At 52.6% G+C, this 55196-nt stretch carries 66 protein-coding genes (2 of these 66 running past the window's edge); 46 read left to right on the forward strand and 20 right to left on the reverse strand.

The annotated features are described in order from the left end of the window. Positions 1-413: the 3' portion of an arginyltransferase gene (locus FH755_RS01985; protein ID WP_292438144.1), read on the forward strand. The gene continues 292 nt to the left of window position 1, outside the view; the window shows 413 of its 705 coding nt (coding positions 293-705); its start codon lies off the left edge, out of view; it ends in the stop codon at positions 411-413. A 52-nt stretch (positions 414-465) separates the two neighbouring features. Further along, positions 466-684 carry a translation initiation factor IF-1 gene (gene infA / locus FH755_RS01990; protein WP_009726411.1) on the forward strand — a complete coding sequence of 73 codons (219 nt, stop codon included), beginning with the start codon at positions 466-468 and terminating at the stop codon, positions 682-684. Between the two features lie 77 nt (positions 685-761). On the opposite strand, the gene FH755_RS01995 is transcribed toward infA, so the two are convergent. Further along, positions 762-1265, reverse strand: a complete 504-nt coding sequence (locus tag FH755_RS01995; protein ID WP_292438146.1) for a disulfide bond formation protein B — start codon at positions 1263-1265, stop codon at positions 762-764. 71 nt (positions 1266-1336) lie between these two features. Here FH755_RS01995 and FH755_RS02000 point away from each other — a divergent pair, with 71 nt between their 5' ends. Then, entirely contained in the window at positions 1337-1852 is a 516-nt protein-coding gene (locus tag FH755_RS02000) for a zinc ribbon-containing protein (protein WP_292438148.1), read from the forward strand. A gap of 7 nt (positions 1853-1859) precedes the next feature. Here the strand turns inward: FH755_RS02000 and FH755_RS02005 are convergent, their stop codons facing one another. The 4 genes from FH755_RS02005 to FH755_RS02020 form a co-directional block, all read right to left on the reverse strand. After that, positions 1860-3041 (reverse strand): cupin domain-containing protein, encoded by a 1182-nt coding sequence (locus FH755_RS02005; protein WP_292438150.1) that lies wholly within the window; start codon positions 3039-3041, stop codon positions 1860-1862. A gap of 118 nt (positions 3042-3159) precedes the next feature. Further along, positions 3160-3477 carry a histidine phosphatase family protein gene (locus tag FH755_RS02010; protein ID WP_292438152.1) on the reverse strand — a complete coding sequence of 106 codons (318 nt, stop codon included), beginning with the start codon at positions 3475-3477 and terminating at the stop codon, positions 3160-3162. A 276-nt stretch (positions 3478-3753) separates the two neighbouring features. Next, the gene (locus FH755_RS02015) at positions 3754-4194 is read right to left on the reverse strand and encodes an NfeD family protein (RefSeq protein ID WP_292438155.1); all 441 of its coding nucleotides are present in this window, start codon (positions 4192-4194) and stop codon (positions 3754-3756) included. A gap of 2 nt (positions 4195-4196) precedes the next feature. After that, complete coding sequence (locus tag FH755_RS02020) at positions 4197-5120, reverse strand: SPFH domain-containing protein (RefSeq protein ID WP_292438157.1); 924 nt, start codon at positions 5118-5120, stop codon at positions 4197-4199. Between the two features lie 130 nt (positions 5121-5250). On the opposite strand from FH755_RS02020, the gene FH755_RS02025 reads away from it, so the two are divergent. Continuing rightward, on the forward strand, positions 5251-5913 hold the full coding sequence (locus FH755_RS02025) for a CsiV family protein (protein WP_292438159.1): 663 nt from the start codon (positions 5251-5253) through the stop codon (positions 5911-5913). Here FH755_RS02025 and FH755_RS02030 read toward each other — a convergent pair. Both FH755_RS02030 and FH755_RS02035 read right to left on the reverse strand, forming a co-directional pair. Next, positions 5888-6637, reverse strand: coding sequence for an S-methyl-5'-thioinosine phosphorylase (locus FH755_RS02030; RefSeq protein WP_292438161.1), 750 nt, complete (start codon positions 6635-6637; stop codon positions 5888-5890). The two genes, FH755_RS02025 and FH755_RS02030, sit on opposite strands and share 26 nt — an antisense overlap. Beyond that, positions 6634-7179 (reverse strand): hypoxanthine-guanine phosphoribosyltransferase, encoded by a 546-nt coding sequence (locus FH755_RS02035; protein WP_292438163.1) that lies wholly within the window; start codon positions 7177-7179, stop codon positions 6634-6636. Before FH755_RS02035 ends, FH755_RS02030 begins: the two co-directional genes overlap by 4 nt. A 73-nt stretch (positions 7180-7252) precedes the next feature. On the opposite strand from FH755_RS02035, the gene FH755_RS02040 reads away from it, so the two are divergent. The 5 genes from FH755_RS02040 to FH755_RS02060 all read left to right on the forward strand — a co-directional run bounded on the left by FH755_RS02040 (position 7253) and on the right by FH755_RS02060 (position 12140). After that, entirely contained in the window at positions 7253-8170 is a 918-nt protein-coding gene (locus FH755_RS02040; protein WP_292438165.1) for an ABC transporter substrate-binding protein, read from the forward strand. Further along, a complete protein-coding gene (locus FH755_RS02045) occupies positions 8163-8936 on the forward strand; it encodes an ABC transporter ATP-binding protein (RefSeq protein ID WP_292438167.1) in 774 nt (257 codons plus the stop codon). Before FH755_RS02040 ends, FH755_RS02045 begins: the two co-directional genes overlap by 8 nt. Then, positions 8933-9895 (forward strand): iron ABC transporter permease, encoded by a 963-nt coding sequence (locus FH755_RS02050; protein ID WP_292438169.1) that lies wholly within the window; start codon positions 8933-8935, stop codon positions 9893-9895. The genes FH755_RS02045 and FH755_RS02050 overlap by 4 nt, the downstream gene beginning before the upstream one ends. A 63-nt stretch (positions 9896-9958) precedes the next feature. Next, positions 9959-11497, forward strand: coding sequence for a L,D-transpeptidase family protein (locus tag FH755_RS02055; protein ID WP_292438171.1), 1539 nt, complete (start codon positions 9959-9961; stop codon positions 11495-11497). A 55-nt stretch (positions 11498-11552) separates the two neighbouring features. After that, positions 11553-12140 carry a DUF882 domain-containing protein gene (locus FH755_RS02060; protein ID WP_292438173.1) on the forward strand — a complete coding sequence of 196 codons (588 nt, stop codon included), beginning with the start codon at positions 11553-11555 and terminating at the stop codon, positions 12138-12140. A gap of 3 nt (positions 12141-12143) precedes the next feature. On the opposite strand, the gene FH755_RS02065 is transcribed toward FH755_RS02060, so the two are convergent. Then, on the reverse strand, positions 12144-12560 hold the full coding sequence (locus FH755_RS02065; RefSeq protein WP_292438175.1) for a hypothetical protein: 417 nt from the start codon (positions 12558-12560) through the stop codon (positions 12144-12146). 194 nt (positions 12561-12754) lie between these two features. On the opposite strand from FH755_RS02065, the gene FH755_RS02070 reads away from it, so the two are divergent. Then, positions 12755-13753: a rhodanese-related sulfurtransferase gene (locus tag FH755_RS02070; protein ID WP_292438177.1), complete on the forward strand. Its 999-nt coding sequence runs from the start codon at positions 12755-12757 to the stop codon at positions 13751-13753. A gap of 1 nt (position 13754) precedes the next feature. Then, entirely contained in the window at positions 13755-15416 is a 1662-nt protein-coding gene (gene ggt, locus FH755_RS02075; protein ID WP_292438179.1) for a gamma-glutamyltransferase, read from the forward strand. On the opposite strand, the gene FH755_RS02080 is transcribed toward ggt, so the two are convergent. Continuing rightward, a complete protein-coding gene (locus tag FH755_RS02080; RefSeq protein ID WP_292438181.1) occupies positions 15406-15876 on the reverse strand; it encodes a hypothetical protein in 471 nt (156 codons plus the stop codon). The genes ggt and FH755_RS02080 overlap by 11 nt on opposite strands. A gap of 17 nt (positions 15877-15893) precedes the next feature. After that, entirely contained in the window at positions 15894-16334 is a 441-nt protein-coding gene (locus tag FH755_RS02085; protein ID WP_292438183.1) for a hypothetical protein, read from the reverse strand. Positions 16335-16364: 30 nt separating this feature from the next. Between FH755_RS02085 and FH755_RS02090 the strand changes: the two genes are divergently transcribed. The 8 genes from FH755_RS02090 (at position 16365) to FH755_RS02125 (ending at position 24170) form a co-directional block, all read left to right on the forward strand. Continuing rightward, on the forward strand, positions 16365-17135 hold the full coding sequence (locus tag FH755_RS02090; protein WP_292438185.1) for a TatD family hydrolase: 771 nt from the start codon (positions 16365-16367) through the stop codon (positions 17133-17135). 137 nt (positions 17136-17272) lie between these two features. Beyond that, positions 17273-18184 carry a MoxR family ATPase gene (locus FH755_RS02095; RefSeq protein ID WP_292438187.1) on the forward strand — a complete coding sequence of 304 codons (912 nt, stop codon included), beginning with the start codon at positions 17273-17275 and terminating at the stop codon, positions 18182-18184. Between the two features lie 3 nt (positions 18185-18187). After that, on the forward strand, positions 18188-19150 hold the full coding sequence (locus FH755_RS02100; protein WP_292438189.1) for a DUF58 domain-containing protein: 963 nt from the start codon (positions 18188-18190) through the stop codon (positions 19148-19150). Next, the gene (locus FH755_RS02105; protein WP_292438192.1) at positions 19143-21191 is read left to right on the forward strand and encodes a DUF3488 and transglutaminase-like domain-containing protein; all 2049 of its coding nucleotides are present in this window, start codon (positions 19143-19145) and stop codon (positions 21189-21191) included. Before FH755_RS02100 ends, FH755_RS02105 begins: the two co-directional genes overlap by 8 nt. Before the next feature lie 78 nt (positions 21192-21269). Next, positions 21270-22007 (forward strand): tRNA threonylcarbamoyladenosine dehydratase, encoded by a 738-nt coding sequence (locus FH755_RS02110; RefSeq protein WP_292438193.1) that lies wholly within the window; start codon positions 21270-21272, stop codon positions 22005-22007. Continuing rightward, the gene (locus FH755_RS02115; RefSeq protein WP_292438195.1) at positions 22000-22503 is read left to right on the forward strand and encodes a hypothetical protein; all 504 of its coding nucleotides are present in this window, start codon (positions 22000-22002) and stop codon (positions 22501-22503) included. The genes FH755_RS02110 and FH755_RS02115 overlap by 8 nt, the downstream gene beginning before the upstream one ends. 142 nt (positions 22504-22645) lie before the next feature. Then, the gene (locus tag FH755_RS02120; protein WP_292438197.1) at positions 22646-23140 is read left to right on the forward strand and encodes an aminoacyl-tRNA deacylase; all 495 of its coding nucleotides are present in this window, start codon (positions 22646-22648) and stop codon (positions 23138-23140) included. 67 nt (positions 23141-23207) lie between these two features. Next, on the forward strand, positions 23208-24170 hold the full coding sequence (locus FH755_RS02125; RefSeq protein WP_292438199.1) for a hypothetical protein: 963 nt from the start codon (positions 23208-23210) through the stop codon (positions 24168-24170). A 79-nt stretch (positions 24171-24249) separates the two neighbouring features. Here FH755_RS02125 and FH755_RS02130 read toward each other — a convergent pair whose 3' ends face one another. Then, on the reverse strand, positions 24250-24630 hold the full coding sequence (locus tag FH755_RS02130) for a DUF4168 domain-containing protein (protein WP_292438201.1): 381 nt from the start codon (positions 24628-24630) through the stop codon (positions 24250-24252). 197 nt (positions 24631-24827) lie between these two features. Between FH755_RS02130 and FH755_RS02135 the strand changes: the two genes are divergently transcribed. Continuing rightward, the gene (locus tag FH755_RS02135; protein ID WP_292438203.1) at positions 24828-26282 is read left to right on the forward strand and encodes a HAMP domain-containing sensor histidine kinase; all 1455 of its coding nucleotides are present in this window, start codon (positions 24828-24830) and stop codon (positions 26280-26282) included. Beyond that, the gene (locus FH755_RS02140; protein ID WP_292438205.1) at positions 26279-27682 is read left to right on the forward strand and encodes a sigma-54 dependent transcriptional regulator; all 1404 of its coding nucleotides are present in this window, start codon (positions 26279-26281) and stop codon (positions 27680-27682) included. The genes FH755_RS02135 and FH755_RS02140 overlap by 4 nt, the downstream gene beginning before the upstream one ends. Positions 27683-27764: 82 nt before the next feature. On the opposite strand, the gene FH755_RS02145 is transcribed toward FH755_RS02140, so the two are convergent. Continuing rightward, on the reverse strand, positions 27765-30149 hold the full coding sequence (locus tag FH755_RS02145; RefSeq protein ID WP_292438207.1) for a mechanosensitive ion channel domain-containing protein: 2385 nt from the start codon (positions 30147-30149) through the stop codon (positions 27765-27767). Between the two features lie 159 nt (positions 30150-30308). On the opposite strand from FH755_RS02145, the gene FH755_RS02150 reads away from it, so the two are divergent. From FH755_RS02150 to FH755_RS02165, 4 genes are all read left to right on the forward strand, one after another. Continuing rightward, positions 30309-30983 carry a hypothetical protein gene (locus tag FH755_RS02150; protein ID WP_292438209.1) on the forward strand — a complete coding sequence of 225 codons (675 nt, stop codon included), beginning with the start codon at positions 30309-30311 and terminating at the stop codon, positions 30981-30983. Positions 30984-30994: 11 nt separating this feature from the next. Continuing rightward, positions 30995-32212, forward strand: coding sequence for an MFS transporter (locus FH755_RS02155; protein WP_292438210.1), 1218 nt, complete (start codon positions 30995-30997; stop codon positions 32210-32212). Between the two features lie 37 nt (positions 32213-32249). Then, a complete protein-coding gene (locus tag FH755_RS02160; protein WP_292438212.1) occupies positions 32250-33194 on the forward strand; it encodes a hypothetical protein in 945 nt (314 codons plus the stop codon). A gap of 261 nt (positions 33195-33455) precedes the next feature. After that, the gene (locus FH755_RS02165; RefSeq protein WP_292438213.1) at positions 33456-33665 is read left to right on the forward strand and encodes a cold-shock protein; all 210 of its coding nucleotides are present in this window, start codon (positions 33456-33458) and stop codon (positions 33663-33665) included. A 128-nt stretch (positions 33666-33793) separates the two neighbouring features. Here the strand turns inward: FH755_RS02165 and FH755_RS02170 are convergent, their stop codons facing one another. Further along, positions 33794-34273, reverse strand: coding sequence for a group 1 truncated hemoglobin (locus FH755_RS02170; protein WP_292438215.1), 480 nt, complete (start codon positions 34271-34273; stop codon positions 33794-33796). 267 nt (positions 34274-34540) lie between these two features. Here FH755_RS02170 and FH755_RS02175 point away from each other — a divergent pair, with 267 nt between their 5' ends. The 3 genes from FH755_RS02175 to FH755_RS02185 are packed head-to-tail and all read left to right on the forward strand — an operon-like array spanning position 34541 to position 37385. After that, complete coding sequence (locus FH755_RS02175) at positions 34541-36082, forward strand: bifunctional GNAT family N-acetyltransferase/carbon-nitrogen hydrolase family protein (protein ID WP_292438217.1); 1542 nt, start codon at positions 34541-34543, stop codon at positions 36080-36082. Positions 36083-36092: 10 nt separating this feature from the next. After that, positions 36093-36521 carry an MAPEG family protein gene (locus FH755_RS02180; protein WP_292438219.1) on the forward strand — a complete coding sequence of 143 codons (429 nt, stop codon included), beginning with the start codon at positions 36093-36095 and terminating at the stop codon, positions 36519-36521. A gap of 15 nt (positions 36522-36536) precedes the next feature. Next, positions 36537-37385, forward strand: coding sequence for a hypothetical protein (locus FH755_RS02185; protein WP_292438221.1), 849 nt, complete (start codon positions 36537-36539; stop codon positions 37383-37385). 256 nt (positions 37386-37641) lie between these two features. On the opposite strand, the gene arsB is transcribed toward FH755_RS02185, so the two are convergent. Genes arsB through FH755_RS02205 form a run of 4 tightly spaced genes read right to left on the reverse strand, consistent with a single transcriptional unit; the run spans position 37642 to position 39954 of the window. Next, positions 37642-38667, reverse strand: coding sequence for an ACR3 family arsenite efflux transporter (gene arsB / locus FH755_RS02190; RefSeq protein WP_292438348.1), 1026 nt, complete (start codon positions 38665-38667; stop codon positions 37642-37644). Between the two features lie 17 nt (positions 38668-38684). Next, positions 38685-39095 carry an arsenate reductase ArsC gene (locus FH755_RS02195; RefSeq protein ID WP_292438222.1) on the reverse strand — a complete coding sequence of 137 codons (411 nt, stop codon included), beginning with the start codon at positions 39093-39095 and terminating at the stop codon, positions 38685-38687. Further along, positions 39095-39580, reverse strand: a complete 486-nt coding sequence (locus tag FH755_RS02200; protein ID WP_292438224.1) for an ArsI/CadI family heavy metal resistance metalloenzyme — start codon at positions 39578-39580, stop codon at positions 39095-39097. The genes FH755_RS02195 and FH755_RS02200 overlap by 1 nt, the downstream gene beginning before the upstream one ends. Then, positions 39577-39954, reverse strand: a complete 378-nt coding sequence (locus FH755_RS02205; RefSeq protein ID WP_292438225.1) for a helix-turn-helix transcriptional regulator — start codon at positions 39952-39954, stop codon at positions 39577-39579. The genes FH755_RS02200 and FH755_RS02205 overlap by 4 nt, the downstream gene beginning before the upstream one ends. A 120-nt stretch (positions 39955-40074) precedes the next feature. Between FH755_RS02205 and FH755_RS02210 the strand changes: the two genes are divergently transcribed. The 7 genes from FH755_RS02210 (at position 40075) to FH755_RS02240 (ending at position 45143) form a co-directional block, all read left to right on the forward strand. Next, the gene (locus FH755_RS02210; RefSeq protein ID WP_292438227.1) at positions 40075-40737 is read left to right on the forward strand and encodes an SDR family oxidoreductase; all 663 of its coding nucleotides are present in this window, start codon (positions 40075-40077) and stop codon (positions 40735-40737) included. Positions 40738-40766: 29 nt separating this feature from the next. Beyond that, complete coding sequence (locus FH755_RS02215; RefSeq protein ID WP_292438229.1) at positions 40767-41510, forward strand: NYN domain-containing protein; 744 nt, start codon at positions 40767-40769, stop codon at positions 41508-41510. Positions 41511-41594: 84 nt separating this feature from the next. Beyond that, positions 41595-42827 (forward strand): RNA polymerase sigma factor, encoded by a 1233-nt coding sequence (locus tag FH755_RS02220; RefSeq protein ID WP_292438231.1) that lies wholly within the window; start codon positions 41595-41597, stop codon positions 42825-42827. 195 nt (positions 42828-43022) lie between these two features. Further along, positions 43023-43451, forward strand: a complete 429-nt coding sequence (locus FH755_RS02225; protein ID WP_292438233.1) for a nuclear transport factor 2 family protein — start codon at positions 43023-43025, stop codon at positions 43449-43451. Positions 43452-43467: 16 nt separating this feature from the next. Further along, complete coding sequence (locus FH755_RS02230) at positions 43468-44289, forward strand: YciI family protein (RefSeq protein WP_292438235.1); 822 nt, start codon at positions 43468-43470, stop codon at positions 44287-44289. 4 nt (positions 44290-44293) lie between these two features. Next, the gene (locus FH755_RS02235) at positions 44294-44677 is read left to right on the forward strand and encodes a YciI family protein (protein ID WP_292438237.1); all 384 of its coding nucleotides are present in this window, start codon (positions 44294-44296) and stop codon (positions 44675-44677) included. A gap of 1 nt (position 44678) precedes the next feature. Then, positions 44679-45143 (forward strand): VOC family protein, encoded by a 465-nt coding sequence (locus FH755_RS02240; RefSeq protein ID WP_292438239.1) that lies wholly within the window; start codon positions 44679-44681, stop codon positions 45141-45143. A gap of 30 nt (positions 45144-45173) precedes the next feature. Here the strand turns inward: FH755_RS02240 and FH755_RS02245 are convergent, their stop codons facing one another. Further along, the gene (locus tag FH755_RS02245) at positions 45174-45920 is read right to left on the reverse strand and encodes a ferredoxin--NADP reductase (RefSeq protein WP_292438241.1); all 747 of its coding nucleotides are present in this window, start codon (positions 45918-45920) and stop codon (positions 45174-45176) included. A 98-nt stretch (positions 45921-46018) separates the two neighbouring features. On the opposite strand from FH755_RS02245, the gene FH755_RS02250 reads away from it, so the two are divergent. The 4 genes from FH755_RS02250 to FH755_RS02265 all read left to right on the forward strand — a co-directional run bounded on the left by FH755_RS02250 (position 46019) and on the right by FH755_RS02265 (position 47854). Continuing rightward, entirely contained in the window at positions 46019-46477 is a 459-nt protein-coding gene (locus tag FH755_RS02250) for a GNAT family N-acetyltransferase (RefSeq protein ID WP_292438243.1), read from the forward strand. Between the two features lies 1 nt (position 46478). Then, a complete protein-coding gene (locus tag FH755_RS02255; RefSeq protein WP_292438245.1) occupies positions 46479-46883 on the forward strand; it encodes a hypothetical protein in 405 nt (134 codons plus the stop codon). After that, positions 46880-47257, forward strand: a complete 378-nt coding sequence (locus tag FH755_RS02260; RefSeq protein ID WP_292438247.1) for a lysozyme inhibitor LprI family protein — start codon at positions 46880-46882, stop codon at positions 47255-47257. The genes FH755_RS02255 and FH755_RS02260 overlap by 4 nt, the downstream gene beginning before the upstream one ends. Before the next feature lie 123 nt (positions 47258-47380). Further along, positions 47381-47854 carry an aminoacyl-tRNA deacylase gene (locus FH755_RS02265; protein WP_292438249.1) on the forward strand — a complete coding sequence of 158 codons (474 nt, stop codon included), beginning with the start codon at positions 47381-47383 and terminating at the stop codon, positions 47852-47854. An 82-nt stretch (positions 47855-47936) separates the two neighbouring features. On the opposite strand, the gene ribF is transcribed toward FH755_RS02265, so the two are convergent. Beyond that, the gene (ribF, locus tag FH755_RS02270) at positions 47937-48872 is read right to left on the reverse strand and encodes a bifunctional riboflavin kinase/FAD synthetase (RefSeq protein ID WP_292438251.1); all 936 of its coding nucleotides are present in this window, start codon (positions 48870-48872) and stop codon (positions 47937-47939) included. A 133-nt stretch (positions 48873-49005) separates the two neighbouring features. Here ribF and FH755_RS02275 point away from each other — a divergent pair, with 133 nt between their 5' ends. The 5 genes from FH755_RS02275 to folE2 are packed head-to-tail and all read left to right on the forward strand — an operon-like array spanning position 49006 to position 53217. Continuing rightward, a complete protein-coding gene (locus FH755_RS02275; RefSeq protein WP_292438253.1) occupies positions 49006-49251 on the forward strand; it encodes an exodeoxyribonuclease VII small subunit in 246 nt (81 codons plus the stop codon). Between the two features lie 26 nt (positions 49252-49277). Then, a complete protein-coding gene (gene ispA / locus FH755_RS02280; protein WP_292438349.1) occupies positions 49278-50144 on the forward strand; it encodes a (2E,6E)-farnesyl diphosphate synthase in 867 nt (288 codons plus the stop codon). Positions 50145-50157: 13 nt separating this feature from the next. After that, entirely contained in the window at positions 50158-51981 is a 1824-nt protein-coding gene (gene dxs, locus FH755_RS02285; RefSeq protein ID WP_292438255.1) for a 1-deoxy-D-xylulose-5-phosphate synthase, read from the forward strand. 44 nt (positions 51982-52025) lie between these two features. Continuing rightward, on the forward strand, positions 52026-52406 hold the full coding sequence (gene queD / locus FH755_RS02290) for a 6-carboxytetrahydropterin synthase QueD (protein ID WP_292438257.1): 381 nt from the start codon (positions 52026-52028) through the stop codon (positions 52404-52406). Between the two features lie 4 nt (positions 52407-52410). Further along, on the forward strand, positions 52411-53217 hold the full coding sequence (folE2, locus tag FH755_RS02295; protein ID WP_292438259.1) for a GTP cyclohydrolase FolE2: 807 nt from the start codon (positions 52411-52413) through the stop codon (positions 53215-53217). A gap of 47 nt (positions 53218-53264) precedes the next feature. Here the strand turns inward: folE2 and FH755_RS02300 are convergent, their stop codons facing one another. After that, on the reverse strand, positions 53265-53909 hold the full coding sequence (locus FH755_RS02300; protein WP_292438261.1) for a TIGR02281 family clan AA aspartic protease: 645 nt from the start codon (positions 53907-53909) through the stop codon (positions 53265-53267). 28 nt (positions 53910-53937) lie between these two features. Between FH755_RS02300 and mobA the strand changes: the two genes are divergently transcribed. Both mobA and FH755_RS02310 read left to right on the forward strand, forming a co-directional pair. Continuing rightward, a complete protein-coding gene (gene mobA, locus FH755_RS02305) occupies positions 53938-55053 on the forward strand; it encodes a molybdenum cofactor guanylyltransferase MobA (protein ID WP_292438263.1) in 1116 nt (371 codons plus the stop codon). 2 nt (positions 55054-55055) lie between these two features. Beyond that, positions 55056-55196, forward strand: partial view of a bifunctional molybdopterin-guanine dinucleotide biosynthesis adaptor protein MobB/molybdopterin molybdotransferase MoeA gene (locus tag FH755_RS02310; protein ID WP_292438264.1) — the 5' portion only. The gene runs 1119 nt beyond the window's last position; 141 of the gene's 1260 nt are visible here — the first part of the coding sequence; its start codon is at positions 55056-55058; the stop codon falls past the right edge of the window.

The following is a 55196-nucleotide window of genomic DNA, read 5'->3' on the forward strand; positions in this document are numbered from 1 at the left end:
TCAATTATGAACATTTCGAGCTCTACCGACGCTATCTTGCGGGCCGGCATCCTGGCGGCGGTATGGATAATCCCAGCAGCGACAGCTACATTAATTTCCTCACCAGCAGCTGGTGTGACACGGCATTTATCGAGTTCCGGCTGCAGGACAAGCTGGTCGCTGTCGCTGTCACTGATTTCATCAATGACGGTGCCTCCGCTTTCTATACTTTTTTCGATCCCGACCTGCCCAAGCGGAGCCTTGGCACTTTCGCCATTCTCAAGCAGATAGAACTGGCAAGAAACTATGGTTTGTCATGGCTTTATCTGGGTTACTGGATCGAAGAGAGCCCCAAAATGCGTTATAAAACACGCTTTTCAGCACTCGAGGCCTATCAGTCAAATTGGCACAAATTAGATAAAAGCTTTGAATAATCAGTGATATTACGGCAAAATGATCTTTTTAACCCTAGGTCATTAAGAGTTTATGGCAAAAGAAGATCATATTGAATTTGAAGGCACAGTCATTGATACCATGCCTAACACGACGTTCCGTGTTGAACTGGAAAACGGGCATGTTGTCACAGCCCACATCTCCGGCAAAATGCGTAAAAACTACATCCGCATTCTGACCGGTGATAAAGTGACTGTTCAGCTTACCCCTTACGACCTGAGCAAAGGCCGCATCGTCTACCGCGCACGCTGATTGGCAACCTTGCCCGGCATGGGCATCATTGCCGCCCCCCGCCGCTACTGATAATTTCCGACAGGGATAAACCGACCTTAAATGAAGTCGGGTTGCTTGTGTTTGCCGAACAGCTGACTCAGGCCCATCAGAATCATCACTACAAACGCTACCAGCGTCCAACCGGGAATGCTCAGGCCAAGGAATGTCCACATCACGTCGGCGCATTCTCCTGAGCCTCTCAGCACCATATCAATCGCCTGATTCAGTGGAAAATTCTCGACAATAAAATTGAGCCCCGGCCCGCAGGTCGGCACCTGATCGGCGGGCAACTGTTGCAGCCAGACATGGCGTCCGGCAATCGCAGCGCCGACGCCGGCAAACAGAACAACCAGGAAGCCGTAGATCCGACGGCCGGTGTTCACAGGGTTATGTATCGCCCCCAGCAAGAAAATCAAACCGACCACCAGCACCATCACCCGCTGCAAAATACAGAGCGGACAGGGATCAAGGTGTTCAATAAACTGGAAATAACCGGCGATCAGCAACATGCTCAGACAGGCCAGAAAACCGACCAGAAAAACCCCGCGAAATGTGTTCAAAATGGCCCCCTTGTATACAGTAATTTGTGCTAAGTTATCTTAAAAAGCGTGACGTTTAAAGGAGTAATGCGATGGAACAAGACAATTTCGAGAAAAAACTGGTCGACGCCTACGACAAAATGATGGCTCGGGTCCATGATCTGCTCGACGATGCCGAAGAACAGGCCATACCTACCCTGCAACGTAATATCGACAAAGCGCGACACCGGGCGGTAGAACTGCGTGAACTGTCTGCCGAAGAAGCTGACAAAGTCGCAGCCTATGTCAAACGTGACCTGCAGGAAGCAGCGGATTACCTGGATAAAACCGGCAAAGAGCTGTCCAGCTGGTTCAGCTTTGATCTGCGCCTGGTCGAGGAACGCATGCTGGAATTATTCGCTCGTGCAGCCGATAAAACCAGGCTCGAATGGAGCAAGCTTGCCAGTCAGGCCAAATGGTCACAGGAATATCATACTGGCGAAATAGCTGCTGTCGGTACCCTGGTGTGTACTGATTGCGGCTGCGAAATGCATTTCAAAAAAACCAGCCGGATTCCGCCATGCCCGAAATGCCATAAAACCGTCTTCAAACGGGCACGCAAAGTTTGAACCAGGTCTAGTCTTCCACCTCTTCCCAATGCCAGGCCCCCAGGTCCAGCAAACCAGACAGGGCCTGCATGGCTGAAGGCTGTTCCCGCAGTATTTTCAAATCGCTCAGTCCCAGCGGCTTGTCCCCGGTTAAGCTAGCCAGTGCCTCAGTAGCCTCCTTGTCCAGGCTGACGCTTTCACCGGCCGCATAGATTCTGAAATCGGTCTCGGTCTCCAACCAGACAAGGCGAATATAGGCATTTCGCACCAACCTCTCTCCCGCCAGCATTTTCTCACTCACTGACGCCTCATCCAGCGGTTCGTTGGTGCTGAGATCAGCCAGCCACTCCAGGCTGGGTTTGGTTTCCGTCAGCAATCTGCCAACGGCATCGCTGATCACGTGATCCGAATGTTCAATCAGGTTCATCAGGCTCTGTTTGAAGCGGCGCAGCGCGGCCGTATCTACATGTTTTTCATCGTCAGCGACCTGCAGTCCGGGGTCACGATAACGTTGCTGACCGACGCCCTGTTCAGTCAGGGTCTGCATAAAGGCATCCAGTATTTCCAACTGGGTTGGCGCCCGGAAACCAATCGAGAAAGTCATACAATCATTCAAAGCCACACCATGATGTGCAAAATGCGGCGGCAGATAGAGCATATCCCCTGGTTGCAGATCCCAGCTTTCATCAGGGTCAAACTGTCGCAGAATTTTTAAATCCAGGCTGTCAATGTAAACGGCTTCCTGCACCGGTTCATGACTGATTTGCCAGCGACGTGTACCCATCGCCTGCAGCAAAAAGACATCATAACCGTCTGTATGAGGACCCACACTGCCGCCGACGGGTGCAAAGCTGACCATCAAATCATCCCGGCGCCATTCCGGAATAAAGTTGAACCGGCGCATAATCGGCGCCAATTCCGGCACATGTTTATCAACATCCTGAACCAGCAAGGTCCAGTGGGATTCGGGTAATCTGGCATAATCAGTTTCGCTGAAAGGCCCATGGCGACATTGCCAGGGACCGGTTTCACCGACTTCTTCAATAAGACGGGATTCTACCTCCTCTTCACAGGCAAGCCCCGCCAGTTCATCAATACTCAGAACCGGATCAAAACCGGGCAAGGCCTGGCGAATCAGTAAAGGTTTCTTCTGCCAGTACTGCGTCAGAAACTGCTGTTGGCTAAGCTCGCTGTTAAAAAAGGCTGTCATCGTTGTCCTGCATGAAACTTCAATTGCACTGTGGCCGTGTCGCCACTGCCATCGATCTCTACCCGACTCAGGCCGGCATAAGGTACCGCGAGGCGGTGGATTGACTGTAATGGCATATTCAACACCTGTGCCAGAATGACACGGATACACCCGCGTGGGTTACCACCAGCAAATGTCGCTGCGGTTGGTCCAGCAATAAATCCTGCCACGCTGCCAATACGCGCTGCTGAAACGTCACCAGCGGCTCGACACCGTCTGGCGTAAAACTGACCGGATCATGCTGATAAGCCGCTACAGCCTGTGTATTGTCTACTGCCAGTTGATCTGCATTTAGCACTTCCCACTCGCCCATGACCCTGTCGCCCAATCTGGGCTCATAAACGAGCAGCAGACCCATCTGCCGGGCTGAGTCCTCAGCAAAACTGGCACAGCGCAATAACGGTGAAGTGACGATCTGCTGCCAGGGTAAATCACCGGGAGCTGTCTGCGAAGCTGCACCCAGCCCGCCGGGCTCAAGGGCCTATCCTGCTGCCCCCGGTATTGCTCACCTCCCTCTGTCTCACCATGACGTAGGAGATCAATCAGCGTTGTCTGTGCCTGCCTTGCCTCCATCCTTAACTCCTGTGCAGATGAAAAGTGGCTCTATTTTCAGCAGAGGCACATCCTGTTTTCCGCTTAAGCTTGGCTTGTCGCTGACGGTCATGTCCTGAAGTCAGTCTTCCGGCTCGACGCTGAAAACGACATTATTCAATGCCACAATACGCACTTTTTTACCTGCGGGGCAATCCGGCCCCTGCACTTTCCAGCTTGAATCATCCAGCCGAATCTTGCCGATACCGTCAACGATAGGTGTCTGTAAAGTCACCAGCCTGCCAATGTACTGCTCACCGCGCCGGTTCAGATTAGGTTCATCACTGAGGATGGGATTTTTCAGATAGTAATGCCGCCACATGACGATACTGAAGACCGATAACAGAGCGAAGATCAGCAGCTGAATCTGCCAGGTCATGCCCGGCACCAACAGCAGCGCCAAGCCGGTCATAAATGCCGCAATGGCCATCCACAGGGCAAAAAAGCTGGGCACCAGAATTTCGATAATCACCAGCAATACTGCAAAGATCCACCAGTACCAGAAGTCGATTTGCCAGGACATGATCAGGCTCCTTTTTTAGCGAAGGCTTCTCTGGCCAGTTCCGTGATGCCCGCCACCGAACCAATGACATTGCTGGCTTCCAACGGCATCATAATCACTTTATGGTTATCAGCAGATGCCATCTCTTTCAGGGCTTCCACATATTTCTGTGCGACAAAGTAATTCACTGCCTGAATATCGCCCTTAGCAATCGCCTCAGACACCATCGTGGTCGCCTTCGCTTCCGCCTCGGCGAGACGCTCACGGGCTTCCGCATCCCGGAATGCCGCCTCCCGACGTCCCTCGGCTTCTAATACGGCCGCCTGCTTTTCGCCTTCGGCACGCAGAATCTCGGCCTGTCTGTGGCCTTCGGCATCGAGAATATTAGCGCGTTTTTCCCGCTCCGCTTTCATTTGCCGGCCCATCGCTTCCACCAGATCCACCGGCGGGTCGATATCCTTGATCTCTATCCGGGTCACTTTAACACCCCATGGCGTGGTGGCATCATCGACCACACCCAGCAGGCGGGTGTTGATTTCATCACGTTTTGAGAGCAGTTCGTCCAGATCCATCGATCCCATTACGGTACGAATATTGGTCATGGTCAGATTGAGAATGGCATTGTCCAGGCCGCTGATCTCATAGGCAGCCTTGGCCGCATCAATGACCTGAAAAAACACCACGCCATTGACCCTGACCATGGCATTATCTTTGGTGATGATTTCCTGCGAAGGCACATCCAGCACCTGCTCCATCATGTTAATTTTGTTACCGATACTGTCGATAACCGGCACAATCAGATTAAGACCGGGCCGCAGTGTCCGGGTGTAACGACCGAAACGTTCAACGGTGTATTCTCTGCCCTGACTGACCGATTTGACGCCCATCAGAACGATGACAACCGCCAGGACTAAAAAGAAGATGACGAAACTTGAAAATCCATCCATCTGCGTGCTCTCCAGGTTTAATCAGCATTGATCAGGTCGATAATAGCAGCAAACGGCTATCGGGCGTATTACTTGAATATTGCCTGTCGTTCGATGGACAATAAGCCGGAACTACAACAGTAAGGTTGCCATGAATCTCAATACGCTTTTCGCACGCCTCGCTCTGCTGGCCACCCTGTCCCTGCTGAGTACCACAGCATTGGCCCAGCAGTGGTATCACGTTGAACTGGTCGTCTTTGAACGATTCAGTGGTGCCAATGCCGAGCACTGGCCGGTGATGAATAACATCCGCAGCGGCAGCCTCAGTCCGCAGATGGCGAATAATCAGATTCAGCCGGCCCGGGTGGAAACGCTTGCCGGGGTTTCTCAACGCTTACAGAATGCGTCGAATTACCGGGTGCATTATCACAAAGCCTGGCAGCAACCCATGCTGAGTAAGGGCAGCGCCCGCTCTGTTCAGATCAATTCTGATAATGGTCTGGTAGAAGGGTCGCTTAAGCTCTATCGGGTCAATTACCTGCATGCTGATATTGATTTGTGGTTCAAGGAGAACGCGGGGGCGGCCCGTAACTGGGGAACAGCTTCGCCTGATGGGATTGAGCTGGGTGGTCCCCGCAATCCGCATCTGGCACAGATCCGCCGGATTAAATCCAAGCAACTGATTTATTTCGATCATCCGCGAATTGCGGCGATTTTACAGCTGACGCCGGTAGCCGCTCCGGCTTCGGCAGTATCTGAAACACCGGAAAGCTATTCCCTGCCTGAAACTAGCGAAGCGACGGAAGGCCAATAACGCCGGCTATCAAGGCCCGCACATTATCGATACCGCCGGCAAGTGTCTGCTCGATTTCCGCCATGCTGAGCTCAGACCCGGTGACGCCGGCGGCCCAGTTAGCTACCACCGCCAGCGTCGCATAGGGAATACCGGCCTCTTTCGCCAGGTAGGCCTCAGGCATGCCGGTCATACCCACCAGATCACAGCCATCTTTAGCCATGCGGCGAATTTCGGCAGCCGTTTCTAATCGTGGACCCTGCACCGCACCATAGGTACCGCCATCTACCGGGTTGAGCGTCAGCTTTCGTCCTGCCTCAAGAATCGCTTCACGTACCGCCGGGTGATAGGGATAAGTGAAATCGATATGTTTGTCGGCGCTGAAGGCATCACTGAAAAAACTCACCTCGCGACTGTGGGTGTAGTCAATCAACTGATCGGGAACCGCCAAAGTGCCCGGCCCGTATTCCTCACTGATCCCCCCTACTGCAGCAACAGCCAGAATATGACTGACGCCAAGCTGTCTCAAGGCATCAATATTGGCGCGGTAATTAATCCGGTGTGGTGCGATGTGGTGGTTGTCGCCATGGCGTGGCAGGAAGACGACCTGATGCTGATTCAGCCGGCCAATTCGCAGCGGTGCCGAGGGCATACCGAAAGCTGTTTCCATGTCACGACTTTCGTCGATTTGCAGACCCGGATACTGTGACAGACCACTGCCGCCGATTATACCGATCAAGCTCATACCGATGACTCCCTGACCGCATAAATCGCCGGCAGGTTACGCCAGTAACCGGCCATATCCATTCCGAAACCAAAGACATAACGGTCAGGCACTGTGAGGCCGAGATACTCCGGTAACGGCCCCATTTTATCTTTCCGTTTTTTATCCAGCAGACAGGCACATCTCACTGAGGCAGCTCCGGCTTCGTGACAATATTCACGTAATGCCGCCAAGGTCAGGCCTTCATCAAAGATATCCTCAACGAGCAGCACATGGCGATTATTTAAATCAATGCTTGGTTCGGACTGCCAGACCAGTTCGCCACCCACCGTCTTGTCGCCGTAACGACTGGCATGAATGTAATCCAGTTCCAGTGGAAACAGCAGTCTGGGCAGCAAATGGCCGGTGGTCATCACCGCCCCATTCATTACACAGAGCACCACCGGGGTCTTATTTTTGTAATCACCGGTTAAAGTCCGGGCGATTTTATCCAGTGCCTGGTTGATAGCATCCATATCATAGAGCAAGTCAGCCTGCGCCAACATGGCCTCGTATTCTGTCATCTTATTTTGTTCCTCTTGGCTGAAGGGCTCGCCGATCTCTCATATAATGTCAGATTTAGTTACAGGATAAATCATGCGCCGATTCTGGCCGCTCATCATATTCGTCGTAATACTGGTCCTTATCGGGCTGCTCAGTCTACGTCAAGCCCCGACGCCACAGCCACAGGCTGAAGCCGATTATGAACGCATTATTTCGCTGGCGCCCAGCATCACCGAAACCCTCTATGCCATTGGTCTCGGTGATAAACTGGTGGCCGTCACCGATTATTGTGACTATCCGCCAGCTGCCCGCGAACTGCCCAGGGTCGGCGGATATACCGACACCAGCCTGGAAGCGATTGTAGCCAGGCAACCAGATCTGGTCATCATGCTCGAGGGACAGCAACAACTGCGTCAGCAGCTTAACCAGCTGGATGTCAACACGCATAGCATCGATAACAGCAGCCTGCTCGGCATCCAGGCCGCCATTGCCAGCATCGGTCAGGTGACCGGCCATGAGCGACAGGCCGACGATCTACTGGCTGATATTGAACAGCAAATCACAGCCGTGCGGGCCAAAGTCGAATCACAACCACCAGTGCGTACCCTGGTTTCCATCGCCCACTATGTTAACAGCGACCAGCTCGAAACAGTTTATGTCGCCGGTCAGCATGATTTTTACAATGACCTGCTCAAGCTGGCCGGTGGCGTCAATGTCTATCAGGGCACGCGGGTCATGGTGCCTTCGGTCAGTGAAGAAGGCCTTATCCGCATGAATCCGGATGTTATCATCGACGTTTTTCCTGAAGCCGACGACCATCACAGCAATATGGATCAAGTCATGCAGCAGTGGCAGCAGTTAGAGACCGTCAACGCCGTACAATCGGGCCGGGTTCATATCATTCAACGCGACTACGGCAGTGTGCCCGGACCACGGATATTTATGTTGCTGCGGGACTTTGCCCGCCTGCTGCATCCGCAACTGAACTGGAACGAGGCTGACCATGATTGAAGTCAGCGAGCTTCAGGTCCGTCTGCAGGAGAAAACCCTGTTATCGGATATCAGCTTTTCGCTTGATGCGGGTCATTATCTGGTCGTAGTGGGGCCTAATGGTGCAGGCAAGAGCAGCCTGCTTAAAGCAATGATGGGCATTATCGATAAGGATGGCGGTGAGATTCTTTTCCATGATCAGCCACTTTCCGCTTATTCACAGCGTGAACTCGCCCGGCTGGTCAGCTATGTGCCGCAAAGCAGTGGCCGCGAGCTGCCGTTTGCGGTGGAAGACTTTCTTAAAATGTCACGTTACGCCCACCACAGTGCTTTATCAGAATGGCAGCCCGATGATCAGGCAGCGGTGGAAGACGCTTTGCGGATTACAAATACCAGTCAGTTTCGCCAGCGCCAGATGACAACCCTAAGCGGCGGTGAAAGCCAGCGGGTGATGATTGCGGCCGCACTGGCACAGCAAACCCCGATCATGCTGCTGGATGAACCCACCAGCTATCTCGATCCGCATCATCAGGTTGAAGTGCACCGGGTCATTGCCCGGCTGAATGAGCAACTGGGCATTACGGTGATTGAAGTCAGCCATGATATTAATCATGCAGGTCAGAAGGGTCGGCAGGTACTCGCGCTGGCTGACGGCCAGGCGGCATGGCAGGGACCGGGAGAAATATTTCTGGAAAAAGGACGTTTGCATCGGCTCTATCAGCAGGATTTTGTTTTTGTCACTCACCCTATCAGTGGCAGAACCATCGCACTGGCGGATCCACTATGACAGAAAGCGCCAAACTGACCCTGCTGTCACTAGCGACTCTGAGCATCCTGCTGCTGGCCCCGTTTGCCGGTCTCGGCGATATTGCTGATGCCGCGATCAGACAACATATTCTCTATGACATTCGCCTGCCCAGAACGCTGTTTGCTTTTGTTGCCGGTGCTGGCCTGGCCTTGTGTGGCATGGTATTTCAGGCCATGTTTCATAATCCTCTGGCCACCCCGTTTACGCTCGGCGTTGCCAGTGGTGCTTCATTCGGTGCCGCCTTAACAGTCTTTCTGGGGCTCAATGTTTCTCTGCTGGGCTTTGATGCAGTGACACTCGGCGCTTTTATCGGTGCACTTGCTGCCATCAGTTTTGTCTACGGGATTAGTCGGCTGCACTACAGCTTTTCAATCGAGACCCTGCTGCTGACCGGTGTGGCGACCAGCTTTTTCTTTTCCAGCCTGATCCTCTTCACCCAGTATCTCAGCAACATCAACGACTCCTTCAGAATTCTTCGCTGGTTGATGGGCGGACTCAGCATCAGCGGTTACCAGTCTCTGCTGCAACTGTTACCGATAGTCGCTTTCAGTGCCGGCATCATGATCTGGCTCGGCCGTGAACTCAATCTGCTTATGGCCGGTGACGAGATCGCGATCAGCCGCGGGGTCGCGGTTAAACGGGTTCGCTACCTGCTGTTTTTGACGACGTCACTCTGTGTCGGGGCCATTGTCGCCCTATGTGGTCCTATCGGCTTTGTCGGCATGATGGTGCCGCATATCTGCCGCCTGATTATTGGCACCGACCACCGCTGGCTGATCCCGGCCACCCTGATTTTCGGCGGCGGCTTTCTGATTCTCTGTGACACCCTGGCAAGGCTGGTGATTGCCCCGGCCGAATTACCGGTCGGCATCATCACTACCCTGCTGGGCGGACCGTTTTTCCTATGGCTGCTGGTGCGCAGCCGCCGTTCGGCTTGACCCTCCCCCACCCGCATGTGATCATCAAATCAACACGGGCAGTACAACATACACGAGGCAGCTGTGACGGCAAGGAGAGGTCTGGTTCTGATGGTTCTGGTGATGAGCCTGATCTCACCACCACAAGTCTATTCTCTATCTGATAACTTACCGATTCCGGATCACCCGCAACTGGCCCTATTTACCGATAATCATGAGGCTATATGGCTGAATGGCCTGCAGCTCACTGATAAGGGCCATGAAGCGCTAAGCTTCATATCCAATGCCGCCCAGCATGGGCTTGATCCCGAAGACTATCACCTGAGCCTGCTGCAGCAGTTGTCACAACCGGACAACATCGAGCGAGCGCGCTACTTTGATGTTCTGCTGACCGATGCGCTGCTGGATCTTATCCATGATCTCGCGATAGGCCGCCTGGATCCGGCTAAAGCCGATCCACAGTGGCATATTGACCGTGACAGCGTTGATCCCGCCTCAGTCCTGCAAAATGCGTTACTCAGCCCGCATCTTCCCAACACACTGAACCAGCTGTTGCCAAAATCCACTCAGTATTACCAAATGACCGAAGCGCTGTCACAGTACCGTCGCTATGTTGATCGCGGCGGCTGGGCTCGACTGCCTGATATGCCGTTGCTGAAACCGGGCTCAGAACATCCATCGGTACCTGCGCTGAGACAGCGGCTGTCGATAGAAGATGCCTACCTCACCCGGCCGGAATTTGACGGTTCAACGCAGTATGACGAACGACTGGTGCAGGCGGTGAAGGCTTTTCAGAAAAAACACGGTCTGAAACAAGACGGCATAGTAGGCCCGAACACGCTGGCAGCGCTGAATATGTCCGCTCAGGATATGGTCGATAAAATCCGCATCAATCTTGAGCGTTTCCGCTGGCTGCCGGATAATCTGGGTGACCGCTATCTACTGATCAACCTTGGCAGTTATCAGCTGACGGCAGTCGAGAACAATGACATCAAACTCAACATGAAAGTCATTGTGGGGAGAGAAACCCGCTCGACCCCCAGCTTCAGCAGCGCGATGACGCATATTGTTATCAACCCCTACTGGAACGTACCGCACAAACTGGCGAGACGGGATCTTCTGCCCAAACAGAAAGCCAATCCGGATTATTTCTTTCTCAATGACTTCAATATTTTCCTGCGCGAAACCGGCTTTGAAACCCAGGTTGACCCCTATCTCGTCAACTGGGATGAGATCAGCGCCAACGATTTTCCTTTCCGCCTGCAGCAACGGCCGGGTGAGAATAATGCACTGGGGCGGATCAAATTCATGTTTCCCAATCCATGGAATATTTACCTGCACGACACGCCCGACAGAGCGCTGTTTGACGAAGCCCAGCGTAATTTCAGCTCTGGTTGCATCCGGGTAGAAGAACCATTGGCACTGGCCGAATTCAGCCTTAACCGAAACGATGCGCGCGATTATGTGATCAGCAAAATAGAAAGCGGCCGCAACCTCGGTGAAAAACTGGAAACCCGCTTACCGGTCTATGCGGTCTACTTCACCGTCTGGCCCTATGATAGCGAAGTTTTCTTTTCGTCCGATCCCTACAAGCGTGATCAGCGAATGGTTAAACACTTGTAACAACAAAACTTTTGGTTATAATTGTTCAAATTTTGAACAAATCAGAGGTGGCCTTATGCTGGCAAAGAAGGGCAAAAAATCTCCCTATATCGACGGTGAGACCTGTGAATTCAGACGCCGTTTCCTGCAAATCGGATTAGGGGCCACAGCCACTCTGGCCATGCCCAATGCTTTTGCCAATGTATTAAAACAGCCGGAACGCACGATCGCCCTGATGAATCTGCACACCGGGGAACAGGTCAAGGCCACCTACTGGGCCGAAGGCGACTACCAGGCAGACGAATTACACGCCATCCATCGCGTGCTGCGCGATCACCGCACCGGCGATATTCATGAAATTGATCAAAACCTGATTGAAATGCTGAATCTGCTGCATCATAAGATGCACGGTAAACAGCCCTTCCATGTGATTTCCGGCTATCGCTCACCAAAAACCAACCAGATGCTGCGGAAAAACAGTGACGGTGTGGCCAAGAAAAGCCTGCACATGCAGGGTAAAGCGATTGATGTACGCCTGCCCGGCCGTCAGCTTGATGAGCTGCGCAAAACGGCGCTGGGCCTGAAAGTCGGCGGTGTCGGTTATTATCCGGGCTCGGAATTTATTCATATCGATACCGGCCGGGTACGTAGCTGGCAGGGTTAAGTCTTACTTAAAATCCTCGAGCTCATCCATCAGCCTTTCAGCAAGCTCCCGGAAACGCCGCATTTTTTTGTAATATTCCTTGCTGAAAGTCTCATGTTCGCGCTGCATATCCTTGTGGTTACGGGCCATCATTTTATGCAGGTGCTTATTCTTTTCAACTTCGATATGGGACGGGCAGTCCTTTAGACATTGTTTTTCCAGCCCACAGCGGTAGCGGTTTAGATCTTCATTGTGTTTGTCGATGCGCGCTTTGTGAATATCAAGTTTGGATGAATGTTCGGGCAAGGCTTTTTCAAGCATGTAAAGCAGCGCCACCAGACGCTGGGTTTCATGCTGCCAGTACTGGATTTCCTCCTGCCAGCGCTCGTCATCCTGCTGCCACTGGTCATTGGTGAGCCTGAGCTGTTCCTGTTCGTCCATGGTTGAGTCACCCCCGCCAGTTATTAACAATGCATGGTGGTTGTGCTTTATTATTATCCGGTAATATTACGCCTCCGCATGAAAAATTAAAATCTCAAATACCGATTTAAAAACCCGCCTGTGGATTGACAGGACAGCCCTGCTAAATCCAAGTAAAATAACAGGTTTAAGTTAGCTCCTCAGGAAACACCAATATGGCCGAGATCGTCGTTTGCGCCCTCTACAAATTTGTCACGCTGGATGATTTTCAGACAAAGAAACAGCCTTTGCTGGACTTCATGCTTGAGCATGACATTCGCGGCACTTTGCTGCTTGCCAAAGAAGGCATTAATGGCACGGTTGCCGGTTCGCGCAGCGCGATTGATGCCCTGCTCGACTACCTGAAAAAAGATCCGCGCCTTGCTGAAATCAGCTTTAAAGAGTCCTACACCGACAGCTCGCCGTTTATGCGCAGCCGCGTCAAGCTCAAAAAAGAAATTGTCACTATGGGTGTTGAAGGCATCGACCCCAAACGTGTGGTCGGTACCTACGTCAAACCCACCGAGTGGAACAAGCTGATATCTGAACCGGATGTGTTGTTAGTCGATACCCGTAACGATTATGAAGTGCAGGTGGGTACCTTCAAAAATGCTGTGAATCCGAAAACCGACAGCTTCCGCGAGTTTCCTGAATACGTGAAAAGTCATCTGGATCCGAACAAGCACAAGAAAGTTGCCATGTTCTGCACCGGTGGCATTCGCTGCGAAAAGTCGACCGCCTATCTGAAAGAACAGGGCTTTGAAGAGGTTTATCACCTGGAAGGGGGCATTCTCAAATACCTGGAAGATGTGCCACACGATGAATCCCTGTGGGAAGGTGAATGCTTTGTGTTTGATGATCGTGTGACGGTCAATCATAAGCTGGAAAAAGGCGATTATGATCAATGCCATGCCTGCCGCCTGCCGATAACCGATGAAGATAAACAGAGCCCGTTGTATCAGAAAGGCGTCAGTTGCCCGCATTGCTATCATCAGACCACTGATGATCAGAAAAGACGTTATGCCGAGCGGGAAAAACAGATTCAGCTTGCACGCCAGCGTGGCGAAGCCCATATCGGTCAGGAAACCGCAGAAGCCGCTGAACTGAACCGCCAGAAAAAACGGCAACGCCGCGAAGCTGACAAACTGGCAGCCGAGAAAAAGCAGCCGCACTGATATGCGTCATCTGTTTCTCAGTCTCTGCCTTTGCCTGATTACGTTCTCGTCAGCGGCGCAAACCAGGCCGGCAGCGATCGCCAGCGCTCATCCACTGGCCACGCAGGCAGGCTTTGAGATTCTGCAACAGGGCGGCAATGCCTTTGATGCAGCAGTGGCCATCACCGCGGCACTGGCCGTGGTGGAACCGGCCGGTTCCGGCCTTGGCGGTGGCGGCTTCTGGCTGCTGCACCGTGCCAAAGATAATCATCAGGTCATGATTGATGGTCGTGAGATGGCGCCGGGCAATGCGCATAAGAATATGTACCTGGATGCGAAAGGACAGTTTCAACCGACTCTGCCACTCAATGGTCCACTGGCAGCCGGTATTCCCGGCATTCCCGCCGGGCTGGTACATTTAAGTCAGAAATACGGCTCACTGCCACTGTCGACCAGCCTGCAGCCAGCTATTGATTATGCCGAGAAAGGCTTTACGGTGACGGAAGGCTACCAGCATCTGGTCGGTTTTCGTCGGGATACCTTGCGTCAGTATCCAGAAGCCGCAGCCATTTTTCTGGATCAGGGCAAAGTCCCGGCCATTGGCAGCCAGATCCACCAGCCTGATCTGGCAATCACACTTAAAACCCTGGCCAATGAAGGGCATGACGGATTTTACCAGGGTGACATTGCCGACAAGCTGGTTCAGTCGGTTCAGGCACATGGCGGCATCTGGACCCGGGCTGATCTGGGCAAATATCAAATTATTGAACGCCAACCGGTTACCGGCCAGTACCGTGGCTACGCTATTACTTCCGCGGCCTTGCCCTCATCCGGCGGTATTGTGCTGATGCTGGCGCTGAATCAACTGGCCGCGTTTGACCTGCATCAGGCTGACAGCACCCAGCGCCGGCACTGGGTCGTTGAAGCCATGCGCCGCGCTTATTATGATCGCAGCCGCTATCTGGGCGATGCAGATTTTATTGCTATCCCCGACTATCTCACCAAACCGGCTTATGGCCTCAGGCTGAGTCGCAGCATTGATGATAAAACAGCGACGCCCAGCCAGGCACTGCCAGTTAATGAAGCTGCAGGTGAAAACACCACCCATTTTTCTGTGATTGATCAGCATGGCAACCGGGTGGCTGCCACCCTGAGTATCAATTATCCCTTTGGCTCCGGCTTTGTTGCCGAAGGAACCGGTGTGCTGCTGAATGATGAAATGGATGATTTTTCAGCTAAAGAAGGTACGGCCAATGTCTATGGTCTGGTGGGTAATGAGGCCAATGCTATCGAACCATACAAACGGCCCTTATCCAGCATGTCGCCGACTTTTATTGAAAACGATGAGCGTTTGATGATTACCGGTACCCCCGGGGGCAGCCGGATTATCAGTATGGTGTTATTAAGCCTGCTGGATTTTGTCGATGGTGACTCTGCTGACGAGATCGTCGCTGCACCCCGTTACCATCACCAGTATCTGCCAGATCATATCCAACTGGAAAAAGACGCTTTCAGTGAAGCGGAAATCCATGCGCTGCAGCAGCGCGGCCATGAAATTAAACAGCTCAACCGCCGCTATGGCGATATGCAAATCCTGATTGTGAATAAACAAAATGGTCAACTGGATGCAGCCAGTGATCCACGTGGTGAGGGTCTGGCTGAAGTCAAACTGATTAAGCCTTAAACCACCAGGTAATTTGCCGCGGCATTTCTCCCTGTCGTGCCTGGGCCAGTGACGCCGTCTCCAGGATAATGAGAATCACGATGGTCAACGAGATTGGCAACAGACTGAACCAGCCCAGCACGGCCAGTTGAATTCCTCGCATCACTTCATCGGCCTGTAGCAGCAGGAAAAACCAACCCAGCCCGAATAGCGCCAGCGATACCAGGTAAGCCAGCAACAGATAACGGCCTCGGCGCCATGCCAGCAGCCAGTGGGCATAGATCAAATCCGGCTGAGTACGTTTACCAGCTCGGCGCATGATAGAAAGGATGATACCAGTCGAAATCAGCATCGGCAGACCCACAATCAGCCACAGGATTTCCGTGTTGAACAAAATGGCCGGTAGCAGAAAATGCACAACAGACAGATTAAACAGCAGCCTTTCATGTGCATCGCTGGCCTTTTTGGCATCTTCAGTCATCACTAAGACCTCCCAGTTCAGTTACCTTTTCGACTCTCCGCCAAAGCGCTGGTTTCCAGCACGAACAAAAGCAGTACCATCAACAAAGTCGGCACCACCGCCAATCGGCTGAATATCACCAGGATGATCGACGCCATATTGTTATCAGCCTGAAGCATCGACATTAAAGCGCCCAGCAACATAATGAAGGCTGACACGGCATAGGCATAAAGTAACCAGCGACAGTGCTTCCAGGCCAGTTGCCAGTGATGTTTAATCTTATCAGCGGCAAAATGATGGTGGCGTGCATACCAGCCAATCCAAGCGATGCTGGCGAGCGACCCAGCCAGCGCCAGACTGAGCAGAGGTAGCAATAACCCCGAGGCCAGCGCTACAATCGGTATCAAAAGATGAAACAAGGCCAGGTTCAGCATCATTCTTTCATGCGGAAGGCTGGCGGGCAGGACTCCGGCTTGCATCTGTTTCCCTTGCTTAACAGGATAAAGCTTATGATGCCTCTGATTGACAGTCACTGTCATCTCGACTTCAGCGCTTTTGATGATGACCGTCAAGAGGTGCTCGATCACTGTAGCGAACTGGGTCTGACCCATATCATCGTGCCAGGTGTCACGCGGGAAAGCTGGCCAAACCTGATTGAGACCTGCTCTCATTCTGAGATGCTGCGACCGGCTTTGGGGTTACACCCGATGTTTATGGCTTCCCATCAGGTTTCAGACCTTGATGAGTTGCGACAGGCCGTCGAGACCCAGCAACCGGTGGCTATCGGCGAAATCGGTCTGGATTTTTTCCTCAATGGCCATGATAAAAACGCACAAACGGCGCTGTTTGAAGCACAGATTAATCTCGCTATCCAGTTCGGGCTGCCGGTGATTCTGCATGTCCGTAAAGCGCATGATGAGGTATTGAAGGTACTGCGCCGGGTCAAGGGTCTTCAGGGCGGGATTGTTCATGCTTTTAATGGCAGCATGCAGCAGGCCGAGTTTTATATGCAGCAAGGTTTTTTATTTGGCGTCGGTGGCGCGCTGACCTATCCGCGAGCACAGAAATTACAGCGTCTGTTCACAGATCTGCCCCTATCCTCCATCGTCCTTGAAACCGACGCCCCGGATATGCCGCTGGCCGGCCACCAGGGAGAGCGCAATTCACCGGCGATGATCCCGCAAGTGCTGGAAAAACTGGCTGAACTTCGTGATGAGCCAGCACAGCTTATTGCTGAGACGACCAGCAGCAACTGTTTGAAACTGCTGAAGCTGGCTTAAACACGGCCAAGGAGGGCAGCATGAATTATTCCTTTTATCGCAAAAAAGCTGCCGAACCATGGTAAACCTATCCTGTCTAGTAGGAAGTCAGCAGTTAGAATCATCGGAACATCAGGAAATCAGGCATAGGACTCTTTATGGCCCAAACCCAACTCGACGCTATTCTGGCGAGTATCAATCATGTCATTCTCGGTAAGCATCATCCTATTAAACTGGCCCTGACCTGTCTGCTGGCCAGAGGCCATCTGCTGATAGAAGATTTGCCGGGTGTCGGTAAAACAACACTGGCACATACCATTGCCTCCACATTGGGACTGACTTTCCAACGTATCCAGTTCACCAGCGATATGCTGCCTGCCGATATTATCGGTGTCTCGGTTTATGAGCGTGACAGTGGCCGCTTCAGTTTTCATCCCGGGCCTATCTTTACGCAGCTGATTCTGGCCGACGAGGTCAACCGGGCTTCACCGCGTACCCAGAGTGCCCTGCTGGAAGCGATGGAAGAACAGCAGGTCACGGTCGAGGGAAAAACCCACACCCTGTCCTCCCCCTTCTTTGTCATTGCCACTCAGAATCCCGCTAACCAGATCGGCACCTTTCCCCTGCCCGAATCACAATTGGATCGTTTCCTGATGCGGATTGAGCTGGGTTATCCCGATGCCAAGGCCGAACGGGCCCTGTTGCTGGGTCAGGATCGTCGTGAACTACTGCGTGATCTGCAAGCCGTGATCAGCGTCGATGACTTACTATCACTGCAAAATGCGGTCAGCGGGATTCATGTTTCCAGTGCGCTGGTCGATTATGTGCAAAGAATTCTGACCCATACCCGCGACTCCGGTCACTATCACAGTGGTCTCTCGCCCCGGGCCGGTCTCGGCCTGCTCCGGGCCGGACAAGCCTGGGCGTTGCTTGAAAAACGTGATCATGTGTTGCCGGAAGATATTCAGGCGGTGCTACCGAGCATTGTCAGCCACCGGCTGCAACGTCGGGAAGAAGACAGCCCTGAAGACTGGATTGATCAACTGATCCATCAGGTCGCGATTCCCTGAGTTATGGCCTCCGCGCTCGCAGAAATCTGGCAACGTCTCCGCGACAGCCAAAAACAGCGAATTTATATCCTGCCGACGCGAGCGGGTTATGCCTATGCGGGCCTGATGTTATTGATGCTGTTAGGCGCAATCAACTACAACAACAGTCTTGGCCATCTGCTCAGTTTCCTGCTGGTCAGCCTCGGGCATGTCACCATGCATCACAGCCACCGTAACCTGCGCCAGCTGACGCTCAGGGTCACACCACTGGAGCCGGTATTCTGTCAGCAGCTGGCACGTTTCAAACTCACCATCATCAACGAGGACAGCCGCGACCGATTCCAACTGGAGGTCGCGCATAAAAAGCAGCAGCCGGGAGCGCGCTGGAAAATTTTCAAAGCCTATGAGCCGATCCAGAAAGTCACTCATATCGAGGCTGACAATACCTGTTTCTGCACGCTGGAGGTCCCTACACAGCGCCGGGGGTGGCATTCACTCAATACACTGAGACTGGCCAGTCTTTATCCGCTGGGCTTGTTCTACAGCTGGACCCTTTACCCGCAGACCGCCAAAGTACTCGTTTACCCACAGGCCAAAGGCAAGCTGCCATTGCCTTCCCCACCCGCAGGCGGTAAACAGCGGCTCAAGGGGGAACAACTCGGCGATGATGATTTTGCCGGTCTGCGCAGTTATCGTGAAGGCGAGCCGATGCACCGGGTAGCCTGGAAGGCACTGGCCCGTGATAACGTCATGCGCAGCAAGCAGTTTTCCAGCCCGGAAGGTCATGAGTTACAGCTTCGCTGGCAGGATCTCGACAATCTTGTCGATACTGAAGCCAAACTGTCGCAACTGACAAACTGGGTGATGCAGGCTGACCGTGCGGGGCACCGTTATGGCCTGCAGATTCCGGGGACTCAGATCGAAGCGGATAGTGGCCCGCAGCATCAGCATCGTTGTCTCAAAACGCTGGCTTTGTACCATGGCTAAGGCAGATACCTCTCCCCATCATCACGCGATAAACCACCTTATCGCCGCCCTGTTTATCGGCGCACTGCCGCATTTTGTCTATCAACCCTTCTGGGTCGGCCTCGCCTTCGTCATGATGATCAGCTGGCGACTGCTGCACAGCTACCGCGGCTGGCCCCTGCCCGCCGCCAGCCGCTGGCTCAGACTCCTGCATAACGGTACCGCGGCATTGATGATCGTGCTGATATTCGGCCAGTTCGGCCTTACTATCGGCCGCGATGCGGGGGCCGCCCTGCTCACTATCATGCTGGCATTCAAGGTGGTTGAGATTCGCTCACTGCGCGATTATTACCTCAGCTGCTATCTCGGCTATTTCCTGGTTATCACCAACTTCTTTTACAGCCAGAGCATGCTGATGGTGGGATTGATGCTGTTGGTCGTTATATTGCTGACCAGTTGCCTCATCAGCGTTAACAGTGAATCTTCCGTCTTACCGATAAAACAGCGGCTCAAACTGTCGGGCAGAATGGTACTGCAGGCGCTCCCTGTCATGCTGATTCTGTTTGTACTGTTCCCGCGTATTTCCGGGCCCATCTGGGGACTGCCTCAGGATGCCGGCAGTACCACCACCACGACCATGAGCGAACAGATTACCCTGGGTGAATTACCGCCTCAGTCAGGCACTACGGGCATGAGCGAAGAAATACAGATGGGCAAAATCAGCCAGTTGATCCAGTCTGATGCCATTGCTTTCCGGGTAGAGTTTGAAAACGATGTATTGCCACCCTCACCGGAAAGGTACTGGCGGGGTCCGGTATTATGGCAAACCAATGGCACAGTCTGGTCTCCATTGCCAAAAAATGAACGCAATGATGCGGCTCCGCAGATCGGTATACGTGGGGAAGGCTATCAGTACACGATGACGCTTGAACCGCATAATAAACGCTGGCTGTTCGCACTGGATATGCCTACTGAAAAACCCTCGCTGGTGCCTGCTTTTCTGACCAGCGATGCCGAGCTGCACAGCCAGAAACGTATCAAAAACCGCGCCCAGTATTCACTGGAATCTCATACCGATTACCAGCTCAATCCCGGTGGCGATCCCAATTTATCGGCCGCACTGCAACTGCCGGAAAATAAGCATCCACGCACTCGCCAGCTGGCCAGCGAGTGGCTTGAGCAAAGTCAGGGACCGGAGGAATACATCGACCGGGTGCTGGCCTTCTTCAATCAGGAAAACTTTGTCTACACTTTGTCGCCGCCGATACTGCAGGGTGATACGGTTGATCAGTTTCTGTTCGAGAGTCGTGAAGGCTTCTGTGAACACTATGCCGCCAGTTTCACCGTGTTGATGCGCGCGGCAGACATTCCGGCCCGTATAGTGACCGGCTATCAGGGCGGTGAGGTGAACCCGGTCGATAATGTGCTCACCGTCAGACAGCGTGATGCCCATGCCTGGAGCGAAGTCTGGCTGCCTGAACGAGGTTGGGTGCGTATCGATCCGACCTCTGCCGTGTCCAGCCAGCGGGTCGACGAAGGTATGTCCAATATTTTGCCAGCTGAACGAACTTCGCCTCGTCTCATTTCGCAGAATGATGCGCTGGTTCGGGTCTGGCGAGATTTGAGAAATAACTGGAACGCACTGAACACAGCCTGGGATATCTGGGTCGTCGGCTATGGCCCGCAGATCCAGAAAGAGTTTCTGTCAAAGCTGGGGATGGCAAACCCGGACTGGCGCAAGATGGCCGTGTTCCTGACCCTGTTTCTGGCATTGACCGGCATCGTTATGTTGCTATTGTCCTATTACCGCCGGGCTCATCCGGATCCGGCAGTGCGGCTATATGCCCTTTTCTGCCAGAAACTGGCGCGCTTCGGTCTTATTAAAAATGAACATGAGGGCCCGCTGGACTTTGCCGCACGTGCGCAAAAAAAACTGCCGCAATATCAGCAGCAGATTGAATCCATCACCCGTCTCTACACCCAACTGCGCTACCGCCATGCCAGTGATGCCTTGCTGTCTGAGCTGGAAGCACAAATCAAACAGTTCCAGCCGCGCCGGTAAGTCTTGTCTCTCTGCTTTTGCCAAAGCCGGCAATTAGCAGGAAAATATGCAGCGATTCAGTCGCTTTGAGGTTTTTCGATGGCACACTCCAATCCGCTGTTTGAGCGCACTCATATCCTGATCGGGGATGAGGGTATCGCCAGACTGCAGCAGTCGCATATTTTCCTGGCCGGCATGGGCGGTGTCGGGTCGTTTACCGCCGAAGCGCTGGCACGGATGGGCGTCGGCAAAATGACCCTGGTCGATCATGATGTGGTCTCCGGCTCTAATATGAACCGCCAGCTGGTCGCATTGAAATCGACGGTGGGTCTGCTCAAAGCCGAAGTCATGGAAAATCGCATCAAAGACATCAATCCTGACTGTGAAGTGGCGCTGATCACCGAATTCCTGACGCCGGACTCGATTCCTGACATCCTGGCTCGTGGCTATGATGTGGTCATCGATGCTATCGACAGCCTCAGCAGCAAAAGTGCCTTGCTGGAAACCGCCTGGCGTAATGAGATGAGCGTCTTCGCCAGCATGGGCGCCGGCGGCAAACTGGATCCGACCCAGGTTCGCACCGCCGATCTTATGGACACCAGTATGTGCAAACTGGCCAAGCACCTGCGCGCTCAGTTGCGCAAACGTGGTGTCGGTCGTGGCATTCAGACCGTCTACTCTACAGAGTCGCCCCTGCCACCGCTGCCCCCGGAACCGGTCAGTCGTGGCCGTGCCCGGGCCGTCAACGGAACGGTCAGCTATATGCCTTCTATTTTTGGCCTGACTCTGGCCGGCATGGTGATTAATCATATTGTCGGTGATGCCCGACGTGTCTGATCCCACCGATGTCATCAACTGTGAGCCGGCGATGCGCGATCGTCTGCATGACCTGCTCGACCGCTACGGTATTGAGATCGTAGAAGTCGGCCGTGATGACAATATCCCCGGCAGTTTTTTCGGTGAACGCGAAGCCGGTCTGATGGGGAATCAGCTTTACCTCCGGGATGACACACCGGTGCATTCCGCCCTGCATGAAGCCGGCCACTATATCTGTATGGACCCGACCCGGAGAGCGGCGCTGGATACCGATGCCGAAGGTGATTATGACGAAGAAAACGGTGTCTGTTTTCTGCAAATCCTGCTCGCCGGGTTTGTCGATAAAATAGGGCGCGCCCGTATGCTTCGTGATATGGATCGCTGGGGTTATACTTTTCGCCTTGGCAGCGCCAAAGCCTGGTTTGAGCACGATGCCGACGATGCCCGTGACTGGCTTATTCATCACGGCATTATTCATTTGTCGTTAGAACCTACCTGGCAATTGCGCCTTGGCTGACTGAGGACCTTACTTATAGGGTGTAAGGGTAACACCACCCATTACTCCGCTTACAATAACGATACTGACCTGCCGGGATGAAGCCAGCGCTGTAATCCAGTATGCTAGCCAGCATATTGATTAACACCTTTCAGGAGACCTTATGAGCGACAGTATTTCCTCACCGGTGACAGCCCTGCTGTCAGAGCTGGGCATCGACTACGAAGTGATCGAGATTCCTCTGACCGAGGACAAAAAACCGATTCGCAACCTGGAAGAACTACTGCGCAAAAAGGGCCACGATCCGCACTCCGTGGTGCGCAGCCTGCTGTTCAAAACCGGCTCTGATTCCTACGTTTTGCTGGCCGTGGCCGGTGGTGGTCGTGCTGACTGGGGCACGCTGCGTAAACATCTGGATGAAAAGAAACTGCGAATGGCCGAGTTTGATGAAGTGCCGGAAGCAACGGGTTATGTGGTGGGTGCTGTGCCTCCGCTGGCGCTGCCTGAAGATATCAAAGTCCTGCTCGATAACAGTGTCGACAGTTTTGATAATGTGGTGATTGGCAGTGGTGTGCTCGGTTACGCACTGGGCCTGAAAACAGCGGACCTGAAAAAGGCCATGGCCGGCGTTGAGCAGGGTCAGTTTATTAAAGCCTGAGCCGTTCCGAACTAACGATCACCGCTGTCAGTCTGAACAGTAACCTTGCCTGTATGGGGTGATCGTTATGTCCCTCCGCTTCGCCTTGCTTCCAAACCGCGCCATTCTCCTGTCGGTGCTGATTGCTGCCGTTATCTCAGTATCCCCTTTGCAGGCGCAAGACGATGCTATTCAGCTTGGTACCGGCGACCGCGCTGAACAAAGCAGTCGGCTGGGCACCTCAGATTCGGGAAACTCATCCAGCTCCCAGCGACAGTGGCGCGGTTCCGGTCACCATTCACATGGCATCAGCCACAGTGACCATCACTCCTACGGTATCAGTGGCCGACCTCATAACAAGCTCAGTCCCAAACCGGACAAATATCACGAAAAGCCACGTCATCATGATCGGCAGGACTACGGTGGTATCAGGGGGCATATTTCTTTCGGCTACAGTGACTCGCATCAGCGTTATCATCGCCGTCAAGACTCGATTCCCTACTCCGGTTTCCATTACCGGGATCACCAGGACACCCGGGTCATTTATGCCCCTGGTTATTATCGTGAACCGAACAATCTCAACAGCACACCGGCTATCACCAGCTACCGCGCATTACCCGCTGAAGACGAAGAACGCGCTTATGACAGCACGGTAGATCCCTGGTCGGCGCTGGCTGATTATCAAATCCACACGGCTCGATACGCATTTGAAGCCCAGGTGCAGCGTTCTCCACATGATGCCTTGCCGCGTGTCGGTCTGGCACTGAGCACGGCCCTGGCCGGTGATCTGGATGCCGGGATATTTGCAATGGAGGATGCTCTGCGTTCCGACACATCGGCACTCGGCTATTTTCAGGCTGATGAATCTTTGCAACTGGTGATTGAAGAACTGCTGCTTGATTACCGCGGCGAACCGCTGATGACCGCGTCGTTGCATTATCTCAACCGGGACTATGCTGCCGCCAGACAAGCTCTGGAAGTGGCCGCCAATTACTGTCAGCCCTGTCATGCCGTTGATAATCTTGATCGCCTGATTCAGCAGCAGATTTAAACGCTCAGCCATATAAAAAGCCGGACCCTCAAGAGAGAATCCGGCTTTCAGTCCTATCTGGCGAACTCCAGGTTCAGTTTTAATTCATCATTTGAATCACACGTTGACGAAGTGCGTCATCATTACGTACCGCTTTAGCGATAGAGGAATAAGTTTCCACATCAAGTCCTTTCGCTTGAACAGCCGCTGTCATCGTCTCACTGGCTTCCTGCTGCAGTTGCTGGGCTTTTTGAGGATCTTCAGTATTTTCCAGTTTTGCGCCATATTCTTCACGAATGAGTTCAAGATCCTGTTGAGCTGCAGCAAACTTTTTTAAATCAGCTTTTTCAAACTGGTAATTGGAAATTGGAGCCTCTGGTGCTTCTGCGCCTGGTGGTGTGCCATAAGACTCACCTGCAAAAGCCTGACTACTGAAACCAACGGCAAGTAATAATGGCAAGGTAATCGCTTTTAACTTCATTAAAGTTCTCCTTTTGTTAACAGAACTCAAGAAGTTGCCATATTCGTGCCAAACACATAAAAAACGATTTAAACACATTATTATCAATATCTTATCATCATAAAAAGCATTCATAGCCTTTGCTGCTGAAGCTTTGAAATACACGCCCTCATGTGTCAATATGAAACATGTATCATAAATAAACATATATAAATACGATGAAATTACCTTTCAGTGTCAACAACCTGAGACTGGTCCTTTTGCTTCAGGTCGCATTACCCGTACTCATGTTGCTTGCGGTCGTACTCATGATCAGCCTGTCAGTGGTCGGTGAATTCGTTGAAGAACGAATGCAGCGGGATTTGCGTCTCGTCACCAGAACCATCCACCTGCCTGTATCGCAAGCAGTCCAACGACGGGATCTGGCTCAGTTGCAGAACAGTATGACCTCGGTATTTTCCCAGGCAGAAGTCTATGGTGCCTACCTTTTCAATGCCGATGGTGAAAGACTGGTCAGTTTCGGCAAGGTCAATCCCACTCGACGCCAGGCGACTGAAGCGCTCAGGAAAGTTGATAACGGAGAATTTGCCCAGTACGAGCAGATCCGGGGACGGCCTGTATATTCTTTTTTTATGCCCATCTTTGATCAGTTGGGGCAACCTGACGGTTTTCTTCAGGTCACCCGGCGCCGCAGTGACATTGATGATGAACTGACCTCTCTCAGACGCAAGACCTGGGGTGGATTCATACTCGTTTCCATCGTCATTCTCGGCATAATCATTTTTGCCCATCAGCGGGCTATCGGTACACCACTCAGCCATTTGCTGAGCTCAATGAGAAAAGTCAGTGCCGGTAATCATAAGCATCGGACGACACCTCAGGGGCCACAGGAACTGAAACAGCTGGCCAGTGGGTTAAACGGTATGCTTGATGCCATCGAAGCGGCTGAAAAAAGAGAGGCATCACAGCGTCATGCTCGTGAAAAAATGGCAGAAAGATTACGCCATTCTGAAACTATGGCCGCCCTGGGACAGCTCTCTGCGGGTGTGGCACATGAATTGGGGGCACCATTGACCGTCGTTGACGGCCGTGCCAACCGCCTGCTTCGCAACAACACCGACCCTGAAATGAAACGTGAACTCACCACTATTCGGGAACAAGTGCAGCGGATGACTTCCATTGTCGAACAGTTGCTGAGTTTCGGACGCAGCTCTCGTACCAACAAGCAAGCATTGCAGATCAGCAAAGTAATTGAACAAGCCAGGACGGTGCTGGCAGAAGAAGGAAGAAATATCACTATTTCAGCTGGAAGCGAGGTGACATTAACGGCCGACCCTTTAAGCATTGAGCAGGGACTGGTTAACCTGATGCGCAATGCCTGCCAGGCCTGCCCTGAAGGTGAAGTCATCGTCAGCTGGGAAGTCGACACGGACAATCTGTATGTCCTGATTGACGATGCCGGCCCCGGTATTCCCGCATCCCAGTCCACAGAAGTATTCAAACCCTTTGTCAGCAGTAAACAGCCCGGTGAAGGCAGCGGCCTCGGTCTGGCGATAGTGAAAAGGATCATGCGTGAACACGATGGCGATATAACGCTCAGTCAAAGCCCGCTCGGCGGTGCCCGTTTCAAACTGCGTTTCCCGCTTCATTCTGACGGTGAAGCGCAATCATGATGCACGAGAACAACAAACAGCTTTTAGTAGTTGAAGATGATCATGCGCTCGCCGATCTCATCAGCGAGGAACTGGAAACCGAAGGCTGGACTGTCAGCGTCGTTCACGAACTGCAGGCCGCTTTTGAAAAACTTTCCGGCATGCTGCCGGCGATTATCGTCACTGATCTCAGATTGCCTGATGGTGATGGTATGTCACTGGTTGAGACTGTCATGCAAATGCCCGGCGTCGATGAACGTCCCGGCCTTATCGTGATCACCGCCTTCGGCAGTGTAAAACAAGCGGTTGCCGCCTTACATGCGGGCGCAGACGACTTTTTGACCAAACCACTGGATATGGAACATTTCCTGTTAACTGTCGAACGGGTTATGGAAGCCCGGCAAATCAAGGTGGAACTGAAACAGTTCCGCCAGCTCGGCAAACAGCAGCAGTTCTATGGCATGTTCGGACAAAGTGAGTCGATGCGTCACCTGTTTGAGCAAATCAAGGTCATTGCCAAGGCGCAGGGCCCGGTATTGATCCATGGCGAGAGCGGCACCGGCAAAGAACTGGTTGCCAAAGCCCTGCATGGTGAAAGTGAGCGTGCGGACGGTCCCTTTCTTGCCGTTAACTGTGCCGGTATTCCTTCCGATTTATTAGAAAGCGAGTTTTTCGGTCATGCCGCCGGTGCCTTTACCGGCGCAAGCAAAAAGCGCAAAGGTCTGATGCAACAGGCCCATGGCGGCAGCCTGCTACTGGATGAAATCGGTGAAATGCCTCTATCTTTGCAGGCCAAGTTGTTACGGGCGCTGGAAGATGGCTCGATTCGGCCTGTGGGTCAGGACACCGAAGAAAAAGTCGATGTCCGTATCATCGCGGCGACACATCGGGATCTTAAACAGAAAGTAGAAGATGGCAGCTTTCGTGAGGATTTATATTACCGGCTTGAGGCTTTCGGGCTGTCGATTCCCGCCCTGCGTGAACGCGAAGAGGATCAGGAATTGCTGGCACAGCTTTTCCTTCGCCAGATCGCTATCGAACGCGGAAGAAGTATCAAAGGCTTCGACGACAAAGCACTGGCATTAATCCGTGATTATGATTTCCCCGGTAATGTGCGTGAATTGCACAATGTTGTCGAGCGTGCGGTCGCGTTTTGTAATGAAGAATGGATAAGGGCACCACACCTGCCCGCCAGGTTGACCAGTGTCAGCAATCCGGACATTAGTGCCGCCAGTCAATCCGCCGCCATGCCCCATGAAGAGCAGGCACTGCTGAAAGGACCAGTCATGCCCAGCCTGCCGGAACTGCAACGCCGTTATGTCAGAATGGTGCTCGACACCGTGGATGGCAACAAACGCCGTGCTGCAGCCATTCTGGGCATTGGCCGTAAAACGCTCTACCGCTGGCTGGAAGAAGAGTGATAGACGAGCTTCACCGTTCTGAGGAAGCCCGTTCACACTGAGCCCAAGTTTTCTGGCTTGAGCTCAATATTGATGACGGCGATTACTCACCGTCATCAAAGTCACCTTTTTCTGTCGGGTTGTACTCGGCAGACTTGCTTGAACGTTCACCCGGCGCTTTCTTACCGGATTGAACTTCCGCATCCGCGGGCGCTGCATTTGCCCCTTCGTTAATCATTTTCACGTCATTGAGCATCTTCAACGGCATCGCCGGCGCATTGCCCTGCTTGTCTTCACCGAAATAGAGCGTGAGATGCGGGAATGGAATCTCGATACCCGCCGCATCCAGATGGCGTTTAACAAGACGATTATATTCACGTCCGATAGCCCATTGATTGCCTGGCAGGGTCTTGATGCGAACCCGGATATTAACCGAACTGTCGGCGAGTGCGGTGACACCATGCACTTCCAGCTCATCAGAAAGAATACTGGCACGAAGCTCATCATTTGCCAGTAATTCTTCAAAGGCTTCACGCAGTTTAATCACCACTTCGTCGGTATCTTCGCGGTAAGCCACGCCATATTCACCCACATGATAGGCAAACTCGCGCATGTAGTTGGATACGGTATCAACAGAAGAGAATGGAATCACATGATACGTGCCTGACAGATCACGCAGGCCCAGTGAGCGGATAGTCAGCTTCTCGGCGGTACCGGTCAGGCCACCGACCGTGACAATATCACCGGCGTTAATGGCATTCTCCATCTGGATAAACACACCGGTAATCACATCCTGCACCAGTTTCTGGGCACCAAAACCGATGGCCAGGCCTAAGACACCCGCACCAGCCAGCAACGGCCCGATATCAATACCGATCTCTGACAGCACAATCATCAGGGTCATAATAATAATGACGATAGCCGTGGCGTTACGGAAAATGGTCAGCAGGGTTTTTTCACGGGCACTCGGCTCACCGCCGCCCTGCTCGGGATCCAGACGATGTTCAATCCAGCTTGCCAGCGTCATCCAGAACAGCGAGGCAAAAGCCAGAATAAACAGCACGGAAATAATGGTAGACAGGAACTGTGTACCCGCAGAGGAAGCCAGCCAGACCGGCAGATTCACCACGCCCCAGGCATCAAGTACGGCACTGATGACCATCACCAGCACTATGCCTTTGAGCACTTTGCTGAACATCGGCACAAACTGGTTAAGTCGCTGCTCAAACGTTGACAGGCGCAGGCTGATGGCGGCCGGCACTTTGACACCGTTATCGAGCAGCATCTGAATCAGGGCAATAACCGCCATACCGATAAAGATAGCCAGCGCGGTTTGCAGTGTGGCCATCAGCAAGCCGGGTAGCGCCGTATCCGGCTCGATCAACAGCGATGCGCCCATCACCAGGAAGTAGGCAAAAGCCAGCCAGTGCCAGCATTTAGCCAGCACACCCAGAGTAACCTGAGTCATAGAGAAGTTGGCTTTGCGAGCCAACGCATTGAGCCCATCTTTGACCTTCTGTCGGTTCCTGGCAACCACAGTGAAGGCATAGCTGACCGCAATCATTACGATCACCAGATTGGTCAGATTGCCCAGGCTTTCCGACAACTGGTTGCTGACCAGTGGCACAACAAACAGCACACCGTAACCCACCAGACTTACCAGGCTGGATAAAAACAGGCTCCAGTACCGCGCAGTTTCAGCGCGCATCGGGAGTAAACGCAAAGCATCATCCCGACCAGCAAAGATGGCCCTGAGCAGAACCTTGAACAGCTCTACAGCAAGGAAAACATTCAGGAACAGGCTCTGGCTCACGCTGACTTCACCCATTTCACCGACAAACAGCAGCGCCACGGCATAACCAGCCAACCACGCCAGAATCACCACGACAACATCAGTGACCACACTGATCAGCACGGCAGTCGCCTTAACAACGATCGGATGAATACCATCTGCCCCCGCAGCCATATCGTCGGCCCGGCGAAACAATAGCCTCGCAATCGGTCGTAACAACCAGAAAGCCACAATGGTTGCGGCAATGACCAGGCTGAGTTTCACCAACAGGGTGAAAAAGTCCTTGATACTCTTACTCTCGCCGCTGACCAGTTCAGTCAATGCCGACCAGCTACCGGTCAAGGTACCGACAATGACCTGCACTGCGGACTGCGTTTTTTTAGCCACGTCGGTGGCGGCGTCTTCCTCGTTTTCCGCTTTGCCATCCTGCTGCTGAGCATTGTCTTGTGATTGTTCAGACTGTGCCTGCTGACCCTGATCAGACATCGACCTGAGCTCATCAATCAATTTTTCGCGACTGACCGGATCTGACAGCACATCGGCCAATGCCTGATATTTATCAACGGAACCTTCGCTTGCACTCTGTTCTGCTGCAAGCTGTGCCGCCCCAGCCTGAACTGGTCCGGAAGCCAACATCAGCCCTGTCAGAAACAGCAGACTGAGTGTGCTTAAAAAGCCTGGAATTGAATAGCGCAAGATGAACTCCCTGTTTGATTTTATTTAGGATTGCGTGAGACAAAATTGCTCACAACCTTACCAAGACAACTTTGTTAACTCAAATCGTGACGTGCATAACTCGATTTTGAAAAGCTGACTGTTTAAGATGGCCTGAGTTCATTTAGAAATCATGACGCCATGGATGAAAACACAATACAGAACCGCCTAGCGACCTTGTTCCAGATTATCCTGGTAGCCGGTGTTGTCGGTGCACTCTGGGATCAGGCCTGGTTCGATGCATTCATCATCAGTGGCATTTTCTTGATTACGCTGTTGCCCACGGTCTTTGCCAGAAAATTCGATGTTGTCATCCCGGCCGAGTTTCAACTGGTGACGATTATCTTTGTGTTTGCTTCGCTGTTTCTTGGTGAAGTGCATGGTTACTACTTCAAAATCTGGTGGTGGGATATCGCGCTTCACACTGTTTCCGGTTTTCTGCTTGGCATTGTGGGCTTCCTGCTGGTCTATGTGATGAACGAAACCGAGCGCGTCAGCCTCTATATGAAACCCGGTTTTATTGCCTTTTTTGCATTTTTATTCGCCCTCGGTGTCGGCGTTTTCTGGGAATTTTTCGAATACATCGCTGATAAAATATTCGACTTCACGATGCAGAAACCGGCCTTTGGTGACAGCACCGGCCTCACTGATACAATAACCGATTTGATGGTGGATGCCCTCGGTGCCATGGTGATCAGCCTGCTCGGCTATCGTTATCTCAAAAGCCATCCCACACAGGGCCTGATGCAACGCTGGATCAGGAAATTCATCAAAAACAACCCCCGCTTGTTCAAAAAAACACATCAACGCGGTTAACGGAAAATTTCATGGATTCAGATATTCGTCTTGGCTACGCTGGCCTGCTACGCCGGCATTTCGGTTTAATTGCTGCAGCCTGGCTGGCGGTCTTTACCGGCAACCTGGGCCAGAGCTTTTTTATTGGACTGTTTCAGTCGGATATCAGTCAGCACCTGAGCATCACGGCCGGTGAATTCGGCAGCATCTATGCTGCCATTACCATGACCAGCGGTTTTCTGGTTATGCACTTCGGCCCCAAAATCGATTGGATTGCCCCCAGACGCTATGCCCTGATAGTCCTGTCTGCGCTGATAACAGGCGTATTGATGCTGACCCTGTCACCGTGGTGGGGGCTCGCTATTTTCGGACTGGGTCTGCAACGTCTCTGTGGTCAGGGTCTGATGACCCATCTGGGTAGTACCCTGGCCGGCCGTGAATTTACTTTGAACCGGGGTAGGGCCCTGGGTCTTGTCAGCCTCGGCATGCCCTCCGGTGAAATCATTCTGCCACCGGTGATTGCCCTGCTTGTCTCCTGGCTGACTTGGCAGCAAATCTGGTGGAGTATTGCTGCCGTTTTACTGGTGATGTGGATTTTCCTTATCCTGTTCGTTGACTGGCCTGAAGCACCGAGAAAGAAAAAGAGCAAAAATGAACCGCAGGAAAAAGGCCCTTCGCCCATGCGTGAACGCCGCTTCTGGATGCTGATCCCGATGCTGATGGTATTGCCCATCACCCTAACCGGCATCTTTATCTACCAGGCGCAAATGACCGAAGATTTGGGGGCCACGGCCACCACCTATGCCCTCGCCCTGACCGGCCTCGGTATTTCCCGTTTCCCCGGCGCTTTATTAGGCGGCCGCTGGATTGATGAACTCGGTGTGACCACACTCGCCAAACTCTATCTGGTGCCTTTCGCCATCGCGCTGCTGGCGGCAGCGTTGATTGGCGGCAATATCGCCATCTGGATCATTATGCTCGGTGCCGGTACCGCACTGGGCATGTCCTCCCCCATCGGCGACAGCCTGCTGGTCAGGCTCTGGGGCCGGGAACACTTAGGTCAGGTTCGCTCTCTCAAATCCGCGTTTCTGGTGTTTTCCACCGGTCTCGCACCAGCCTTCCTCGGTTTTATGATCGATGCCGGTGTCCAGTTCCAGTCTATATTGCTCGGTATGCTGGTGTTTCTGGTGATCACCTGGATTATGGCGCAGGGTCCGATTCGTGAGGCACATCAGCAAGCGACGGAATGATCAGATTCAAACAAACAAGCTGAAAAGATCAACTTAAATGAAATATCTATCTACGCTTAAAACCGTTTTTCTCGCTTTCGCTTTGACTCAGGTGATGGCCTGCACCTCCACCACGATCCTGCCCGCCCCATCACAATCAGAAGACATCGCTATTCAGTTCACGGATGAAAGTCTCTCCGGATTTTTTGATTTGCCCGGCGGCGTGCATCGGGTGCCTGAGAGTCAGGTGATTATTTCGGGGCATCAGTCAAATAGCTGGGTTGGCTCGGTGCTCGGACCGATAGGTCTTTCTTTGCAAAGCGCCATTGATGCTGAAAATGCAGAATCCGCTATCAGCAATACTGAAGCGATGCTGCAGTTCAAGTTGACGGAGGCTGCCAATGCGATTGCTGATGAGTTAATCGCCCAACCCGAATTTGCCTATCACTATACGGACTACCAGACGCCACGCACGCCGGTATTGAACGTGAAAACAGCGGTGATTCTGACTTATCAGAATGAAACAGACGTTAAACCTTATGTCCTGCTGCAGGCTGCACTGAAAGATGCGAGAGCCAATACCGATATCTGGTGGACTCGTTATATTGCCTCCTCTGGGCCAGCCAGACCGTTTTCAGGTGAAAACGGCTGGGCGGCCAATGACGGGCAGGCTTTTGAAGACAACATTGCTCAAAACCTGGAAAAAGCCATCAAACTGATGATGACGGATGTCGCCACACCCTACCCCCGTTATTCCAGTGAGGTCATCACCGTTCAGGGCTTTTACCCTTATGTTCGCTATAAAATGCAGACCGTCGGCTACAAAATGGATGAAACCGACACCCATATCATTTATCAGCCTAAACTGGGCGATGCGATTGTGTTTTCCGGCGTGCATCTGATTGATAAATCCACGGTTGATATCCGTCCGACGCAGGAAGGTGATGCGGTTTATAAAATTCTTGAAGAAGAGGAAAACACAGAACAAAGTCAGACTGAGTGACGCAGTGAAATCCTGTTCCGGCGAGACCTGCCGCCCTTTTTGAAGCCAGGCAAACGGCATAAGTAGGCTTTTACCTAAAAATGTATTGACATTAGTTGAGATTGCGCGGATTATGTACTCAGCAAGAAATTAAAACCTCATTTACATTCTCCACTTCGTTGCATCTTTGTTGTTCTTCGTCCTGTAGTAATTTAAATCTCGGTCTGTTTCACGCTACACCTGCCCCTAGGGCAATTTTTAATTATCTACAGGATAAACATTATGTCTAACACAGTTACTGGTACCGTTAAGTGGTTTAACGAAACGAAAGGTTTTGGTTTCATCGAACAAGCTTCAGGCCCGGATGTATTCGCACATTACAGTGCAATCACCAGCTCAGGTTTTAAAACCCTGGCTGAAGGTCAAAAAGTTGAATTCACAGTCACCACTGGTCCTAAAGGTCCACAGGCTGAAAATATCGTCGCTCTGTAATAAGCAGCGCTGATATCTGAAAGAAGGCAAGCGATGAGCTTGCCTTTTTTTTGCCTTCAGTTTTATCACGCCAGCGATACCGCTTTAGGTCTTAGCTAAAACTCAAACAGCGGATGCCTGCTTAACGCTCAGGGCGAAGACGCCATCACGATATCGGACTTGGTGGAATCAATAATCGCCAGCAGTTCATTCGTCTCCTGCTCTGGCACCTGATGCCGTGCCAGCAAGTCTTTAAAAATCACCACCATTCTGGCCCACTCTCTTTCAGTGATATTCAGATGCGCATGGGCCGCTTTCATATTTCGTCCGTGGTACTCGCAAGGGCCGCCTGTAGCCTGACAAACCATCGCTGTCACCTGGTACTTGAGATACGGCTTGGGTACAGCCTGCCTGGCAGCATCTATCGCCGGGTTCTGGTTCAGTAAGGGATCGGGCACCAATTCATCCAGAAAGTCGCTGACGACCACCGTAATCGGCGCCAGCCCCCCCAGCCTGTCATAGAGTGAAGCCTGCTCTCCATCCACTGTTTCCGCGCGAAGCGTGGGTATCAGCATCATGCTCAGGACGAGTACGCTCAGCAATGCATTTTTAGTCTGGAATAGTTTCATGATTATTTCTCCCTGAATGCTAGGACAAAATGCCCTTAAATTCCGTTGTTAGATAGCTGTAATGACAGCGTGCAACAGCGGGAGACCTCACTGATTTGAGTTTAAATGAGTGAGGAAGGAAACAAACATCAAACCGCTTGATGTTTCAAATCCAACTATAACGCCAGTTATTGTTAACGAACAAGTAATCTCAACTTCACGGACTTCACAAGGTCCTATTAAACAGCGTATTTTGAACTGAAACCCTTTTGATTGCCTGGAGCGTGCATGCCCGAAGATCTGCATATAAAAATCCGTAACCTGGAAAAGCAGGACTACCCTCAACTCAAGGAGCTGATGGACCAGATTTATCAGGATATCGGCGGCTCCTGGCCCGAACATACGATCTTCAAACTGATTGATGACCTGCCCGAAGGTCAGATCTGCGTCGTCGACCACGACCGGATTATCGGTGTGGCGCTGGCCGTACAGGTAGATTATCAGCAGTTCAGCAACCCGCACACCTATGATGATTTGATTTCCAAACGCGAAACGATTCTGAATAACCCGAATGGGGACGCGCTCTACGGCCTGGATGTGCTGATTCACCCGGACTACCGCGGTTATCGTCTGGGCCGGCGTTTGTACGAAGCCCGAAAGGATCTTTGCCGCCAGCATAACCTGCGTGCGATTCTGGCCGGTGGCCGGATTCCCAATTATCACGAACATGCCGATGAAATGTCGCCGGCGGAATATTTCGAAGCTGTTAAAAACAAGCGTATTTACGACCCGATTCTGACTTTCCAGCTTTCCAATGATTTTCAGGTCACCCGGCTACTCAAGCAATACCTGCCCGAGGATGAGAAATCGCAGGGTTACGCGACCCTGCTGGAATGGCGCAATATTTTTTATGAGCCGGAAACCACGGTCATCGAAACCCGGAAAACACAGGTTCGTATCGGTGCCATTCAGTGGCAGATGCGCGAGGTGCATTCGGTGGAAGAATGCCTGAATCAGGTTGAATACTTTATCGATGCGCTGTCTAACTATAAAAGTGACTTTGCCCTGTTTCCGGAGTTTTTCAATGCGGCGTTGATGGGCCTCAGTCCCGATCAGCGTAATCAGACCGAGGCGATTCGTTTCCTGGCCGGTTATACCGAGCAATTCAAGAATGAAATGTCTCAGATGGCGGTGAGCTACAACATCAATGTCATCACCGGCTCGATGCCGCTGCTTGAAGATGATGTGTTGTATAACGTTACCTATCTTTGCCGCCGTGACGGCACCATTGAGATTCAGCGCAAACTGCATATTACGCCGCATGAACGCCGTGACTGGGTCATCGAGGGTGGAGACCAGTTGCAGGTATTCGACACCGACGCCGGTCGTATCGGCATTCTGATTTGCTATGACGTCGAGTTCCCGGAACTGGGTCGTATTCTGGCTGCGCAGGACATGGATATTCTGTTTGTGCCCTACTGGACCGATACCAAAAACGGCTATCTGCGGGTACGCAGTTGTGCCCAGGCACGGGCGATTGAAAACGAATGTTATGTCGTTATCTGCGGCAGTTGCGGCAACCTGCCCCAGGTCGAAAACCTGGACGTGCAGTATTCGCAGGCCGCCGTGTTTTCACCGTCGGACTTTTCCTATCCGCATGATGCGGTCATGGCCGAGACGACACCCAATACCGAGATGATCATGTTCTCGGATCTCGACCTCGACAAGCTGAAACTGACCCGCAGTGAAGGCTCGGTGAATAACCTCAAGGATCGCCGCCTGGAGCTTTATAGAGTGTCCTGGCTTAACAACCGTTCCCAACCTGAATAAGGGAGAGACAATGATGCCAGCAATCAGCAGTGCTTATTACATGGCTTTATGGGCCATTTTTCTGATTTTGCTTATCTGGCTGGTGCAATGGTTTATTGCCAGTTCCAGCAAAGCCCGTTATCCCGGCGCGATACCGGGTAAACTGCCTCCGGAGCTAAGCCATGAGTCCTTTGTGTTCAGGGCACACCGCACTTTTATGAATCCACTGGAAAACCTGCCGATCCTGCTGAGCACGGCCTTTCTGGCGATATTCGTTGGCGCGAGTCCGTTCTGGACCGGCGTATTGCTGTGGGTTTATGCGCTGGCTCGTTTGGGCCATATGATTTTGTATTATCAAATCGCCACTGAAAAGAACCCCAGCCCCCGAACCTTTTTCTTTATGCTGGGCTTTCTGGCCAATGTCGGCTTATTGCTGATGTGCGGGTTGACGCTGCTCTGACCTACGGAGTTCTTTATGGCTGATCGCTTTGATGACCTGCTGGCCGAGCTGAAAAATAACCGTGAGTCGGGCGCCACCTCTCTGGCCCTGCTTACCTTATCGGCGCTGAAAGATTATCTCGACGCCATGCCGGTGCAGTCTGCTGAGAAAATTGAAACTTTGTGTCAGGCATTAACAACCGCCCGGCCCAGCATGATCGCTCTGGGTAACGCATTACAGCGTTGGCAAAAGCGGCTGGAGGTGGCGGAGATTGATTTTAAACAGCAATATCTGACACAACTGGTCAAGGTTTATCAGCAACTGGCGGATGCGTCTGAGCAGGTGGCCGCGCACGCTGCCAATCTGCTCAAGCCGGGCATGACCGTGCTGACTCACAGTCGCAGTTCGCAGGTTATGGCTTTATTTGAACAGGCTCTGGAACAGCATCAGGACTTTAAGGTGATTGTCACGGTCAGTGCGCCGGGTAATGAAGGTCTGCTGGTCGCTTCGCAACTCAACCGTCTGGATGTCCCGGTCACACTTATCACTGATGCCGAGATGGGGCTGGTTATGCCGGAGGTGGATATCAATATCAGCGGCTGTGACAGCTGGCTGACCGATCATCACTTTGTGAACAAGACCGGCACGCTACTTCAGGCGCTGGCCGCCCAGCATTTCGGTAAGCCTTTCTGGGTGCTTGCTGACAGCTTTAAAAACAGTCATCAGACCAGTCACGAAGTCACATTGGAAGCCATGCCGGCTGATGAGCTGCCATTGCCCGAAGGTGAAAAGATTGCTGCAAAAAACGTCTATTTTGAGACGATTTCCACCCGTTTAGTTGCTGGCCGGGTCGATGAACACGGCTTGCAGGTGATGCAGCCCTAGCTGATTTCGTCAGAACGAGTGATACCACTTACCCCGACATCGCGAGTGATATCTCGTACTCGGTCATCGCAGGGCCCCAGATCATGGCGATCCAGTCCCTGCTTTTGGCTAACTACCAAACCTCAATGCCCGGAATTTAATCGAACGCCGGGCCTGGATTGCTTCGGCGTACACTCCTCGCAATGACGTGCTTTTTTCCCCGTCATCGTGAGGCCGCAGGCCGTGGCGATCCAGGCCCAGTGCTGAATAAAGCGTACTAGGCGAATCTGGCAAACCAGGGTTTGGTTTTTATCGCCAGTGCCACCAGCGACAGCATGACCGGAACTTCCACCAGCACACCCACCACGGTCGCAAGTGCCGCGCCGGACTGCAGACCAAACAGACTGATAGCCACTGCCACGGCCAGTTCAAAGAAATTGGACGTGCCAATCAGGGCGGCCGGTGCAGCGATATTAAATGGCACTTTCCACAGATAAGCCCAGCCATAGGCAATGACAAAGATGCCGTAGCTCTGAATCAGCAGCGGGATGGCAATCAATATAATCACCATCGGTTTGGCAAGAATCGTTTCGGCCTGAAAACCGAACAGCAACACTACGGTCGCCAGCAGCCCCAGAATTGACCAAGGTTTGACCTTGTTGGTGAATGCCGCAATTTCATGATGATCATTGCTTATATCCAGGGCCCGGCGGGTCAGATAACCAGCCAGCAAGGGGGTAACGACATAGAGTACGACCGACAGAAACAATGTTTCCCAAGGCACCAGAATCTCGGTAATACCGAGCAACAGCGCAGCGATCGGTGCAAAAGCAAACACCATAATGATGTCATTAATCGAAACCTGCACCAGCGTGTAATTGGCATCGCCTTTTACCAGTTGACTCCAGATAAAGACCATCGCGGTACAGGGGGCCACGCCCAGCAGAATCATGCCGGCGATGTATTCCTTGGCGGTTTGCGGATCGACCAGTCCGGCAAACAGATATTCAAAGAACAGAATACCCAGCCCGGCCATGGTGAAGGGCTTGACCAGCCAGTTCACTACCAGCGTCAGGCACAGCCCTTTGGGTCGTCTGCCGACATCCTTCAGCGAGGCAAAGTCGACATTGACCATCATCGGATAGATCATCAGCCAGATAAAGACTGCCACGACCAGATTCACACTGGCGTATTCCAGCCCCGCAATCAGCCCGAAGACGCCGGGAAACACCCAGCCGAGCGTGACACCGGCAATAATACCCAGCCCAATCCAGACTGACAGGTAACGTTCAAAAATCCCCATTGGTGAGGCGCTATCGCTCATGGTAACTCCTGTTCGATGCGTGTTTTCAGCATAAAGAAAGCTTCATCAAATGCGGCTTCAATGTCGGCTTCGCTGCCTTCGGCCTTTGCCGGATCCGGTGTGCTCCAGTGCAAACGCTGGTACTGGCCCTGAAAGACCGGACAGGTCTCATTGGCGGCAGCATCGCAGACCGTAATGACATAATCGAAATGCTGACCGGCAAAGTCATCCCAGGACTGGCTGCGAGGTTCGCCCGGGTCAATACCATGGCGTTTCAGGGTTTCAATCGATTTGGGATGGACGTAACCAGCAGGAAAACTGCCGGCGCTGACCGCTTGGTATTCCCCCTGCCTGAGTTGATTAATCAGCGCCTCAGCCATGACCGAGCGGCAGGAGTTACCAGTACATAACACCAGAACTTTTTTCATCAGCAGCATCCTGAACTATTGTTATCGGAAGGTTCACAGCACCCCGATGATGCCGGCACTACCGGAATCGACACCGGCGCACAGCAGGCACTGTCATCTGAAGCCGCCTTATCAGAAAATAACTGTGCATCGCCCATCGTCTGATAGGTCTCCCAGGCAATCCCCGCCGGGTCCTGCAGCCAGGATTTGTCAGATTCGGCATAGCAGCAGACCGTTTCACCTTCATCGAACATCGCGATATCGGCAGCACGCAATTGCTCACGCATGGAATCGAGTTCGGTCTCATCATCGACCTGGAAGCCGAGGTGATCGACACCCTGTTTTCCGCTTCGGGTAGAGATAGCAAAGTTAAGCCTGGGATCATCGAGCATCCACTTGGCGTAATCGGGCATCTGTTTACTCGGTGTAGCGCCGAACAGTGCTGAATAAAACTTAACACCTTCGGCGATATCTTTGACGCCGACATGAATATGCATTCGTTTCATTGTTGTGACTCCTGTTTTGACGGGGGGCAGCACGCTGATAATTCAATCACCGAGCAGCCGGTTTCGCTGTCTTCACTGATCCTTGCCATATCGCCGCTGCAACAGTCTTTCACCATAAAACCGATGAGCTCGCGCATGGTTTCAAAATTAGCTGAATAAATCACCGACCGGCCCTGTTTGCGTGAACTCACAATATCAGCGTTAGCCAGGTGATTCAGATGGAATGACAGCGTATTGTGCGGTGTCGCGAGCTGTTCACTGATGACACCTGCCGGCAGGCCTTCCGGACCGGCTTCCACCAGCAGACGAAAGGCGCGAAGCCTTGTCTCCTGAGACAAGGCATCAAATACAATCAGAGCTTGTTGTAATTCCATATGTCTATTTTTATGGACATATCATCAATATGTCAACAACTATCGACATATTTGATCGCTGATTGACACGGCATCGTCATGCTAAGCTGTGATTATCAAACGGATTAGCAGGAGAGGACGATGGACAAGACACTGGTAATAGGTGCCAATGGCCAGATTGGCAGACAACTGATTGGCATGATGGCGCTGGCCAATATGCCAGTCAAAGCCATGATTAGAAACAGTGAACATGCCCAGAAACTTGAGCAGCTGGGCGCCGAAATTATTCTTGCCGATTTAGAGCAGCCACTTCCCGATGAGGCATTCTCTGACTGTGACAAAGTGGTATTCACCGCCGGTTCCGGCGGTAAAACCGGTGCTGATAAAACCATTCTTATCGACCTCTGGGGGGCGGTAAAAGCGGTGGATATGGCGAAAAAACATAATATAAAACAATTTATTATGGTCAGTTCTCGCGATGCAGGTGATCCCGAAAACGGCACCCCGGCTATCAAGCACTACAACATCTGCAAGCATTTTGCCGATAAGCATCTGCTGGAAAGCGGTGTTCCCTTCACCATCCTGCGTCCCGGTCGTCTGACCGATGAGGCTGCCACCGGCATGATCACAACGACACGTCCGAGTGACCCCGACGCGATGACAATTACCCGTGCGGATGTCGCTGCCTGTATCCTGCAATGCCTGGATCATTCAGAGGCCATTAATCAGGTCGATGAAATTTACAATGGCGATATGCCGATTGCTGAAGCCTTTATCAAAGCAGTAAAAGGCCGTCTCGGCTAGGCCCGACAAGACAAGAAAGGATATGAGTCATGGACGCAGTAAATAAACTGGCGGTTGTTATTGATGCGGATAATGCGCAACCGGGCATCGTCAGCGAGTTACTGGCTGAAATCGCCAACTACGGTATTGCCAGTGTCAAAAGAATCTATGGTGACTGGACCTCGGCCGGATTAACCGGTTGGAAAGAAGTGCTGCTGGAACACTCGATTCAGCCAATACAGCAGTTTGCCTATACCAAGGGCAAAAACGCTACCGACAGCGCGATGATTATCGACGCCATGGATTTACTCTACACCGGTAACTTCGATGGCTTTTGTATCGTCTCCAGCGATAGCGACTTCACCCGGCTTGCTTCGAGGATTCGGGAATCCGGGCTCACCGTCTACGGCTTTGGTGAACAGAAAACACCGTCCCCTTTCGTGTCGGCCTGTGACAAATTCATTTTCACCGAGGTACTGAGACGGGCGACCGACGAGAGTCCGGCCATCAAAGCCAAGTCAAGAAACCAGCTGCGTCAGGACAGTAAGCTGGTTCACTTGTTGAGAAGTGCCTGTGAATCCTCATCCGATGATACCGGCTGGGCGGGACTGGGCGCTGTCGGCAGCAATATCGCCAAACAGGCTCCGGAGTTTGATCCGCGCAACTATGGCTACAAAAAGCTTGGTGAACTCGTTGCAGCTACCGAGCTGTTTGAACTCGAAGAAAGACAGGCAGGTGACTCTAACGGCAGGGCTCTCTATATCAGAGATAAACGCTGGAGCGAGAATGGCTGAAGCCTGTTTACCCTCTCTTTCCACCCTGTCTGCGCGCAGAGCGGACGCCACTGGTGAGCGGTTTCAGAAATAGGAAGACCGCCGGTGACCGCCTTCATTGAGGATCTTTATCAAAACCAGTCCCGCCAGATTCTGGCTACCCTGATCCGGCTGCTCGGCGACTTTGATTTAGCCGAAGAAGCCATGCAGGATGCCTTTGCGCTCGCCATGCAAAAGTGGCCGGAGCAAGGTGTGCCGGACAACCCCCGGGCCTGGTTGATTTCGACGGGTCGCTTCAGGGCCATAGATCAGCTGAGGAAACAGGCGCGTTTTGCTCACAATCTTGATACCGTCGCCGATGAAATAGCAGCCGAAGAAGTGGATCTGGATGAGGCGGAAATTGAAGATGATCAGCTTCGACTGATCTTCACCTGCTGCCATCCGGCACTGGCTGTTGAAGCGCAACTGGCACTGACTTTACGCGAAGTCTGCGGTATGAGCACGGAAGAAGTGGCCCGTGCTTTTCTGCTCAAACCTGCCACCGTGGCGCAACGGATTGTGCGCGCCAAAAATAAAATTCGGGCTGCCCGCATTCCCTATGAAGTCCCTGCTCCGGCTCAACAAGCCGAACGTCTGCAGGTGGTTCTGCACGTTATATACCTCGTCTTTAATGAAGGTTATTCGGCTTCCAGCGGAGAACGCCTGACCCGCAACGATCTTTGTGATGAGGCCATCCGTCTCGCCCGTCTTTTGCTCAAATTATTAGCTGATGCTGAAGTGCGGGGCTTACTGGCGCTGCTGTTACTGCAGGACTCACGAAAACTTGCCCGCAGTGATGATCAGGGTGACCTCATCCTGTTGCAGGATCAGGACCGCAGCCTGTGGGATCAGAAGCAAATCAGGGAAGGCTGTGAGATTGTCATGACAGCCTTATCCTCGCCACAGTTCGGTCCCTTCACTTTGCAGGCGGCTATCGCAGCGGTGCATGCCGAAGCGCCCTCCTTTGAACAGACCGACTGGGCCCAGATCGTGGGCTTGTACAACGCCTTGATGCAACAGGCACCCAGTCCGGTAGTGGCGCTGAACCAGGCCGTGGCTGTAGCAATGTATCAAGGCGCTGAAGTCGGTCTGGCGCGGATAGACAGGCTACTGGCCCAGGGGGAATTGCAGGACTATCATCTGGCTTATGCCGCCCGGGCAGATTTGTGTCGTCGGCTTAACCGCATTGATGAGGCAAGATCCGCCTATCAGCACGCCCTCAGCCTGACTCAGCAAGGTCCGGAACAACGCTTTCTGCAACGGCGATTGAGTGAGCTGGCATCCTCATTCGATCAGTGATTTTCATAGCCGGGTCGCAGAAATCAGTCATTCAAACCTCCATACTCAATGGTCAGTGAAGCCTGTTTAACCGCTTTTGCGGAAACCACAAAACAAACTGATTCGCTACTTTGAAAATATTTTTTCTGAGACTGTCGATCTCGCTGTTCCCCGTTCGACTACTTCATGTACAGCCACTTGAACAAGGAGAACAATATGAATACCCATACTGCTTTACCTCCCCAAATCGAAGCCTGGGCCCGTGACGTCATCTCGCAGGATGTCGACAAAATCATGAGTCATTATGCCGACGAGATACGCGCTTTTGATGCCGTTGGTGAACTGGAATTTAAAGATCGTGACAACTACAGAGCGCACTGGCAGCGCTGCCTGGCCCACTGCACGATGACCAAGTTTGAAATTGACAGGGTCAAGATGGAAGTCAGCGGCGATCTGGCGGTTTGCAGCTTTCTCAACCACTGCGGCGGCAAAGATGAAAATGGCAATGAAGGCAGCAGCTGGATGCGGGCTACCCAGATCTATAAAAACACGGGAGGTGGATGGCGCATCATCCATGAACATTTTTCGTTGCCGATGAGCATGGAAACCTGCCAGCTGCAGATGGATCTGGTACCTCAGGACTGATTAAAAGGAGTTAAAGATGAAATTCATGATCATACGAAAAGCTGACAGCAGTACTGAAGCGGGCATCATGCCCAGTCAGGAACTGCTGTCCACGATGGGTGACTACAATGCGGCGATGGCAGAAGCCGGCGTACTGGTCACCGGTGAAGGCCTGAAGCCCAGTGACAAGGCCAGCCGGATAAGCTTCAGTAATGGTCAACCCGTGGTAACCGATGGTCCTTTTACTGAAACCCGGGAAATCATTGCCGGCTATACGATGATTCAGACGACGACCCGCGACGAAGCGCTGGAATGGGTCAAACGCTGGCCGGAAGACGACGTCGAACTGGAACTGCGCGAAGTATTCGAACTCAGTGATTTTGAACCCGGTGACGGCTTGCAGAAACATGTCGACCTCACGGAGAAACTGCAAAAACGTCCCGGCACAGTTTGTAATTACCTGCTGTTTAATGGCAATTGCCGCGAAGCTTTCGAATTTTATGCCGACCTGCTGGGCGGCGATATCGTGATGAGTTTGACCGGTGCCGAATCGCCGATCAAGGATGAAATATCTGACCTCATGCAGGATAAAGTCATGCATGTCTGTCTCAGCATCGGCAACTGGCTGCTGATGGGATCGGACTGTCCGCCGGAGCTGTTTGAAAAACCGCAGGGATTCCATGTGCAAATCGGCATTGATGATCCGCTGCAGGCCGAACACACCTTCCAGCGTCTGGCTGAAGGCGGCACGGTGCTGATGCCATTCGAGAAAACCTTCTGGGCCGAAAAATTCGGCATGGTTGTCGATCGCTTCGGTACGCCCTGGATGATTAACTGTGGACAATGTATTCAAGGATAAGCTTATGAAATATCTGGCACTGGTTTTTTATCAGGAAAATATCATGCAGCAGATGTCACAGCAGGAATGGGATGCGCTGAACCGCGAATGCATAGCCTGCGGTGACAAGCTGCGCGACAGCGGCCATATGCTGGGTGGTAATGCGCTGCAACCCACTGAGACCGCGACCACGGTCCGGGTGCGGGACGGCAAGCTCACTGTCAGTGACGGGCCATTTGCCGAAACCAAGGAACAGCTGGCCGGCTATTATCTGCTGGAAGCCAAAGATATCAATGAGGCTATCAGTCTGGCCGGCCATATCCCGCCTGCACGCTATGGCAGCATCGAAATACGCCCGATCCGCGAACTACAGGAAAATGCCAATATCGCCGGTGGGCAGGGAGGCTGAGATGAATAAAATTACCCCCTGTTTATGGTTCAGCAATAATGCCGAACAGGCCGTCCGCTTTTACCTGTCCGTGTTCGGCGGGGAAGAAGTTGACCGCGTGTATTACAACAGCTCGGGACCGGGACCGGCCGGTTCTGTATTGTCGATAAACTTTCGTCTTCACGGGCAGGACTTTATCGCGCTGAATGGCGGTGCGGAGGTTGAGTTCAATCACGCACTGTCTTTGCTGGTGAACTGCGAGGACCAGAGTGAAATCGACATGCTGTGGGACAGCTTATCGGCCAATGGCGGCCAGACACTGCAGTGCGGCTGGGTTCAGGATAAGTTCGGTGTCTGCTGGCAAATCGTGCCCCGAAGTCTGGACCGCATGCTGCAGAATACAGATCGGGCACCGGCGGTTATGACGGCACTGCTGAAGATGAACAAACTGGATTTAGCGGTCCTGAATGCTGCCTATCAGGCTTAGTGCCGCATAAGAATGCCCTGCCCCACAGCCTTACCAGTATTTCTCGATGCTGATTTGCCCCGGATCGCGGCGTGAGTGCTTTTTCAAGCCGCGCTGGTCAATTAACAGTGCCATCGTATCCTGAATCATTGCCGGGTTGCCGCAGAGCATCACCTGACTGTCGGCCGGTGAAATTTCCAGCCCGGCACGGTGTTCCAGACGACCATCTTCTATGGTCTGTGGAATACGGCCAGACAAAGCAAAATCGCAGTCTTCACGGCTGACAATGGGGATGTAGATAAAGGCTTCCGGATGCGCCGCCTGGGCAGCGGCGATAGTTTCCTGGTAGGTCAGCTCATTCTGGAAGCGTACGGAATGCACCAGCACCACCTTCTTGAACTGGCGCCAGATTTCTGTGGTTTTGATAATCGACAGGAAAGGACCGATACCGGTGCCGGTGGCCAGCAGGTAGAGATGATGCGCTTCCGGAATCTGGTCCGGCGTCAGCAGACCCGCGGCTTTGGGTGCGACCTTGATATCATCGCCGGGCTGCAGGTGCGCCAGCCGCGTGGACAATACACCCTCCGGCACTTCAATGAAATAAAAATCCAGGGGATGCTCGTCCGGGGCATTGACCAGGGAAAAGGGCCGGCTAATCAATTCGCCGTCGATATCCAGAGCGAGCCGGGTAAACTGACCGGCCTTGAACTTGGGAAAGTCCGCCTGAACCCGCAAGGAATGCAGGCGATCATTCCATTGCTTGTTTTCCACTACTTTTGCATCGAGCCAATCGGTCATATTCCCTCCGGAACGGTTTCACAGCAATCATCTCTGTCTCTCATGGTACTATCAATCGACCTCTTAAACGAATCACGGTGATGCTATAAGGACAGTGTATGACTGAGTTGTCGATTTTGCCTGCCAGCGAGACCGATATGGATGCGATTTGTCTGTTGCTGAATCAACTTTTCTCGCAGGAAGCCGATTTTGCCGCCGACAAGACAAAGCAAATGCGGGCGGTAACTGAAATTCTGAGTCAGCCGGACTCGGGCCAAATCCTGATTCTCAGAAAAGACGGGCAGGTAGCGGGCATGGTCAGTCTGCTCTATCTGATTTCTACCGCCATGGGCGGCAAAGTCGCCCTGCTTGAAGATATGATTATCGCTGAGGGCTATCGTGGTCGGGGTCTGGGGCAAGAGCTTCTGACCGCCGCAATAGATTTCGCCCGCCAGCAGGGTTGTCTCCGCATCACGCTTTTAACTGATGCTGATAATGATCGGGCGCAACAGTTTTACCAAAAGCACGGTTTCAGCCACTCGGCGATGGTACCGATGCGACGGATATTTGAGGACTGAGATGGAAAACATCAGTCCGACACTGCTGTGGGAAATTTTCAAACACGTCCGCCGCTGGCTCGCCAATCTCAGCCGCGCCGGTCTGCAGCGCAGACAGCAATCGAAACAGGCTTTGCAGAGGGTCATCCTGACTGCCCGGGAAACCGCGGTCTATCTCAGACAAATACGGGACCAGGGTCAAAGCGATCATGCTGTGGAACGCCATCTTGCCAAACTATGGACCCAACTCGGCTTTGAACTGGACGAGCTGGGTTTGAACAAACTGGCCAAGCGCTGCCATATTAGTGGTAAAAGCTGGGCTGAACCGGATTTTTATGATGCCAACTTTTTGCAGCAGGCCGATATCAGTCTGCACACGATGGAAAAACTGGCCGAACAGATTTTAATGAAACTGAACCAAAGATGATGTCGAGATTAATAACCCTTGTGTGTGTATTGCTGCTGGCCCCCTCGCTGGCACATTCAAAAGCGCTGTGTCCGCAATCGGTGACAACTGTCGAAATGAATCAGTGTCTGACTATCAAGCTGGAACGTGCCGTGAATGAGTTGGATGCCAACCTGGATCTGATTCGGATTCGTTATGCCGAGGATCCGATCACGCTCAAACTGATAGAACAGGCCCAGAAAAACTGGGAAGCCTATCGCAAGAAACAATGTCAGAGCGTCTATCAGCTTTATGATGGGGGTTCGATTCAACCTCTGATGACAGCGAGCTGCGCAATTGAACTCGCAAGACAGCGCAACAGCATTTTGCGCGAAACTTATCTGCAGAACCGCTAGACAACCAACACTTTAAAAAGCCCGTCGACAGGTATAAGCTGAGATCAGCTGCAGATAATCTCAGCTAAACAGCAAAAGTCGACATTCTGCCAAGACCGGGTGTCGGCTTGGGAGGGTAATGTGATGATGATGTCTAACGTTGTCAAAACTTATCTGGATGACCGGGGCATTGACTACCAGCTCAGTGCCCACCGCAGAACGGCAACCAGCCGTGAGTCTGCCGCAGCCGCCCATATCCAGCCCGATCAAATTGCCAAAGCCGTGCTGATGAAACGGGGTGGCAAGTATCTGATGGTGGTGGTGCCGGCTGACAGTCAGGTGGACACCCGGAGCGTGGATCGTGAAATGCACAGCCATTACGAAGTGGCGCCGATGAACCAGGCCGAATCACTGTTCAGGGATTGCGAGCCCGGTGCGATACCGCCGCTTGGTAATGCCTACGGCATGGAAACCCTGGTGGATGATTCCTTTGATACGCATACCGATGTTTTCTTTGAAGCCGGAGACCATGAGCACCTGGTGCATGTCGATGGCATCAGCTTTCACGGATTGTTGAGCGATTGCCGCCACGGGCATTACAGCACGAAAACAGCCTGAGTCTGACAGATAAGCCTGAATGTCCCTGAGAGCCATGCTCTCAGGGACAGCTTAACACTGGTTTTCCAAGCGCTGAAAAGCCCTAAAACTGCTCGGCAAAAAAGGCCTTTGCCTCAGCGCAGTCTTTTTCAATCTGAGCCATTAAGTTTTCAAGACCGTCAAAACGCTGTTCGTCCCGGATCTTGTGCAGAAAATGCACCTGCACATGCTCACCGTAAATATCGCGATTGAAATCAAACAGATGCACTTCCAGAAGTGCCTTGTCACCGCCGATAGTAGGTCGGATGCCAATATTGGCGACGCCGTTTATCGGCTCTTCATCCAGCCCGAAAAGCTGAACGGCAAACACACCGTTCAACGGGATCTTGCAGCGGTGTAAATGAATATTGGCGGTGGGGAAGCCCATCCTGCGGCCGCGCTTATCACCGTGCGCAACCCTGCCGCTCATCCGGTAAGGCCGGCCCAGAAGACGCTCGGCGGTTTCCAGGTCGCCATCACGCAAGGCGTCGCGAATACGGGTACTGCTTACCCGTTGATGATCGATGGCAAAAGTATGCATATTGACGACCTGAAATCCATGATCACGACCGGCTTGTTGTAGCATCGCAAAGTCGCCTTTACGGTGACGGCCAAAGCGAAAGTCATCCCCTACCACTAGGTAACGGACATTGAGTCCTTCCACCAGCAGTCGGCGGATAAAATCTTCAGCCGACATTCTCGCCAGCGCTTCGTTGAAGCGCAGCACGCAGAGCTGCTGAATGGAATATGCGCGCAGCGCCTCGACCTTTTCCCGGAAACGAGTCAGGCGCGCCGGCGCTTTTTCCGGCACAAAATATTCAAACGGTTGTGGCTCGAAAGTAATCACCACCGCGGGCAGGCCCAGCATGTCGCCTTTCATCGCCAATTGCGTCAGCACCGCCTGGTGACCAAGGTGGACGCCATCAAAATTGCCAATGGTGGCGACACAGCCTCTGGGCGAATCGGGCAGATTATGTAAACCACGGATGATTTTGGGCATGGGTGATATTCAAACCTGTGTAATTAAGCGAAACAGCCTAACGGCAAATAAAAAAACATTCCAGCGGGCAAGGGTGTAACGATTACCTTATAATAAGCGGTTACATCGGTTTAGATTTATTTCAGAGGCCCTCATGGCGTCAAAGCAGAAAAAGCTGGATTATGAAGCAGCTGTCAAAGAACTGGAAGCGCTGGTAGAGCGCCTGGAACAGGGCGACATCAGTCTGGAAGAATCTTTGAAACTCTACGAGCGTGGCGTATTGTTAACCCGTGACTGCCAGGATTCTTTGAAAGCCGCTGAGCAGAAAGTACAGATGCTGTTACAACAATCCGGCCAGAACGATATGGTCGATTTTGATCCTGAATCCGACGAATCGTGAACCCGAAATTCCCGCTTGAAGACTGGATGCAGACGCACCAGGCGCAGATTGAAATTGTCCTGGATAAACGTCTGACCGGCACTGCACAACCGACTTCCGCACGTCTGTTGGAAGCGATGCGTTATGCCACGCTGGGTGGTGGTAAACGACTGCGCGCCCTGCTGGTCTATGCGACAGGTCAGGCACTGGGTGCCAGCAACCGTGCGATGGATGCTGCCGCAGCTGCCGTGGAAATGATTCATGCCTATTCACTGGTTCATGATGATATGCCGGTGATGGATGATGACGATTTACGTCGCGGTCGTGCCACCTGTCATAAAGCCTATGATGAAGCCACCGCCCTGCTGGTGGGTGATGCGCTGCAGTCGATGGCATTTGAAACCTTGTGCGATCCCGCGCTTTCTGCCGAACAACAGAGTGCGATGGTCAAACGACTGGCACAGTCGGCGGGTGTGTTCGGCATGGCAGGCGGTCAGGCCGTCGATCTGGAATCCGTGGGCAGGAAACTCGACCTCAATGCCCTGCAGTCTATGCACAAACTTAAAACCGGTGCGCTGATTCGTGCCAGTGTGGTACTGGGTGCGCTGGCTGCTGAGAATTGTGACGAAGATACTTTATCCCATCTGGAACGTTATGCAGACTGTATTGGTCTGGCTTTTCAGGTGCAGGATGATGTGCTCGATGTGATTGCCGATACCGAAACGCTGGGCAAAACCCAGGGCGCCGATATCGCGTTGAACAAACCGACCTATCCGGCCCTGCTGGGACTGGAAAAAGCCCAGCAGAAAGCCGTGGCTTTGATTGAAAAAGCCCTCGGTCAACTGGCAGAGTTGCCATTTAACACGGAAGCCCTGGCCGCTTTGGCCCAGTTTGTGGTGAAACGCTCGCATTAAGAACTTAGCCCTGATGGAAAATATACTCGCTCACATTAATAGTCCTGATGATTTGCGTCAGCTCGACAAAAAGCTGCTGCCGCAACTGGCGGAAGAACTGCGTGCGCTGATCATTGACAGCGTGCAGCAAACCGGTGGTCATATTTCCTCCAATCTGGGCGTGATTGAGCTGACACTGGCGCTGCATTATGTGTTTAATACGCCGGAAGATCGTCTGGTTTGGGACGTGGGTCATCAAAGTTATGTTCACAAAATCCTGACCGGCCGTCGCGACCGCATGAACACCATGCGTCAGCCAGGCGGCTTATCCGGTTTCCCCAAGCGCTGTGAAAGTGAATATGACACTTTCGGTGTCGGTCATTCCAGCACCTCAATCAGTGCTGCACTGGGCATGGCCATTGCCGCTCAGGCCAATAATGATCCCCGTCATAGTGTCGCTATCATCGGTGACGGTGCTTTGACTGCGGGTCAGGCCTTTGAAGCGCTGGCCCATGCCGGTGATCTGAATACCAATCTTCTGGTCATTCTCAACGATAACGAGATGTCTATCTCCAGAAACGTCGGCGGCATGGCCAATTATCTGGCCCGTTTGCTTTCCGGTAATTTCTATACCTCCGCCCGTGAAGGCAGTAAGCGGGTGCTGGAAAAAATACCGCCCGCCTGGGAAATTGCCCGCCGCGCCGAAGAGCATGTCAAAGGCATGATGATTCCGGGCACGCTGTTCGAGGAAATGGGTTTTAACTATATCGGCCCGATAGACGGTCATGATCTCGATACCCTGCTTGCCACACTGGGCAACCTGAAAAAACGTAAAGGCCCGCAGTTCCTGCATGTTGTGACCAAAAAAGGCAAAGGCTACGAGCCCGCTGAACAGCATCCCTGTAAATATCACGGTGTCAGCCCGGCCAACAGCAAATCCAAGGGCCCCAGCTACACGCAGGTTTTTGGTCGCTGGCTGTGCGATATGGCTAGAAAAGACCCGGATCTTATCGGTATCACACCGGCGATGTGTGATGGCTCCGGCCTGAACCGTTTTGCAGAAGATTTTCCGGATCGCTATTTCGATGTGGGTATCGCCGAACAGCATTCGGTGACACTGGCAGCCGGTCTCGCCTGCGAAGGCAAAAAGCCGGTGGTGGCGATTTACTCGACGTTTCTGCAACGCGCTTATGATCAGTTGATTCATGATGTCGCGCTGCAGAACCTGCCGGTGTTGTTTGCTATCGATCGTGCCGGTCTGGTCGGTGCCGATGGCCCCACCCATGCCGGCAGTTTTGATTTAAGTTATTTGCGCTGTATCCCTAATATGCTGGTGATGGCACCGGCGGATGAGCAGGAATGCCGGCAGATGCTGACTACCGGTTTTCAGCATAACGGCCCCAGCGCAGTGCGTTATCCGCGAGGCAGCGGCATTGGCCGCGAGGTCGAGACCGGCCTGAGTACGCTTGAAATAGGCAAGGCGGAACTTCGCCGTCAGGGCGAAAAAGTCGCCATTCTCGCTTTTGGCAGCATGGTTGCGGCTGCAGAAGAAGCCGCCGCCAAAATCAATGCCACAGTGGTTAATATGCGCTTTGTGAAACCACTGGATACCGGCCTGATCGAAGCGATGGCCAACAGTCATGATTTGCTGATCACCATCGAAGAAAATGCGGTCATGGGCGGCGCCGGCAGCGCAGTCAGTGAATACCTGCGGGATATCAATCACAGCGTGCCAATCAAACAGATGGGACTGCCGGATAAGTTCATCGAACACGGCGTCCATCAACAGATGCTTTCTCAATGCGGACTCGATGCAACAGGAATTATCGATATGATTAATCGATTCTTTTCGGCATAATATCCTGTTACCCCGATGAATTCCCGAGTATAATTGTCAACATTATGAGCGCAAAGTACACCCTGAAGATCCTGGCAGATTTTGCATCGGCCCATACCCTCAGAGACTATCCTGGGGATTGCAGCCGTATGCATGGCCACAACTGGAAACTGGAGGTTGAGGTAACGGCCACGGCGCTGAATGAGCATGGCATGGGCATGGATTTCAAGACCATGAAAACCGCTGCCCGTGAACTGGCCAAAACCCTGGATCACCGGTATCTGAACGACATTCCGCCGTTCGATACCATTAACCCGACGGCAGAAAATATCGCACGGTATTTCTATCAGAAACTCAGCGATACCCTGAATAATGACACTGCCAAGATTTCAGGTGTCACCCTGTGGGAAACAGACCGCGCCTGTGTGAAATATAGCGAGGAATAACTGAATGAGTACAACGCCATCCAGCAAGAACGACGAAATCGAAGACGTACAGAATATTGCCGACCAGCGTAAAATCGCCATCGATAAGGTAGGTATCAAAGATATCAAACACCCTATCAAGGTCAGCGACCGTACCACCGGTGAGCAACACACCGTGGCTAACTTCAATATGTACGTGAACCTGCCGCATCATTTCAAAGGCACGCACATGTCTCGTTTCGTTGAAATCCTCAACCAGCACGAGCGCGAAATCACGGTCAAATCATTCCGTGAAATGCTGGGTGAAATGACCGAACGTCTGGATGCCGAGTCCGGCTACATCGAAATGAACTTCCCCTACTTCGTCAACAAGGAAGCGCCGATTTCCAAAGTGCGCAGCCTGATGGATTACGATGTTACCTTTATCGGTGAAATCAAGGGTGATAAAACAGCCATGAACGTGAAGGTTGTTGTCCCTGTGACAAGCCTGTGCCCTTGCTCCAAGAATATCTCGGACTATGGTGCCCATAACCAGCGTTCACACGTGACTTTAACGGTGCGGGTTGAAAGCTTTGTCTGGATTGAAGACCTGATTGACCTGGTAGAGAAACAGGCCTCCTGCGAAATCTACGGTCTGCTGAAGCGTCCGGATGAGAAATATGTCACTGAGCGTGCCTATGACAACCCGAAATTCGTGGAAGATATGGTGCGTGATGTTGCTGCACAACTGAATGAAGACAAGCGCATTACTGCCTATATCGTGGAATCAGAAAACTTTGAATCTATCCACAATCACTCGGCCTATGCGCTTATCAGCAAAGGCTTCGATTGATTAGCGCGTTGAGATAAAAAAGCCCGGTTCGCCGGGCTTTTTTTTGCTCAGTATTTTTGCCGCAAATCCAGCCGCTCACCGTTATGTTCGATATCCAGCTGTCCCAGAAATGTCATGCCCAGCAGGGCCGTGGACGGTTCCGGTCCGTCCAGCACCACCGCCCCCACGTTATAGACCTTGATATCATCAATCTGCACATAGTCGAGCGTGACTTTATAACCAAAGCCGGTACCGGAAGCCGTTCGCACACCGACCTGCTCGCCACGATAAAAATCAATACCCAGCCTTTCCGCTGTGGCCGCATTCAGCGCTACCGAGAAAGCGCCGGTGTCGACCAGAAAATCGACGGTGTAACCGTTCACCGTACCAGTGGTCAGATACATGCCATCAGTGGGCCAGAGGCTGACCTGGGGTTGTTCCGGTGGCGGCGAAAACTGCGTACTGATGCGATCACCGAGCGGAAAAGTCTGTCTTTCGCCTTTAATTTCCAGCACCGCTTCGCTACTGTTGGCCGCGATCAGCTTGATCCCTTCCGGTGTACTCTTACCGACCTTGAGCAGGTGCCGCTCACCATTGACTTCAACCACCGCCTTGTCAGCAAACAGGCCGACGACGAGGATATCGAGTTCTTCAGCCGCTGCTGCAAGACTGTTTAACAGTATAATAAGCGCGGTAAACCAATATTTCGTCATGATTTTTTCCATTTTCAAGCAGGCTTAAATGAGTGTTCAACCCTATCCTTCCGTGACCGGCGTGATTCTGGCGGGTGGTCTTGCCCGCCGTATGGGCGGCGGTGATAAAGGTTTGCTCCTTTATCAGGGCCGTGCCATGGTTCGTCATGCTGCCAGCGCCATGCTGCCTCAGGTCGACACGCTTATTATTAACGCTAACCGCAATATTGACCAGTATCAGCAGCTCGGTTATCCCGTGGTCAGCGATTCGATTGAAGGTTTTCACGGGCCACTGGCCGGCATGCTCACCGCGATGGAAAACACCGATGCGGACTATATTCTTACCGCGCCCTGTGACTCGCCTTTCATCTCCCCTGTCTTGCGCCGGCGGATGATGGAAACCATGCTGATGAACGGCAAGGAGCTCGCTGTGGCCAGTGATGGCGAGCGCTTACAGCCCGTGTTCAGCCTGATACCAACCCGGCTTAAAGGTGAACTCCGTGCCTTTCTGAAACAGGGTGAGCGCAAAATCGACCGCTGGCTAACGCAATACAAGCTGGCTGAAGTCGACTTCTCTGATCAGCCCGAAACTTTTGTAAACTTCAATCACCCGGAAGATCTTGAGCGTGCTGCCAATGTTAAAGCCCCGTTACCGATGCTCGGTATTGCGGCATTCAGTGGTACCGGTAAAACCACCTTACTGACTCAGTTGCTGCCGGTCTTGAATCAGCGCGGGCTGCGGGTCGCCGTGATCAAACATGCCCATCATAACTTCGATATCGATAAGCCCGGCAAGGACAGTTATGAAATCCGTGAAGCCGGCGCGCAGCAAATGCTGATTGCATCATCACGGATGATGGCATTGATGGAGAAAAGCGAGAATGCAGATAACGATCCGCGACTCGTCGACTTATTGCCCCGGCTGGATGTCAGCAAACTCGATCTGATTCTGGTCGAAGGTTTCAAGCATGAGCTCATTCCCAAGATAGAACTGCATCGACCCAGCCTTGGAAAACCACTGCTTTTCAGGGATGATCCACAGATTATTGCCATCGCCTCCGATGAAGCCGTTGCTGACACTGATGCAGTGCACAAGCTGGACATCAATGATATCGGGGCCATCGCTGACTTTATCGAACAATTTTTGCATTCATGGACCGCCTGACTATGGCCGAATTTACTCCCCAACCCAGTTGTGCCGATCCGCAGGATCAGCAAAGTCTCAGTGTTGAAGAGGCACGTGCCCAGATTGAACAGTTACTGACACCGGTCAGCAGCTGGCAGAAACTCGCCCTGCGTGAAGCGCTG

Origin of the sequence: Methylophaga sp. (assembly GCF_009711715.1) — a bacterium.
Lineage (GTDB): Bacteria > Pseudomonadota > Gammaproteobacteria > Nitrosococcales > Methylophagaceae > Methylophaga.

Bases quoted from the DNA above. Each gene is read 5' to 3' on its own strand.
- infA (WP_009726411.1), top strand. From the start codon at position 466: ATGGCAAAAGAAGATCATATTGAATTTGAAGGCACAGTCATTGATACC.
- FH755_RS02000 (WP_292438148.1), top strand. From the start codon at position 1,337: ATGGAACAAGACAATTTCGAGAAAAAACTGGTCGACGCCTACGACAAA.
- FH755_RS02005 (WP_292438150.1), bottom strand. From the start codon at position 3,041: ATGACAGCCTTTTTTAACAGCGAGCTTAGCCAACAGCAGTTTCTGACG.
- FH755_RS02015 (WP_292438155.1), bottom strand. From the start codon at position 4,194: ATGTCCTGGCAAATCGACTTCTGGTACTGGTGGATCTTTGCAGTATTG.
- FH755_RS02020 (WP_292438157.1), bottom strand. From the start codon at position 5,120: ATGGATGGATTTTCAAGTTTCGTCATCTTCTTTTTAGTCCTGGCGGTT.
- FH755_RS02025 (WP_292438159.1), top strand. From the start codon at position 5,251: ATGAATCTCAATACGCTTTTCGCACGCCTCGCTCTGCTGGCCACCCTG.
- FH755_RS02030 (WP_292438161.1), bottom strand. From the start codon at position 6,637: ATGAGCTTGATCGGTATAATCGGCGGCAGTGGTCTGTCACAGTATCCG.
- FH755_RS02035 (WP_292438163.1), bottom strand. From the start codon at position 7,179: ATGACAGAATACGAGGCCATGTTGGCGCAGGCTGACTTGCTCTATGAT.
- FH755_RS02040 (WP_292438165.1), top strand. From the start codon at position 7,253: ATGCGCCGATTCTGGCCGCTCATCATATTCGTCGTAATACTGGTCCTT.
- FH755_RS02045 (WP_292438167.1), top strand. From the start codon at position 8,163: ATGATTGAAGTCAGCGAGCTTCAGGTCCGTCTGCAGGAGAAAACCCTG.
- FH755_RS02050 (WP_292438169.1), top strand. From the start codon at position 8,933: ATGACAGAAAGCGCCAAACTGACCCTGCTGTCACTAGCGACTCTGAGC.
- FH755_RS02060 (WP_292438173.1), top strand. From the start codon at position 11,553: ATGCTGGCAAAGAAGGGCAAAAAATCTCCCTATATCGACGGTGAGACC.
- FH755_RS02065 (WP_292438175.1), bottom strand. From the start codon at position 12,560: ATGGACGAACAGGAACAGCTCAGGCTCACCAATGACCAGTGGCAGCAG.
- FH755_RS02070 (WP_292438177.1), top strand. From the start codon at position 12,755: ATGGCCGAGATCGTCGTTTGCGCCCTCTACAAATTTGTCACGCTGGAT.
- ggt (WP_292438179.1), top strand. From the start codon at position 13,755: ATGCGTCATCTGTTTCTCAGTCTCTGCCTTTGCCTGATTACGTTCTCG.
- FH755_RS02080 (WP_292438181.1), bottom strand. From the start codon at position 15,876: ATGACTGAAGATGCCAAAAAGGCCAGCGATGCACATGAAAGGCTGCTG.
- FH755_RS02085 (WP_292438183.1), bottom strand. From the start codon at position 16,334: ATGCAAGCCGGAGTCCTGCCCGCCAGCCTTCCGCATGAAAGAATGATG.
- FH755_RS02090 (WP_292438185.1), top strand. From the start codon at position 16,365: ATGATGCCTCTGATTGACAGTCACTGTCATCTCGACTTCAGCGCTTTT.
- FH755_RS02095 (WP_292438187.1), top strand. From the start codon at position 17,273: ATGGCCCAAACCCAACTCGACGCTATTCTGGCGAGTATCAATCATGTC.
- FH755_RS02100 (WP_292438189.1), top strand. From the start codon at position 18,188: ATGGCCTCCGCGCTCGCAGAAATCTGGCAACGTCTCCGCGACAGCCAA.
- FH755_RS02105 (WP_292438192.1), top strand. From the start codon at position 19,143: ATGGCTAAGGCAGATACCTCTCCCCATCATCACGCGATAAACCACCTT.
- FH755_RS02110 (WP_292438193.1), top strand. From the start codon at position 21,270: ATGGCACACTCCAATCCGCTGTTTGAGCGCACTCATATCCTGATCGGG.
- FH755_RS02120 (WP_292438197.1), top strand. From the start codon at position 22,646: ATGAGCGACAGTATTTCCTCACCGGTGACAGCCCTGCTGTCAGAGCTG.
- FH755_RS02125 (WP_292438199.1), top strand. From the start codon at position 23,208: ATGTCCCTCCGCTTCGCCTTGCTTCCAAACCGCGCCATTCTCCTGTCG.
- FH755_RS02130 (WP_292438201.1), bottom strand. From the start codon at position 24,630: ATGAAGTTAAAAGCGATTACCTTGCCATTATTACTTGCCGTTGGTTTC.
- FH755_RS02135 (WP_292438203.1), top strand. From the start codon at position 24,828: ATGAAATTACCTTTCAGTGTCAACAACCTGAGACTGGTCCTTTTGCTT.
- FH755_RS02140 (WP_292438205.1), top strand. From the start codon at position 26,279: ATGATGCACGAGAACAACAAACAGCTTTTAGTAGTTGAAGATGATCAT.
- FH755_RS02150 (WP_292438209.1), top strand. From the start codon at position 30,309: ATGGATGAAAACACAATACAGAACCGCCTAGCGACCTTGTTCCAGATT.
- FH755_RS02155 (WP_292438210.1), top strand. From the start codon at position 30,995: ATGGATTCAGATATTCGTCTTGGCTACGCTGGCCTGCTACGCCGGCAT.
- FH755_RS02160 (WP_292438212.1), top strand. From the start codon at position 32,250: ATGAAATATCTATCTACGCTTAAAACCGTTTTTCTCGCTTTCGCTTTG.
- FH755_RS02165 (WP_292438213.1), top strand. From the start codon at position 33,456: ATGTCTAACACAGTTACTGGTACCGTTAAGTGGTTTAACGAAACGAAA.
- FH755_RS02170 (WP_292438215.1), bottom strand. From the start codon at position 34,273: ATGAAACTATTCCAGACTAAAAATGCATTGCTGAGCGTACTCGTCCTG.
- FH755_RS02175 (WP_292438217.1), top strand. From the start codon at position 34,541: ATGCCCGAAGATCTGCATATAAAAATCCGTAACCTGGAAAAGCAGGAC.
- FH755_RS02180 (WP_292438219.1), top strand. From the start codon at position 36,093: ATGATGCCAGCAATCAGCAGTGCTTATTACATGGCTTTATGGGCCATT.
- FH755_RS02185 (WP_292438221.1), top strand. From the start codon at position 36,537: ATGGCTGATCGCTTTGATGACCTGCTGGCCGAGCTGAAAAATAACCGT.
- arsB (WP_292438348.1), bottom strand. From the start codon at position 38,667: ATGGGGATTTTTGAACGTTACCTGTCAGTCTGGATTGGGCTGGGTATT.
- FH755_RS02195 (WP_292438222.1), bottom strand. From the start codon at position 39,095: ATGAAAAAAGTTCTGGTGTTATGTACTGGTAACTCCTGCCGCTCGGTC.
- FH755_RS02200 (WP_292438224.1), bottom strand. From the start codon at position 39,580: ATGAAACGAATGCATATTCATGTCGGCGTCAAAGATATCGCCGAAGGT.
- FH755_RS02205 (WP_292438225.1), bottom strand. From the start codon at position 39,954: ATGGAATTACAACAAGCTCTGATTGTATTTGATGCCTTGTCTCAGGAG.
- FH755_RS02210 (WP_292438227.1), top strand. From the start codon at position 40,075: ATGGACAAGACACTGGTAATAGGTGCCAATGGCCAGATTGGCAGACAA.
- FH755_RS02215 (WP_292438229.1), top strand. From the start codon at position 40,767: ATGGACGCAGTAAATAAACTGGCGGTTGTTATTGATGCGGATAATGCG.
- FH755_RS02225 (WP_292438233.1), top strand. From the start codon at position 43,023: ATGAATACCCATACTGCTTTACCTCCCCAAATCGAAGCCTGGGCCCGT.
- FH755_RS02230 (WP_292438235.1), top strand. From the start codon at position 43,468: ATGAAATTCATGATCATACGAAAAGCTGACAGCAGTACTGAAGCGGGC.
- FH755_RS02235 (WP_292438237.1), top strand. From the start codon at position 44,294: ATGAAATATCTGGCACTGGTTTTTTATCAGGAAAATATCATGCAGCAG.
- FH755_RS02240 (WP_292438239.1), top strand. From the start codon at position 44,679: ATGAATAAAATTACCCCCTGTTTATGGTTCAGCAATAATGCCGAACAG.
- FH755_RS02245 (WP_292438241.1), bottom strand. From the start codon at position 45,920: ATGACCGATTGGCTCGATGCAAAAGTAGTGGAAAACAAGCAATGGAAT.
- FH755_RS02250 (WP_292438243.1), top strand. From the start codon at position 46,019: ATGACTGAGTTGTCGATTTTGCCTGCCAGCGAGACCGATATGGATGCG.
- FH755_RS02255 (WP_292438245.1), top strand. From the start codon at position 46,479: ATGGAAAACATCAGTCCGACACTGCTGTGGGAAATTTTCAAACACGTC.
- FH755_RS02260 (WP_292438247.1), top strand. From the start codon at position 46,880: ATGATGTCGAGATTAATAACCCTTGTGTGTGTATTGCTGCTGGCCCCC.
- FH755_RS02265 (WP_292438249.1), top strand. From the start codon at position 47,381: ATGATGATGTCTAACGTTGTCAAAACTTATCTGGATGACCGGGGCATT.
- ribF (WP_292438251.1), bottom strand. From the start codon at position 48,872: ATGCCCAAAATCATCCGTGGTTTACATAATCTGCCCGATTCGCCCAGA.
- FH755_RS02275 (WP_292438253.1), top strand. From the start codon at position 49,006: ATGGCGTCAAAGCAGAAAAAGCTGGATTATGAAGCAGCTGTCAAAGAA.
- ispA (WP_292438349.1), top strand. From the start codon at position 49,278: ATGCAGACGCACCAGGCGCAGATTGAAATTGTCCTGGATAAACGTCTG.
- dxs (WP_292438255.1), top strand. From the start codon at position 50,158: ATGGAAAATATACTCGCTCACATTAATAGTCCTGATGATTTGCGTCAG.
- queD (WP_292438257.1), top strand. From the start codon at position 52,026: ATGAGCGCAAAGTACACCCTGAAGATCCTGGCAGATTTTGCATCGGCC.
- folE2 (WP_292438259.1), top strand. From the start codon at position 52,411: ATGAGTACAACGCCATCCAGCAAGAACGACGAAATCGAAGACGTACAG.
- FH755_RS02300 (WP_292438261.1), bottom strand. From the start codon at position 53,909: ATGACGAAATATTGGTTTACCGCGCTTATTATACTGTTAAACAGTCTT.
- mobA (WP_292438263.1), top strand. From the start codon at position 53,938: ATGAGTGTTCAACCCTATCCTTCCGTGACCGGCGTGATTCTGGCGGGT.